Source organism: Bradyrhizobium sp. Ses1, from assembly GCF_059512365.1.
This window is the reverse complement of sequence record NZ_JCAMOQ010000028.1, coordinates 1-57,671: the sequence shown is the minus strand read 5'-3', so window position 1 is coordinate 57,671 and position 57,671 is coordinate 1. Positions and strand designations below refer to the sequence as shown.

Sequence of the window (57,671 nt, the reverse complement as noted above, 5' to 3'; positions counted from 1 at the left end):
GCGGGCTGCTGACTGGCCAACGCCTGCCGAACGCCAAGCACATCGGCCATTCGCACGAGCTCGGCGAGCGATTTGGCCTGCATCTTCCGCATCATGTTGCCGCGGTGAATCTTCACCGTGATCTCGCTCAGCGACAGGCGCCAGGCAACCTGCTTGTTCATCAGTCCTGCCGTGACAAGGCCCATGACTTCCCGTTCCCGGGGCGTCAGCGAATCGTAGCGCAGCCGGATGTCTTCGTCCCGCCGCGCTTCTGCGCGGCGCCGCTGATCGCGGGAGACGGCCTCTTCGACGGCCGCAAGAAGTGCTTCCTCTTCGAACGGCTTGGGAAGGAAATTGACGGCGCCGGCCTTCATGGCGCGGACGGTCATCGGTATGTCCCCGTAGCCGCTGATCAGGATCACCGGAATCGAGGCGTCGCTCTCAACCAGCTCCTCCTGGAATTCGAGCCCGTCGACTTCCCCCAACCGGATATCCAGGATCAGGCAGGACGCGGAGTTGATGGCATCGGATGCCAGGAACTCGCCGGGCCCCGCGAACGTCTCGACGGAGTAGCCGACGGCACGCAGCAGGCTGCTGAGCGAATTGCGCACGTCGGTGTCGTCGTCGACGATGCAGATGAGGGCGGTGCTGATCGAGCTCTGTGATGCGCTCATGCTGTCCAGGGCCAGGTCATTGGAGTATCGGGGGAGGTCCCTGGGAAGAGTCGCCCAGGATTGCCTCCACGTCGTGGAGCAGAATCTCGGGATCGACGGGCTTGTCAACAAAAGCCGCGGCTCCAAGACTTTTTGCCTCGGCGCGCGCTTCCGGCGTCGAATAGGCCGTCATGACGATCACGGGGACGCCGACACCCCGGCGCCGCAGTTCCCTGTGCAGGCCGAGGCCATCCATGCCCGGCATGTGCAAGTCAGTGATGACGCAGTCGACATTCGCGACGGAGGCCGACGCCAGGAAGTTCTCGGCCGCGCCAAAACTCTCCACGCGCAGGCCTACCGAGCGAAAAAAGCTCGATATGCTTTCCCGCACGTCGTCGTCATCGTCAACGATGCAGATGGTGGATCCTTGTGGCACTAGACAGCTCCTCCCGGGCAATTTGCCCGGTGTTTCCGTCGGTATGGCCGGTTTCTGTCCATTTTCCCATCATATCAAGATATTAGGTTTCGACCACCGCGCCTCCGCCGGGATGTTCAATGGCAGCGTGAACCCCACGGTTGCCCCCCATCCGTCATTGTTGGACGCCGAAACGCGGCCTCCCTGCCCTTCGATGATCGTCCTGCAAATCGACAGCCCAAGGCCCATTCCATCGGATTTGGTGGTGAAAAACGGCTCAAAGATGCGCTCGGGATTGCCCTCGATCCCGGTGCCGCTGTCCTCGACAGCCACTTTGATGAAATTCTCGGCGGTGCCGTCGATCCTGACGCGGATCTCGTGCGGGCGGTCGGCGATTCCCCTGGTCGCATGGAGCGCGTTCATCAACAGGTTGACGATCACCTGCTGCACCTGCACCCGGTCACAGATAATCGGGCCTGGGATATTGGCTTCCTCAACCCGGATAGTCGCCGCCGCAGCGCGCGCTTCCCGCGCCAGCAGGGAAACCGCATCCTGCACCAGGGCGCCCATATCGACGGAGCTGACCTGCGGCGCGGTCTTCTTGGCGAGCCCGCGCACCCTTCCGACCACCTCTGCGGCCCGGTTGCCGTTCGAGACGATCTTCTCCAGGCAGTCGGCCACCTCCGTGAGGTCGGGATCTGGCCGGGTAAGCCAACGCTTGCCCGATTTGCCGTAGTTGATGATGGCCGCGAGGGGCTGGTTGACCTCATGCACGATCGAACCGGCAAGCTGGCCCAGCAGAGCCACGCGCCCGGCGTGAGCGAGTTCGACGGAGGTCTGCTCGATCTTCGCCCGCGCCTCGTTTCGCTCGGTGACATCGAAGGCCATGAGCAGCACCCTTGACCAATCCTGTCCGTCCGGCAGGACGGACACCCGCAGCACCGCATCGATGATGCGCCCATGCAAAGTCGCGCACCGCGTCTCGATCTCCGCGAGCGAAGAACCAGCCACTAACGAGGCAAAGATGTGCGCCAGGGCCGGTTCGGAATCCGGCAATTGTCCGAGCAGTGCATTGCCGTCGGTCAGATCGGCGACCGTATCGGCTTCGAACATTGCAAGCGCGGCGCTGTTGGCGTTGTAGATCCCGATCTCGTTGGCGGCCGCGCGCAAGATCTGCGGATTCGACAATAGCCACGCTTCGCAGTCCTGGCTTGGTCCTCTGCTGTCCAGAATCAGCCGCATGGCCTTGCCCAGGTCGCATTCCAGGGCGGCAAACCCCGCCGAGTTGAAGATGGTGCTGTAGCGCTGCTCGGAGCTCCGTCTTTCCGCCAGGGCACGGCGGCTCTCGGTCAGATCGGCACTGGTTTCGATGATGCCGACGGGCCGGCCGTCCGGATCTCGTCGCTCGAGCCAGCGGCTCGCCAGAATGAGCCGCGTGCCATCTCGCCGCGTTCGGATGATTTCGCCCGACCAGGTTCCATTCTGCTCGAGAGAGGCGCTTATTTCCTCTGCCGAAACGATCGACTCGAGCAGGTCGCTGCAACGCCTGCCCAGCGCCTCGCCGCGCGTCCAGCCATAGAGCCTCTCAGCGCCTTCATTCCAATAGCGGATGATGTCCGATCGGTCGCGGACGACGACGGTGTCGTGCGAGAGTTCGAGGATTCTCGCTTGCTCAGCGAGAGTGGTTCTTGCGGACCTGTCCCTGAGCGACAGCAATACTGTGATCGCGATCGCGACAAGACTTACGATGTAGCGCAGCAGGGCGCCTCCCAGGGGATCGTCCGCGTGCCCCATCAGGAACGCGATCGTCGTGAGCACGGCCGTGATACAGCCGCTGCCGATCACGAACCTGCGGCCGAGCGGCGCCAGCGTCAGCACCACGCCCGTGTACAGGACCGCGACGGCGCCATCGATCGGGCTTAACGCATCCGCCAGGAAAATCAGCGCCGACGCAACGATGGCCGCCGCGAGCGCGAATTGACCTCTCCGGCGGCTGATCGCCTTGAAACTACCCTGCTTTGGACCAGTGTTGGCCGCCATGTCATCCTCATCAAACCCCGTTCCAGGGCCGACTTTTATCCTGTCTGCTCGCAAGAATGATCATACCTAGGTTTGAATTCTCGTTCCCCTGTTTTGTCTGTAGCTGGGAGCTTGAGCCGCCTCCTTGGGCACCGTGCGAATTTGAAACGCTTATGCGAACCTCGGAAGACAGGATTTCAATTGGTCGCGCAACCTTCAGTGCACGCTTCGCCCGAAGCCGCACCATGCCGCGAACGAGTTTCTGCCAAAGATCAATCCAGCATTGACGCGTAGTTCGTGACCGAGGGCGATACGCGCGTTGGGAAAGCCGATTCATCATGTTGAAATCAGCAATCGTTGGAGTCGTGGATTTCTGTGCGCAGCGGCGCTGGTGGGTTCTCATTATCGGAATCCTGCTCGCGGTCGCAGCGCTCGCCTATGACGTCACGCGCTTCTCGATCACGACGGACACCGACAAGCTGATCTCGAACAACCTTGCATGGCGTCAGCGCCAGGCGGCGTTTTCCGAGGCATTTCCGGACAAGGGAATCCTGGTCGTGGTCTCCGCACCGACGCCGGAAAATGCCGAAGCGGCGACAAGCGCGCTGACGCAGGAACTCGCCAAGCACCCAGATCTGTTCCGCGCGGTTGTCCAGCCGGACGGAGGCGAGTTCTTCCAGCGCAACGGCCTCCTGTTCGAACCGCTGCCCAGCGTCAAGAAGTCCGTCACGGGATTGTCGAGCGCCGATTTTCTGATCGGCTCGCTGGCGGCCGATCCGACCCTGCGCGGCGTGGCGAAGGCGCTCGGCTATGCGCTCGATGGTGTCGAGGGCGGAGACATCAAGCTCGACCAGCTCGTGTGGCCGCTCTCGCTTGCCGACAAGACCCTGAATGACGTGCTTGCCGGCAAACCGGCGACATTTTCATGGCAGGCGCTGGTGCAGGGCTCGCAGCCGCAGACGGACCGATTGCGCCACTTCATAGAAGTCGAGCCGGTCCTGGATTTCTCCGCGTTGCAGCCGGGCCGCAAGGCGACGGACGGCATCCGTCGAGCCGCCACCGATCTGAAATTGGGCGAGACGTTCGGCGCCACCGTACAGCTCACCGGCACAGTGCCCATGAACGACGACCAGTTCTCGGTGATCCGGCAAAGCGCGCTGCGCGACACGTTGACGGCCTTGTTCGGAACGCTGATCATATTGTGGCTGGCGCTGCGTTCGTGGAAGATCGTCACGGCGGTGTTTTTCAGCGTGATCGTTGGCCTCACTGTGACCGCTGCCCTTGGCATCGTCATGGTCGGGGCCTTCAACCTGATCTCGATTGCATTCTTCGTTCTGTTTATCGGGCTGGGCGTTGACTTCGGCATCCAGTTCAGCGTCCGTTACCGCTCCGAACGGCATGAGTGCAGCGATTTGCGGGAAGCGCTGCGACGGGCCGCGCGCAAGGTGGGAGCCCCGCTTTCGCTAGCTGCCGGCGCCACCGCGGTGGCCTTCTTCTCATTCCTGCCGACCAGCTATCGGGGCCTTTTCGAACTGGGGCTCATTGCCGGATGCGGCATGTTGATTGCCTTCTTCTGCAGCATCACCCTTGTCCCGGCGATGTTGACGCTGCTGAAACCGCCCGGAGAACTGGCGCCGGTCGGTTTCAGCAGCCTCGCCCCACTGGATAATTTCCTGCAGCGGCATCGCATCGCGGTGATCGCCGGCACCATCCTCGTCGTCCTCGCCGGAACGCCGCTGCTCTCTCGCCTTCCGTTCGACTTCAACCCGATCAACCTGCAAAATCCGCACGCCGCGTCCGTCGTGACCTATCGCGAATTGCAGGGCAATCCGCTGACCAGCGGCGACGATGCCGAAGTGCTGGCATCATCGCTGAGCGAAGCCGGCAGCATCGAAAAGCGGCTGGCGGCGCTGCCCGAGGTCTCGCGCACACTCACGCTCAACAGCTTTGTTCCCGATGACCAGGACCAGAAGATCGCCGTCATCAAGGCCGCTGCGCCGCGCCTCCATGGCGCGCTCAATCCGCCGCGCGATCCGGCGCCGACGGACAAGGACACCGTGGATGCCATTCGCGCGACCGCGCAGCATCTTACGAAAGTCGCGGGCACCGCGACCGGCCCGGGCGCTGAGGCCGCGCGACGCGTTTCCGATTTGCTGACGCGCCTCGCGCAAGCCGACGCCGCGACGCGCGCAAGCGCCGAAGCTGCCTTCGTTCAGCCGCTGAACCACGATCTCAACCAGTTACGGAACAGCCTCGATCCGCAACCGGTGACCATCGAGAATCTTCCCGCCGATCTTGTTCGCGACTGGCTGTTGCCGGACGGCAGGGCCCGCGTTGAGGCGCTGCCAAAGGGCAACGCCCAGGATAGCAGCGTCATGCGGCGGTTCGCGACTGCGGTCATGGCCGCGGAGCCGTCGGCCACCGGCCCCGCCATCAGCCTCTATCAATCGGGCCGAACGGTCATCGACGCCTTCATCGAAGCGGGTGCGCTCGCGCTTGGCGCCATCGCGATCCTGCTCCTGATCGCGTTGCGCCGCGTCACGGACATGCTGTTGACACTGATACCTTTGCTGCTGGCCGGCGCGGTCACGCTGGAGATATGCACGCTGACCGGCACAGCGATGAACTTTGCAAACATCATCGCCCTGCCGTTGCTGCTGGGCGTCGGCGTCGCGTTCAAGATCTACTACATCATGGCCTGGCGCGAAGGGCAGACGGGCTTGCTGCAATCCAGCCTGACCCGCGCGGTGATCTTCAGCGCCATGACCACCGGGGTGGCGTTCGGAAGCATGTGGGCATCGAGCTATCCGGGCATGTCGAGCATGGGCAAGATGATGGCGCTCGCGCTGCTCTGCACAATGGCCGCTGCCGTGCTGTTCCAGCCGGTCCTGATGGGACCGCCGCGCCAGGTCAGAGCGGCTTCGGCGCAGCGGTCGGCCGATCCATTGCCTCGCCCGGCGGAATAAATCTTCCCCTGGTCTGATCCAGGCATCAGTTGCGACGGTTTTTCTGAAAGCTCGGCTGCATGATAGCGAACCGGTTCACATTCAACGTCGGCTCTGTCATGCTATGTTCACATATCGCAGCCGGACGGAGGACCGGGCGACTGCTGCTTGAAGGGGCGAAGCTGCATCTGGCCATCGTGACCGAGCGAAAATGGTGACGTGCTCGCTTGCAACATTGCTGGAGGTTGACCATGCATTCCGTTTCAGCCGAATGGCAATCCGCTTCGACAGCCCCCTCTGACGAGGATCTGGAAATCTGTACATTGAATTATGATGGCATGGTCCATGCGCTTCCCTTTCCTTGCCGCAGGGACGGAACCAACTGGGTCGATCGTTCGGGCGGAATGCACGCCGACATTCATCCGACCCAATGGCGCAAATGGATTGAGCCGAACTAGCCCCCGGTGAGGGCGACGCGGACTGGCCCTGCGCTACCGAAGTTGCGTGCTGACGCAGCCTGATCTGCAGCCGAGCGAAGTCGGCCTGGGTACATCGACCACAAGTTTGTCTCGCATGTTCCCGCTACCTAAGACATAGTGAGCCTCCCGTACGCTGCGGAAATCAAGGCTCATGAACCGAAGTCCGGTGCTCATAGACTTGGCCCTCCAAGGCGGAGGCTCGCATGGTGCATTCACCTGGGGCGTCCTCGACCGGCTGCTTGAAGAGCCATGGTTTCAGATTGCGGGCATATCCGGGACATCTGCCGGGGCGATGAACGCTGCCGTGCTGGCGGACGGCTGGACGGAGGGCGGCGCTGCCGGGGCACGTGAGGCCCTGGACAAATATTGGCGGAGCGTCGCGCGCGCCGCTGCATTCAGCCCGCTGCAACGCTCGCCGCTCGACCATCTCATGGGACGATGGTCGCTCGACACCTCTCCCGCCTATCTCTTCACCGATTTGATGTCGCGGATGCTCTCGCCCTACGACCTCAATCCGCTCGGCTTCAATCCATTGCGAGAGATACTGGCCGGCGCCATCGATTTCGATCGTCTTGCCCGCGCGCCGATCAAGCTCTTCGTCACCGCCACGCGGGTGCGAACCGGTCGCGGACGGATCTTCCGCAACGCAGAGATCAACGCGGATGTCCTGCTGGCGTCGGCCTGCCTGCCGACGATGTTCCGCGCCATCGAGATCGATGGCGAGCCCTATTGGGACGGCGGTTACGCGGGCAACCCGACGATCACGCCGCTGGTTCGCGAGACCGATGCGCACGACACCATCATTGTGCAGATCAACCCGACCGAGCGGCCGGAGCAGCCACGCACCGCCGCCGAAATCCTCAACCGCCTCAACGAGATTTCATTCAATTCGCCGCTTGCGAAGGAACTGCGGATGATCGCGCTGCTCCGCCAGGTAGCCGACCCCGGCACTGGCGAGGGCGCCCGTTGGGCGCGGATGAAGACGCACCGGATCAAGAGCGACATGCTCGCGACGTTCGGCGCGTCATCCAAGCTCAACGCCGAATGGGCGTTCGTATCCAAGCTGCGCGAGGAAGGGCGGCGAGCCGCCAACGAGTTCCTCGACATGCACGGCGCCGATCTCGGCATGCGTTCGACCGCCGATCTCGATATCCTGCTGGCGGAGTGCTGAGGTCATGGGGCTTCTCGGCATTTTGGTCGGGCTTGGTCTGCTGATCTGGCTTGCTTTTCGCGGCTGGACTGTCCTGCTGCTGGCGCCGATCGCCGCACTGATCGCCGCAGCCTTCGATCGTCAACCGCTGCTCGCCAACTGGACGCAGACGTTCATGAGTAGCGCGGCGGAATTTCTCGCACAATTCTTCCCGATCTTTCTGCTTGGCGCCGTCTTCGGGAAGCTGATGGACGACAGCGGTGCGGTGGTCGCGGTCGCGAACTTCATTACCCGCAGTCTGGGCGAGCGCCGGGTGATCCTTGCCGTGGTGCTCGCAGGTGCATTGGTCACTTACGGCGGCGTCAGCCTGTTCGTCGCGTTCTTCGTGATCGTTCCGATGGCTCAGTCGCTGTTTCGCAAGGCGGCGATTCCGCATCGCCTCGTGCCTGCGGCGGTCATTCTCGGCACCTCGACTTTCACCATGTCGGCGATGCCTGGCACACCGTCGATTCAAAACGCCATCCCCATGCCCTTCTTCGGTACGACGCCCTTCGCGGCGCCAGGCCTCGGCCTTATCGCGTCGATGATCATGCTGGGCATCGGGCTATGGTGGCTGCATCGCGCCGAGAAAACGGCGCGACGCGCGAATGAGGGCTATGGCGACGCGCCATCGTCAACTCCCGAATCTGCGGCCGATGATGAACGATTGCGCGGGCGGGCTGCAACCGCGCGGGAATTCGATCCCGCGGAGATCCACCACGGACACCACAGCGAAGTGGCGGCCCCGGTTCTCAACGCCATTCTTCCCTTGATCGTCGTTGTCGTTATCAATCTCGTGATGTCGCTCGTTGTCCTGCCGCGGCTCGACTTCTCATTCCTGGCCGAGCAGCGCTGGGGGAACACGTCGCTATCAGCCGTTGCCGGTGTCTGGTCGGTCATCGTCGCCTTGGCGGCAGCAATCGCGGCAGTCATCCTCTGCAACTGGACGCGACTGCCTGCACTGCGGCAAACCATGGATGCCGGGGCCAATGCGTCCGTCCTGCCCGCCTTGAGTGTCGCCAGCCTCGTCGGCTTCGGCGCCGTTGTTGCGTCCCTCCCCGCCTTCGACATGGTGCGGGACTGGGTGCTCGGCATCGAAGGCGGGCCGCTGGTCTCGCTTGCCGTCGCCACAAATCTGCTTGCGGCGTTGACAGGGTCGGCTTCCGGCGGCTTGACGATCGCGCTCGATGCGCTGGGTCAGACCTACATGGAAATTGCCGCGCAGGCCGGGATTGATCCCGGCATCTTGCATCGCGTGGCAGTGATCGGCGCGGGGACCCTGGACATTCTGCCTCACAATGGCGCCGTCGTGAGCCTGCTCGCGATCTGCGGCCTGACGCATCGTGAAAGCTACTTTGACATTGTGATGGTCGGGATCGTGAACTCCGTCATCGCTCTTGCCGCGGTGATCGCGATCGGCACCATGTTCGGGTCGTTTTGACGCCGCCAAGCGACAACGCGCTGGCCGATGCTTACGACCAGGGCCTGCACTCATTTGTGGACGCCCCGCATCCGGCCTCCGATGCAGCGACGGAACTGGCGATATCCAGACCGATTGTGATAACCTCTGACACGCATGCCTTCCTTAAGTGGTGCTCAACACCTCCACTTTGGCACATCGATGCCGGCGGGCGCGGCGTCCCCCCATCATAAATCGGGAAGCTACGGATCAGGGCACGTTTCGAGCCACTCCCGCTCGACGTCGTGCCTCCAACGGGCGCCCCACGCATGCAAATAGATAACATGCGGTCGATGTTTATTGTAGCGTTCCGAGATAACCGATGATTGCAGCGCGTTCGGCATCATTGACGCCCGTGTAATCCATCGAGGTCCCCGGGCAGGCCTCGCGGGGCCGCTTGAGGAACTCGTCCAGTCGCGCTTCAGTCCATACTCCCCCCAGTTGGCGCAAGGCGGGCGAGTAATCCGGGTAGTTCCTGATCGAGGCGACCCGCCGACCAACCACGCCGAACAGATTCGGGCCGATCCGATTGCCGCTGATTGGCGCCGACTGGTGGCAACCGCTGCACTTCTCCGCAAACAGTGTCTCTCCGATGCTACCTTCTTTCGGGCGCACCGAGACTAAGGTTGCGGCGTCTGTCCACAGGATGACGCGACCGTCATGCCCCTCGATGAGGTCGCGGATTCCACTGCCGATGACGATCGACTCGACATAAGCGACATGGCCTTCGCGCACCCGCGCCCGAAATAGCGTACCGGCCTTGAGCGAGCCGATCAACAGATCGCCGCGCCATTGCGGAAACAGCCCGCCCTCGACAGCCAACAGGTTTGAAGTCGCGATCGAAGGGACCCAGGCAAATACCGGCGTCTGATAGCGCTGCTGCGCGTCAGGCTTGTTCAGAGGCCAGGAAAATGAACCATAATCCGTCCCGTCGGTCGCGTACGGCCAGCCGTAGTTTTTGCCGCGCTCCAATCGGTTGAGTTCGTCGCCGCCTTGCGGGCCGTGCTCGGTGGACCATATGGTTCCCGACCGATCAACGAAGAGGCCCTCCGGATTCCGGTGACCGAGCGTGAAGACCGCTGCGCGGCCGTCGGCAATGTTGATGGCGATGGTCTTACCGTACGAGGTCGCAGAATTCTGCGCCTGTGCTTCAACCGAGGCGACACCGTCGAACCCGAAATCGCCGACGGCAAGCAGCAGCGTCTGTGTATCGAGCAGCGCCATCCGGCCGCCCCCGAAATAGCCGACAAACGCGATGCCGTGACGTCGGCCCTCTCCGCGGACCGGCAGACACGGCGTAGTCTCGTAAAGCATCTTCCATTCCGGACCCGCCGCGCCGCGTAGAATGGTGGTACGATCTGAGTGCAGCATCGAGACCCGCTCGACCCAGCACTGCTGAGCTGCCTTCCAGTACGGATGTGAGACGAACACTCGCACGTCGGGGCCGGTCTCCTGCACCAGCAGAGCATAGGTCCGAAACCATTCGGTATTGAGAACCTCGCCTGCGGCCTCGACCCGCTGGCCTTCCTGCGGCAGCCATTCGTCTCGGGGAGCAGCCCAGGGGCGCCCGGCTGCCGCGGCAAACTCATCGCCGTTGATGGGAACGCGATAGGGCAGTGGGATGATCTTCAGACGGTCTGTCTCTGCCTCCCAGCCGAAGACGTAGAGATGACCATCCCCACTCAACTGCAGGTAACGATCGCCGATGCGCGCCAGCCCTCCGCCGCGCACCACGGATTTCGGAAAAACTCCCGAATAAGTTTCGACGTTGAGATTATAGTACTCGGTCCTGATCACGGCTGCGGTTTGCCGCAGCGACACCTGCGCTGTCAGACTCGGTGCGACCAGGCCAACCACGATCGTGGCGAGCAGCGCGCCTAGCGCGATAGCTCGGTGCAGCAGCGAGGTTCCGACTAGATACGGCGCCGGAACAAGCACCACGGCGGATAAGAACGTGGCAACCGTGATGGTACGCGGAAAATTACTCTTGGTGACAATGAAACCTAGGAAGACCACGCCGAAAATGGCGACCGTCGATACGACTATCAACCACAGGGTCTGCCAACGTCCGGCGGACAGGAGCAGCGCGGCAATGCTGGCGCTGGCGACAAACGCAGTCGCAAGACACGCGAAGGGCAGCCACAGAGAACGCGGCAATTGCCATACTGGCAAGCCGAATCTCCACGCTGCTAAAAGCAATAGCAGACCGACAGACGTGGCGTACCACGCTGTGAGATAGCGCCATGACGGCGCTGCGCTCGCTTTCACTCTACCCTCTGGACTGCGCCCCCCGTCGCACCAGTAGGCTAGCTTAGCTTGCGCGCATGCGAGAATTAAATCGACCGCCTTGGTTAACAACCAAACTTCAGATGGATCGTGAGGTGGTAGTGATACAAGGAACTACTGCTTTCCAGACTTCTGCGCCGTCATGGGTACACCCTAAGCGGCCAAAGCGAGATACCCGCTCACGGTCAGAACCGATGCCGCAGTGGAGGCAAGGATGACGTTGGACGTGATATCAGCCTCGCGCTGGTAGAACTCCGCCAGCATGAACGGGCCCGTCCCGGTCGGAAGAGCGGCCAGCAGAACCGCAACGTGAGTGAGCAACGGTGACAGGCCGAACACGGCGGTCGCCATGATCCATGTGACGGCCGGCTGCAGGACAAGCTTGAAGCTCACGAGGAGAGCTGCCGATCCGATATCCTGCTCTGAGGTCTCGCGCTTGGCTGCAAGGAACAGTCCGAGCGCAACAAGCGCGCACGGCGAAGCCGCGCCACCCAATAGTTTCAGGAAGCTTTCGGCCGGCGCAGGGACACTGAGACCGGCGAGCGGAACGATCGCGCCGAGAGCAGGTGCGACCAGCAAGGGATTGCGAAGCAGCGAGCCGCCCACCTTGATGAGAAGGTGCTTGCGTCGCTTTTCGGTTTGCAGGCCAGTCTCGATCAGCACGATGGCAATGGCAAGAGGATGCAGACCGTGATGATCGTGGCAATGAGGGTCGGGGCCAACGCGCCGCGGCCAAGCGCCACCAGCGCCAGCGGAAAACCGACAAAGCCAACATTCGCGTAGCCCGCATTCAGGCCGTCGATGGCGGCGTCGGCCAGGTGCCGCGGGTGGCGTAGACGAACGGCAATCGTGAGGCAGAAGACCAGCGCCGCGCCGATGCCGAATGCCGCGATAAAGCCCGGCTGCCAGACATCGGCCCATTGGGCGTGCGCGATGACGTCGAAAAGCAGGGCCGGGAGCGCGAGGTGCACGACGAAGCGGTTCAACTCCGTAGACGCGTGGGGGCCGAGGACGCCGAGCCGGCGAGCGAGCCAGCCCGCGAAGATCAGTGCGAAAATGGGGAGGACGGTGGTGAGGGTCGAGAGCATTGGAGAGCCTGACTTTGAAATTGCCGGTTAGCTCTATCCAGCCGTTCTGATATCATCCAATACCAATTCACGCCCCTATCCATACCTTTTCGGTATCATGATCGACATCAGGCAGATGCGCTATTTCGTGGCCTTGGCCGAGACGCTCCACTTCGGGCGCGCGGCCGAGCGCCTTCACATCAGCCAACCGCCGCTGAGCCGGCAGATCGCAGCCCTGGAAAAGGAGCTCGGCGTCCGCCTGTTCGAGCGTCACTCAAGGCGTGCGACGCTGACCCATGCCGGTCGGCGCTTTTTGGAAGATGCACGCGCGGTCCTGATCAGCTTCGATCAGGCCTGTCGCAACGCGCGCCTGGCCGAGCGCGGCGAGCTGGGCGAGCTTTCCATCGGCTTCATGATGCACGCGGCCTACACCGTCCTGCCGGGGTTGGCCCGGCGTTACATGGCCAATCATCCCGGGGTGCGCGTCGAATTGCGAGAGATCGTTCCCGCCACTTTGGCTGATGCTGTGCTGGCCGGGCAGTTCGATGCCGCCATCATGTTCAACCCTGGCCCCATTCGAGGCCTCGAGACGCAGACGATTTATCGCGAGCGGCTGTGCCTAGCCATGCACGCCAGCCATCCTCTCGCCAACCATGCAGTGATCCGCGCCAAGCAACTCAATGGCGAGCCCCTGATCGCTGTCCCCACCGATGTCGCACCGAAGCTGCGCGAGGCCATTGTCGCCTATTGTCGTTCCGGCGGGTTTGAGCCCACGTTCAGATTAGAGGTCGCACTTCAGCAGACGATCGTGAATCTCGTAGCGGAGAACCTTGGCATTGCTCTGGTGCCGCAATCCATGGGGCAACTGGGCATTGCGAATTTGGTCCACCGTAAGCTTGAAAAAGCGCCGACCATCGAGCACGTGGTCGCCTGGCGGCCAAGCAATCTCAATCCGGCGCTCCAGCCATTCCTTGCGGAAGCGCGGGCCGTTGCCCCGTAACAGGTGAGTGCGTTGCTGCCCTTCCCCTGCTTCGATTGGCTACAATTCAATTTGTATTTGTCTGAAAGCGCGGCGTTCTGCCTGCCAACCAGACGAAATCGCTTGCCGCGTCAGCAGCGCGTTGCACCGGGGCAACAGTCCCAGGAAAAAGTGTCAACCGGCACTTTTCGCCATTGTGCGTCCACAACTCGATCCGAAAGATCAACGCTGTCGCATGCTTGGCTGTGTAACTCGGCTCAAGTGGAGCCCTTTGGAGGCTACGGGACATGAACCCGCGGCAATTTGCGACGGTGGCGCCGGCGCTGTGCGGAACGATTGTTCTCGCAGGTTGGGTTGTTGCATCGCTCGGCGGCTTAGGTTCGGCCAGCATCGAGCACTCCGGCGCGCTGCCGATTGAAGACCACCCGGCGCCATCTCTTTCCGCCAACGCCGATCTTCCCACCAACGCCGAGCCCGCGGATGCACCACAGGCAGCCGCGGCGGGAAGCGCCACTATCGTCGCGTCCGCCGATGTGGCAGCCGCCGTCGAGTCGGTGAAGGGCATCGTTGCCGATGCGCCGGCGGCCTCGGTTGCGGCGGAACCGATCGTCGAAGCCGCGCTGCCGGATTCGTCGCCGACGCTGCCGGCCGAAACACCACCCATGCAGGTGGCGACAGCGAACACGCCTGACCCGGTCCTGAACGACGACGGCACGGAGGCGGCAAACCGCATCGAAATTCTCGACGAATGCCTGGTCGTGGACATCTGCATCGACCGATACCTGTGGGCGCTCTACCAACGCACGCCCAAGGAAGACACCAACAAGGTGTCCGAGCAGAGGAAAGTGACAATCAGGAAGAGAGGCAAGACGAGGACCGTCACCAGAACCTTTACAAGGCTCGTCGATGCCGACTTTACCTGGAAGGATCCGAAGGCAGCGGAAAGAGCCGGCATGCCGATGATGGACTACGTGATCGGAGGCATGGATCGGGGCTTCAAGCTGAAGCTGTTTCATGCGCTTCACGCGGCGGAGCAAGCCGGACTGTCGCCGGGCATCACCAGCGCGTTCCGCGATGACTACCGTCAAGCAATCGCAAGCGGCCTGAAGGCGGCAAGCAACAGGTCATATCATGGCGGAAGCTTGCGCGGCGGCTATGGCCACGGGCTCGCGGCCGACATCGTGAGCGTGAAAGGCACGACACGGGGGCAGCGGTGGATTGCCAGTGAAGCCCTCTGGAAATGGGTCGATGCACACGGGAAGGAGTTCGGCATCGGGCGACCGTATCTCGATCGAGATCCGCCGCATGTGGCACCGATCGACGGCAGAGAATATGCCTCTCACCACGTTGGAACGAAGGTTCGCCACGCGGAGGCGAACACGAAAAAGCACACCAAACTGGTTATGCGCGCCGATCGCGGCGCGGCGAAACGCACAAAAAACGCAAGAGCGTCGAAGGGGCGAACGATCTAACCGTATTTCAAGCACGCGCTCCAACGACGCAAGCAAGCTCTGCCAAATTCCTTAATTGCGCCGCGCGAATGTCCCAAGAACCATACGAGTTTGGATCGGGGCGACTGGCGCCGCAGATGGTGTGCGCATGATTTCGCGTTTTGTGAGACGGCAGCGCAAACAGACGCGGCGGCAGCCAGCATATCTTATCATCGCCGCTTTCGCCGCACTTATCGCGGCTGGAGACCCTGCGGACGCCAGGGGGGCTCGGAGCGAGCGCTCGGTCGAATCCGTCCAGTCGCGCATCGCCGGCGAACCGATGATGGCCGTCGTTTCGCTCCAGGACCAGCGGATCACCGTTTACGACGCCAATGGCTGGATCCTGCGCGCGCCGGTGTCGAGCGGCCAGAAAGGACGCGAAACGCCAGCCGGGATCTTCAGCATTATCCAGAAGGAAGCCGAGCACTACTCGAACCTGTATGACGATGCGTACATGCCCCACATGCAGCGCATCACTTGGTCGGGCATCGCACTCCATGGCGGCCCCCTGCCCGGCTATGCCGCATCCCATGGCTGCGTGCGGATGCCTTTCGATTTCGCGGCGCGCCTGTTTGAGGACACGCGGATCGGCTTGCGGGTGATCGTGGCACCAACCGATGTGGCGCCGATCGAGATTGCCCATCCGGCTCTGCTACAGCCGAAGCCCGGCGCCATCGCTTCGGCGGCTGCCCGTCGGGCAGAAGCCGATGAGGCGGCCGCAAAGGCGGATCAGGCAAGGCGCGCCGCCGCGAAGGCTTACCGGGAATCCACACAGGCGTCGATGCCGGTGCGCGTTGCGGACAATCTGAAGCGCAGGGCCGAGACGCAACTGGCCGCCGCCGAGGCCGCGCTTGGCTCCGCCGCCTCGCCCGAGGCAAAAGAACAGGCCGAGCGCACCAAAGCGCAGGCGGTCACCCGAGTAGCCGAGTTGCAGGAACAATGGACGGCGGCAAAGGCGGAGCTGCAACCGAAGCTCGATGCCGTCGCCGCCGCGCGTGAGGCCGCGCTCGCCGCGGAGAATGCGCGGATTGCGGCAGTCGACGCCGCACGCCAGGCGGCGCGCGAGCTCGAGCCGGTATCAGTGCTGATCAGCCGCAAAACCCAGCGGCTGTATGTCCGGCGGGCATTTGAGCCTATCCTGGACAGCCCGGTCACCATCCAGGACCCCGATCGCCCGATCGGCACACATGTCTTCACCGCCATGGAGCCGACCGATGGCGGAAACGGCATTCGATGGAGCGTTGTTTCACTGGAAAGCAGCCATCCGCACGGCGGCGCGGCAGAACCTCACGATCCGGCGCGCGGCCACAGAGCTCGCGAGGTCGAGCCAAAGAAGACGGAGCCGGCCAGCGCAATGGCTGCGCTCGACCGGATCGTCATTCCGCAGGACGTGATGGATCGCATCGCCGGGATAACGCCGCGCTCGTCGTTGATCATCACCGACGAGGGGTTGAGCTCTGAAACCAGCAAAGGAACGGATTTCGTGGTCCTCATGAGCGGCGAGCCGCAGGGAGGAATCAAGATGCGACGACGCGCTCCGGCGAGCGAGTATCCCTATGCCCGCGCACGCGACCGTCAGCTTTTCTGGGGCCGGCCGTTCGCAGGACCGTCTTCCACGTGGTGAGGCCGTGATTTTCGCACTGGTAACGACACAAATGCGCAGTGCCAAACCGGACGTATCGCGGCGAAATCTGATGATGCGACGGCAAGCGGCGTCGCACTGGTGTTCTTGATATCCGGAGCGTATAGTTGCGGGAGACTTGGCGGTAGTGCGGAATGTCAGTTTTCTCAGGCAGATTAAGTCTCGCGGTCACTTTAGCAGCGCTCTGTCTGGGCGGGCAAACGGCCCACGGCCAAGTTGTTCCCATGACATATTGGACTCCAGGCTGGCCCATCGGCTTTGACAATGTGACGGTCGACCAGAGTTCGAACACATACGGCAACTTTCCGAGCTTTGACGCCAGTGACGCTCGCGGCGGCCGCTTTTCCTATACGCGCTACAATTTCCCGAACGGCTGGTTCGTCGGCAGCGAACGCAGTGCCATGAGCTTGAGCGGCATCAACCAGTATGCAGCCTTTGGCAATTTCGGCTCGCTCTATACTGAGGGCGTGCAGTTCGGCTACAGCTTCAAGAACGCGGGCGGGCTGCCGCTCACGGTCTATGCCGGTTTCGACACCTTGAAATATAATACAGGCATCGGTAGCCCCTTCGCTCCCTTCGACTCCGTGTCCGGCACCCTGCCCGGCTATAGCGCGCATGCGGGCATCGAAATCCAGCCGGCGTCGAATCTCAGCCTGTCATTTGGCGTCGGCTACACCCAACAGTCGGGGCGCATCGACAGCGACATCAATTCGTCCTTGCTACCGGGCGCTTCTCCGTTTGCCTTCGGCGCTCGCCGCTAACGCACGCGAATGATGCTTGAGCTGGCGGCTCAAATCGCGCATCAATGCCCTTATTGCGCACCATAAAAAACAAAAGGGAGGCAATCATGAGGACGCTCACAGCCGTGCTGTGCGCCCTGGCGCTGTTCGCAACCGGCGCGCAGGCGCAAACCGTCAAGGATTTCCTGGCGCAGGTCACCAAGAAATGGACCACGCCGTTCGAGCCGTTTCAACTGATCGGCAACATCTACTACGTCGGCACCGACGGCATCGCCGTCTACGTGATCAAGACGTCTGAGGGCCTGATCCTCATGGACACCGCGCTTCCGCAGTCCACCGGCATGATCAAGGACAACATCGCCAAACTCGGCTTCAAGCTCGGCGACATCAAGTACATCCTGAACACGCATGCACATTTCGATCACACCGGCGGCTTTGCCGAAATCAAGCAGGAGACCGGCGCGCAACTCGTTGCCGGCGAACGCGACAAGCCTTTGCTGGAAGGCGGATATTATCCCGGCGATGAGAAGAATGCCGATCTCGGCTTCCCGCCCGTGAGGGTGGACCGCGCCGTCAAGGAAGGCGACAAGGTCACGCTCGGGGACACCACGCTGACGGCGCATGCGACGCCCGGCCACTCACCCGGCTGCACGAGCTGGGAGATGACCGTCAAGGAGGGCGGTCACGATCGCGATGTGCTGTTCTTCTGCAGCGGAACGGTCGCGCTCAACAGGCTGGTCGGCAACCCGACCTATCCCGGCATCGCCGACGACTATCGATCGACATTCGGCAAGGCCAAGGCGATGAAGATCGACGTGCTGCTCGGCCCGCATCCGGAAGTGTACGGCATGCAGCAGAAGCGCGCGCAAATGAAGGACGGCACCCCCAACCCGTTCGTCAAGCCCGGCGAGCTCGCAGCCTACGCGGCAGGCCTCGAACAGGATTTCGACAAGCAGCTCGCCAAGCAGACGGCCGCGCTCCAGAAGAGCAACTAGAGCGCAATGTCTTTTGGTTGAAACGCCGCTTCGCCGCAAGTTCACCTCTCCCGGAGGGAGAGGTCGTCCCGAAGGCGCGGGTGAGGGGTTACGGTCCCTCGATAGAGCAAATCCCCTCACCCGGCGTTACACGTCGACCTCTCCCTACGGGCGAGGTGAAGAGACGCAGCGCCCATCGCGGACACGATTCGACCTCATCTTATCAGACGCTAGACGCGGCAGTTATAGCGCCGTGCCGCCGCCAAACTTGGACGGATCGTTGTAGCTCGGCGTGTCGTCGTAGTGCATCAGCGGACGAGGTGCTGCGAACTCCCAGCGCGGAACCGCGTAGACCGGGCCGGGTCGAATGATGACATGCTCCGGCCTGAAGTGATGGAGGGAGGCCGCACTGGCAGATGCAGACAGGGTGATCAACAGGCCTAAGGCCAAGAAAGTACGCATCGCGTTTACTCCGATGAACTTGTCGCCCGCTCTCATCCCATGAGGTGCGCTGGGGCCGCCATCGTACCAAGGTATGGCGGCCTCACGATCGGTCACATCAGCGATATCGGCGGGCATGCCTTCTGGTGCCCGGCGCGGTCTGACTCATCAAAGCCTCGACGGCTCACGCATCGGCCATCTTCTTGAAGGCCTCACGGTCAAGAACCTTGACGTGGTGTCGGCCTCGCGTGGTTATGATCTTCTTCACGACGAGCGCCCGGAATGCGCGGCTGAGCGCCGGAAGGGTAATGCCGAGATAATCGGCGATGCTCGAACGATCCATCGGCAGATATATTTCCGAGATCGGCTCGTTCCGCGCAATCTGCAGGTGCTCCTGGAGCTCAAGGAACATGGCGAGCCTCTTGACCGCTCTTTTCTGGACAAGGAGAACCGCATGATGCTGCGCCTGACGCAATTCGTCGCAGAGCTTCACAATGATTTGCACGTCGAGATTGGCGCTGCTGCTCAGAATCCGCTGCACCGACTGCAGCGGCATCTTGTAGGCGATGACGGGTGTCGTGGCCCTCGCCGTGTTGGTGTACCGCGCCTCCTCGGTCAAACCGAAGAGATCGCCGGGATAGAGAAAGGACATGACGGGCGGTCCGTCGGCAAGCATCCGATACGCGGTGACGACCCCGCTTATGATGTTGAACACCGCATCGGCGCGGTCGCCCTGATTGTAGATCCGCTCGCCTTTCTCGAAGCGAACGATTGCAGCGATCTTTGCAAGCTGCGCGCGCTCGTCGTTGCTCAACAATTGATGCCGGACACGCTTTTTCGGATGACCAGGCGTCCAGGGATCGGTCGCATGAATCGCGGGTCCCGCCATGCGGGTTGCGTTCGTCGGCATATGTTGTCCACCTCTTGCCATTGCCGATGAGTAGCCGATCTGCCGCGTTTCCTTTTTGATCGCCGTCAAAGAGTACCTACGTTTGCCTGCGTTGGCCCGACCGGAACTGGCCGCCAACATGCGCGCCACACAAATTTGATCCTGATCAAACTTTCGCCTACCAAGGAGGCTGCCTTTTTTCAGTCGGTACGCGATAACTTTGGCGGTGATGGCGGAATGGGGAAAGCGGTCGATGTCGTCGGATTCAAGTGATCCCCGCCTGACCTATGCGCAAAATATCGAAAGATACCGCCGGCTCCTGAAGACCCAGTTGAGCGATGCCGAGCGGGAATTCATCGAGCGACGGATTTCCGAAGCGCATCGCGCTTACGAGACACCAACCGACAGGTTCGTCGTTCGCGCCAATATCGATCACTTCCTGAAGGCCCTGTGGGACGGCAACCTGACGCCTGAAAAACGCTCCACCATTACCAAATTGCTGATCGAGGAGCAGAACAAGCTGAGCCATGACCTGGAGCAGCTTCGGTTCGCGGAGGATCGAGTACTGGCCGGCCGCAAACGTCTCGAGCATCTCAGAAGCAAATTGAACGACCCGCGATCCGATCCGGCCAATCGATCGCAGGCAACCCGCCTGCTTGCGACAATGGAAGAAATCCAGCGGTTGCTGGAGGAGTTCTGCGAACAATTGCGCCGCAAGGTCATTGGCAGGGACGGCATCTAGCGACCTCGCGCCTCAATAAGGCTGATCGCGGATGTGTAGCATGTATAACACGCGGGAGATCATCAGCTCCCCTACCAGAAAAATGCCGACACAGATGATGATGTCGACCCATGTCAGCGCTAGCGCGTTCTGACAAACCACCAGCGGCAGAAGCGATTCCGGAATCTGGTCCAGCCCAACCGCCTGGGCGCTGGACGGCAAATTGAGACGACGCTTGATGAAGCTGGAGATGATATCGCCGAGCATGGCAAGGCATCCCACCAGAGCGCCTGTGGCGACGCTCACGCCAAGAACTGGCGCGGCCGCCGCAGTGGCGGCCACGGAAAGGACGACACCTCTGATCGTCTTTGACTGACCCAGCAACGGGCGGCCATCGACGAAATGCACCTCCGCATCCAAAGGAAACGCCAAACGGGCGCCGAATATCTTCTTGGCGATAACCGGCGTGCCGTTAGCGAAGGTCAAGAGCACGAGCGATTGCAGGATTGGCCAAAGGTCCATCTGAATATCCTGCGCCGGCGCACGGCAGGTCCGGTGCAAAAGGATAGACGCACCGCACCTGCCAATTCAACCTTCAGCGTTTCCACGATTTCTCGCAATCGCCTTGCGACAGGCATCGGAGCGACGGAGGACACACTGATGGCCCCTGGCGCGCCCCACGGTTCGTCGCCGAGTTTGACCCGCATCAATGGTGTACCATCACAGAACGGTTAGCTTGGCGGTCTCAGCGAGGAGTCTGCCATGAACGAAATTCCCCAAATTACCATTTCCTCCGCGAAGGTCGCAGCGATCCTCGCGAAGGCACGGCAGTTCGACGTCAAGGATGCGGTGACCGACCCGGAGCCCGCCTCCAACGCGAGTGACGATGCCATGCTTTCGGTCCTTGAGGATCATCGCGACGATCCCGTCGGCGGCGAACTGACGGCGATCATCCGCGGCCTGAACGAGGACGAACAGGTCGACCTGGTGACGCTTACATGGCTCGGCCGCGGCGACGGCGAACTCGACGAGTGGGACGACCTTCGCGCGGAGGCCGCGCACGCGCACAACAAGCGCACGGCGGAATATCTCTTGGGAATGCCGTTACTCGGTGACTATCTGGAAGAGGCCCTATCGCAATTCGGGCATTCCGCGGAGGAGTTTGAGCGGCCGCTCTAGAGTATTTTCGGTTCTGATAGAATCAGAACTGAAGCTCTAGATTCTTGTTTTGATGCGTTTTCTTCACGCGAACCGGTGTCCACCCTCGGATCAAGTCCGAGGGCATGCTTCGCTCGAAAACCCTCTAGCAAGGTCCGGAGAGATGCCTCAGGCTCCGAAGGGCGCGACCGCATTGGATGCGCTGCCCGTCACTGATGGCGTCCAGTCGCGGCAGCCTTGCGCGGCGTTGCATTGCCGTGTCGGTTGTGATTGGAGCCATGCCGGCCGTTCGGCAACTCGATAGGCGTGTGCCGCTGCTCCTTGGCGTCGAACACCGTCACATGAAGCTTCGGATGTCGCTTCTTGATTTCGATCGCGGCCTTCTCGGCGGCCTCGTAGCTTTCGTGCTCGGACTTCAGTTGCCGATCGACGGCAACATGAAAAGGCTTGGTGAGCGATGGCTTGACGGATTTTCGACCCGAACCTGCGACATTGTTGGCGACCGGCGTCATTACCGGCCCGATTCGAGTCGAGAAACCGGCTTTCCGTGAGGAACCGCGTTGCTTGTTCCTGGGCATTGGTCGACCTTCTCGAGAACATGCCCACGTCTACCGAGCGGAAACCTTCATTCTGCGCATTTCCACTATCGGGACGTTGAGCTTGGTCAATAACAACGCAAATCAGTTCCGGCGGTGCCTATCGATCTGTCCTTGTCAGGCGGGCGGAACGTTTCGTTCCAAATCCTCCAGCCAAGCCGCAGCGCTGGCGTCCGAGGGCGCGCGCCAATCGCCGCGGGGCGAAAGTGACCCTCCGGCCGAAACCTTGGGGCCGTTTGGCATCGCGGAACGCTTGAACTGGCTGAACGCGAAAAATCGCCGCAGGAAGACCTCCAGCCAGCGCCTGATATCGGCAAGCGGATAGGCTTTGCGCCGGTCAGTGGGAAACGCGGCTGGCCATTCGCCCTTGGCAACGTCGTTCCAGGCATGCCAGGCGAGGAATGCGATCTTCGACGGCCGGAAGCCGAACCGAAGCGTATAGAACAGATTGAAGTCCTGCAGCTCATACGGCCCCACGGCCGCTTCCGTGCTCTGCGGGGTTTCGCCGGCCTGAACAGGTACCAGCTCGGGCGAGATCTCCGAGGCGAGAATGGCGCGCAACGTTTTTGCGACTTCATCGTCGAACTGTTCGGTCGCGATGACCCAGCGGATCAAGTGCTGGATCAACGTCTTCGGCACGCCGGCGTTGACGTTATAATGCGCCATCTGGTCGCCGACACCATAGGTGCACCATCCGAGCGCCAGCTCGGAGAGATCGCCGGTGCCGATCACGATCCCTCCGCGATAATTGGCGAGGCGGAAGAGATAGTCGGTGCGCAGCCCCGCCTGCACATTCTCGAAGGTGATGTCATAGATCGGCTCGCCCCGCCCTGCGGGATGATCGATGTCGCGGAGCATCTGCGTGGCGGCTGGGCGGATATCGAGCTCGCCGGCGCTCACCTGCAGCGCCTGCATCAAGGCCAGAGCATTGGCCTTGCTTTCGCTGCCGGTCGCAAAGCCCGGCAGCGTGTAGGCAAGAATGTTCGATCTCGGCAATCCGAGAAGATCGATCGCCTTGGCGGCAACGATCAGGGCGTGCGTGGAATCGAGCCCGCCGGACACGCCGATCACGACGCGCTTGGTGCCGATGGCCCGCAGCCGCTGCACCAGGCCCGCAACCTGGATATTGTAGGCCTCGTAGCAATCCTGATTGAGGCGGCTCTGATCGCTGGGCACAAACGGGAAGCGCTCGACCTTCCTCGCAAATCCGATGTCCGTCATCGGAGGCCGCAGCGCGTAACCGATCCTCCGATAGGAGCCGGCACTCTTCTGCCTTCGATTGTCGTCGAAGGTGCTCATCAGCGAGCGCTCCTGACGCAGCAGATCCAGATCGATGTCGGCGATCGTGATCTGTCCGTCCTGCCGGAAACGCTCACCCTCCGCCAGCAGCACGCCATTTTCGAAAATGGAGGTCTGGCCATCCCAGGCCAGATCGGTGGTCGATTCCCCGATTCCCGCCGCGGCATAGACATAGGCGGCAAGGCAGCGTGCGGAGCAGGATCGCGATAAGAGATCACGCGACAGCGCCCGGCCGATCGTGATCGGACTGCCGGAGAGATTGGCGAGCACGGTCGCTCCGGCCAAGGCAAGTTCCGATCCCGGCGTCACCGGGATCCACATATCCTCGCAGATCTCGACGCCGATGGTCAGTCCGGGAACATCGTCGGCCTCAAAGAGCAGGTCGACGCCGAAGGGAGCGCGAACATCGCCAATTGTGATCTCCAACCCGGTCAATCCCGCGCCGGAGGCAAAGTGACGGGTTTCGTAGAACTCTCGATAGGTCGGCAGGTACGTCTTGGGAACGACGCCGAGAATGCGGCCACGGTGAATGACAACAGCGCAATTGTAGATCCGCGCCCCATGACGCAGCGGTGCGCCGACGATCAGAACGGTCATCAGCTCGGCCGATGCCGCCCGGACGCTCGCCAGCCCTCGCTCCACCGCATCCAGGAGCGGATCCTGCATGACCAGATCTTCGATCGCATAGCCGCAGAGACACAGTTCGGGAAATACTGCTGCTGCCACTGACTGCCGGTGGCAGGCGCAGGCCGCCTCGATGATGGCGGTCGCGTTGGCGGCCGGATCGGCCACACGGGACACCGTGACGCAGGCAGCGGCCCGGGCGAAGCCGTGGCGGTAGATCGAATGGAAACTCATATGGCTCGGCTCCGTCCCGCGAGACCCAGTTTGTAAGACAACTCCCCGGCCGATGCTGCGCCGTCAAGTCATCTCAGTTAGGTCTAGTCTATTCGAACACGGCGCCTTGCCAAGCAACCGATGGCCGCGAAACGTTAACCGACGTTTGGGTCAAGCCTCCCGATAATCGAGCAGGATCAGCCCGACCAGGATGAATGCCACGGGCCAGATCCAGGAGGCGATGCGGCTTGCCTTGCCGTCGAGACGGAGCTCCAGCCAGCGCGCCCATCCGGCGAGGATTCCGCATAGCGCCAGCGGCGTGTGGCTCATCTCGATCAGGAGCTGGTCCTTGATGTTAGCGATGGCATGGGAATGGGTGAGCAGCAGTGCGCCGCCGATCGCGGTGGTCAGCGGAAACACCAGCGCCGCCTTGCTGTTCCTGAGCCCGCCGACCTGCACGCGCCACTCGAACAGACCAAACACGACGATCAGCAACACGAAGATGCGATGCTGTGCGATCTCGGGATCACGCAGCGATTCGAAAAAGCCGAACTGTCCGAGCGGCCACGCCGCCTCGTCGGCACGGAAGAACAGAAACGTTGCCATCGCCAGAAAAAGCAACGGCCAGTGCCTTGCCCACCGTCCCCAACGAAAATGCTGGATCAGGGCGAGAAGGCCGATGAGGACGACGAATATCCCCGCCCAATGGTGGTTGAATTCCGACCAGGCGACATCCGCGGCATTGCGGGGCAGGATCGTGCCTTCGCCTGGGACATAGGCTAGCGGTGCCGTTGTCCGCTGCGCATCAGCCGCAGCAATTTTCGCCTGCAATTCCGCGACGGTGAGCTTGTCGTAATCAGGGCTTGACAGGCGGATCGGGAATTGCGGCGTGAACCGCTCGACGATCTCGGACCAGCTCACCCGGTCCTGCGCCAGATCGATGCCCGGCGGCAGCGACGTCAGGGAGGCGGCGGCAAAGAGCACAGCCGCACCGATGCCGATTTCCACTTCGGCGAACCGCTTCAGTCGGAGGATCGGTGTTGACGCATCGCGGCGCAGCCGGTCGACGGTGAAGAAGTTGAAGGCGCCCAGCGCGAGCAGCATCAGCAACAGACAGACCTTCGCGCTTGTCATGACGCCATAGGCGGTGCCGTAGATCGCCTCGAAGGAGCCGATATAGCCGATCGACATCACGGTGCCGCCGACGAGGATGGCGCCCACTGATGCCATCGACATCGCCGAATAGCGCCGCCCAATCAGCTTCCAGTCAACCGGATCTTGACAGAGGTTGAGCGCAATCAGGAAGCAAGGCAGGCCTCCGATCCAGACCGCGGCACCGAGCATGTGCAGCCCGCCCGCGACGAGGTAGGGCCATCGCAGTTCGAGACGACTCGCCGCGTGAGTGACCGAAAGCTGCGCGATCAAGATCACGGCGGCGAGGCCGACAAGAAAGAGAAGTCGTGACGTTGTCCACGACCTCCTTGCGAGGAGAGCAATGAGGAAGGCGCAAGCGGCGATCACGAGGTCCGCTCGTACGAAACCGGCCCCGGCCGCCTCCGCCCACGACAGTTCGAGCGTTCCGACAAGCGCGAGCGCGTTAAGTACGAGCGAGCAAAGCGTGAAGATGCCCAGGAGGAAGGAGCTGATAACAAGAAATGTCCGGCAGTGGCTGCCAATCTCGGCGCTCTCGACGGAAAGCCAGGGCTGGAGCGGTTGCAGCAGCACAAGCAGGAAGGCAAGCGTGCCGAGCGTGAAAGTCTGGCTCGTGAGAATCAGACCCCGCAGAACGACGGACAGGTAGCCGAATATGTCGAGAAAGAGCGACACGGCTATCGCACGGTGAACCGAATATCGCCGCGCGTGATGTGCCCGTCGACGCTCAGCACCTGCCAGCGCAGACGCCAAGCACCAGGGCTGAGACCTTTTGCCTCCGCATCCAGCGCGTCGGATGGCGAATCGGCCGCCGGTGCGAGCCGCTGCTCTGTCCCACCAGCGCCGATCAGCATCACTTTCGAACGATCGCGATCAATCCGACTATTGAACTGCAGATGAACAGGCACATTGCCAGCAGGCACAACCGCGTCAGCCGCGGGCGACGACTTGATCACGATGGCGTGCGCGATGGCCTCCTGGAGAGAAAGCAAAACAAGGAGCAGCACCGAAAACGGCAATGGAATTCTCAGTCTCATGCGCGGCGGCTATTGTTGAGGAGAATGCAGGTAATCATTCAGCGGTTCTCGTGACCTGGTCACTGACGTGACTGTACGAACCAGCTCAATATCGCAGTTGACCATGTGCTGGCTGAATTCGGCTTCAACTATCCACTGGTTATGGGTAAAGACCGCGTGAGCTTAGCAAGGAGCGCCAAGCCGATTGGGCGGGAAGCTCCGCTCATCATCCCAGATTCCCAAAAATGATACGGCATAGTTTTGTTATGTCAAGCGCATTCCACCCCGGCATCTGCGGCCTTGAAGACGGCTAGCGCGACGCCGCTGCGCGCAGGATGTATCGCGCACCATAAGCGGCGGTGCGTCTCGGTTACCGATGTAGCCGCTCAGTCTGCAGCAGGTCATGATCCGGTAGCAGAGTTGGCTAAAATTTCGAAAGTACAGCGATCGACGAGCGGCGCACCGCAAAGCGGGCCGAGCGTTCATGAAGAGCTCTCGTTGAGATCGAACAAGAGCCGGGTGCACGAATGACGTCTTCGGATATAGCGTACTACCTGTTCGCCATCTTCAACGCTTTGCGGCTCATTTCCTATCTGCCGCAGATCTACAAAATCGCGCAAGATACCAATGGCGCCTCAGCCATTTCCTATTCGACGTGGTTTCTCTGGATTGCAGCGAACGGATCAACGGCCGTCTACTCCTTGTCCAATCTCGGAGACATCACCATGGCCTTGACCAATGGCTTCAACGCGCTGTGCTGTGCGATCGTCGTCGGGCTGACGGCGTTCAAGCACCGCCAATTTCAATCGCAGGTCAGGTAGAGCCACACACATTGTTGCGCATGGCCGCCCCTACGCCATTCTCTCGCTCGTACCTCGCAAGAAGGCAACGATAACTTTGCCCTGGCTTTGATGCTCCGCGCCTTCAGATCACCGGCTGCTTGTCCTTGCGAATTGCCTCGAGAGCCGAACGATCGATCTTGAGGTGCGCTTCGACCAACTCATGCGGCGTCAGGGCCATCCACTGAGCCAGAGATACATCCATGAATCTCGGCGACCTAAACAGCTCGAGGAACTGCAGGGGCTCACCGCCGGTGTTCTCGACGAAGTGGCTCATCGACTTGGGCACATATCCGACATCGCCGGCCTGATAATCGAAGGTGCGCGCATTGCCCTCGGCAGCGAAGACCGTCATCCGCGCTTTACCGGAGATGTAGAACTGCCACTCGTCCGCGTTGGGATGCCAGTGAATCTCCCTCATGTGACCTGGGTCGACTTCTACATGCGCCGCGGCAACATCTGTGGAGATCGGGAAGTTGCGCGTGTCAGCGATCCGCACTCGCCCTCCCGGGGAGATCGTGGGCTGCTGCTCCATTAACCTGAACGCCATGTCCTGCGGGACACCTCCGAGGGAATCTTCGATACGGTCGGCGTCGATTGGCGGAGGTGGATCGGACTGGAAGATGAACAGTTCCTCTGTCGGAATCTGATCCAGTTGCTTTGCGTCCAGCTTCAGGTTCTTCGCAAGCACGCCCCGGTCCGTATGAGCAAACAGATCAGTAATCGCGAAAGTGCTGTCTTCGGAGAAGCTTCCGTCAGGAAAGGCCAGCAGGAATTCACAGCCATCTTCCGGCAAGCCCTGAATGGAGTGGGGAATGCCTGACGGAAAATACCAGAGATCTCCCGCCTTCACATCGGAGATGAAGTTATGCCCGTCATTATCGACAGCGGTGATCCTGGCTCGGCCGGCGAGCATGAATGCCCATTCTGCCGGCTTGTGCCAGTGCAGCTCGCGCACCGCGCCCGACTTCAAACGCATGTTAACACCGGCCATGGTGGTCGCTACCGGCAACTCCCTTACCGTTACCTCGCGAGACCAGCCGCCTTCTCGAATTTTCATGTGTGCGTCTGCGAAGGAGAAGCGCAGATTTGGTATCGAGCCGTGATCGGTGGACGGCGGGCGGAGAATATCGGGGTTTTGCTGCTCCCGCTCGACATTCCGGGGGCCGATGATTGGCGCTCCTTTAGCGCCAATGAGCGGTTCGTTGCTATTCTTTGCTGCGGCCGCGGCGGTCGCGCCACAGGCGGCGGCCGCCGCAATCAGCGTTCGTCGATCCAAAATGTCCATGATAGCTCCCTTCGCGTAGCTGGGTTGGGAACTGGCAAGCGTACGAACTCGCCTATCCTCAATTAGCAACCGAAGCGCTAGCAGAAGGTTGCGGTGACATTCACGCGAGGAGAAGGGCATGCCGCAGCGGAAAGGCATTCACCGCCGTGGCTTCGTCACCGCCGCCGGCGCCGGAGCGCAGTCGTTTGCAGCGGCGACGGAATTGCTACAACGACCGCGCGATCAAGAGCGCGCCAAGGGAAACGATCGACCATTTTCTGGTCGCGCCATTTCTCAGCATGCGGGGCCAGGTCCTTGGCCAGGAATTTCCGGAACTGGTCGCGGAACGTATCCAGCTCCTCGGGCTCCCCTACTCTCAGACGATGAGGCCGCCGCCGGCAACGACGACCTGGCCGCTGATATAATTGGATTCCGGACTGCAGAACAGATAGACAGCATCCGCTGCCTCTTCAGGTGTACCGCCGCGACCGAGCGGAATCATTCGTGCCATCATCTCCAGCATCTGCGGCTGTACGCCGACCTTGATCTCGTGGCCGGCGACGTCAATCGTCTTTTGTTGCGCCTCGATCGGCTGCGTCAGACGGGTGTTGATCAGGCCGAAGGCGACGCAATTGACGTTGACCTTGTAGCGCCCCATTCCTTGCACAGCGTTCGCGTCAGGCCGACCAGCGAGGCCTTGGCCGAGGAATAGCTCGTCTGCCCGGCATTGCCGTAGAGGCCGGCGATGGAGGAGATGTTCGCGATTTTGCGAAACACCTCGCGCCCCTGCTCCGCCTCCTGCTTGGCAAATACCCGGATCGGTTCGGCGGCGGCACGCAGGATGCGGAACGGCGCCACGAGGTGCACGTCGAGCATCGCCTGGAACTGCTCATCCGTCATCTTCTGGATCGTGGAGTCCCAGGTGTAACCGGCATTGTTGACGATGATGTCGAGGGCGCCGAACCTTTCCAGCGCAGCGCCAACAAAGCGGTCGGCAAAGCCTGCCTCCGCGATGCTGCCGTTCACTGCGACCGCATCGCCGCCAAGCCCCTCGATCTCCGCCACCACGGCATCGCCCGGCTCGGCGTCGAGATCGTTGACCGCGACTTTCGCGCCCTCGCGCGCAAGCTTGAGCGCGATCGAGCGCCCGATGCCGCGGCCGGAGCCGGTGACGAGCGCGATCTTGCCTTGCAGCCTTGCCATGAGCATGTCCTTCCTTAGAGCGCGATGACGGCGCCGCCTTCGAGCTTGACCTCGCCGCGCTCGTCTTTGGTGGTAAGTGCGAGCCTGACTCTGCGCTCGCCGTTCTCCTCGAACAACTCGGCCACGGTGCCCTCGCATGTCAGCCGCGCACCGAGTTGGGTGATGGCCACAAACCGCGTCGCGAACGCGCGCAGCCGCGCCGGTGGCACCGCATCGGTCACCGCCTGGCCAAGACAGGCCATGACCAGCATGCCGTGCGCGAACACGTCAGGGAATCCGGCGCTTCTGGCGAAATCAATATCGACATGGATCGGATTGTGATCGCCTGAAGCGCCGCAATAAAGCGCAAGCGTATGCCGGGTGATCGGCGGGAACGTCTTGTGGACGAGGCGGTCGCCGATTCTGATCTCGCCGATTTCCGTCATGGCGCCCCTGGTTGCGCACCACGACGGTGCGCGCGGTGTCGGCGACATGCACGCCGTCCTGGTTGGTCACCTCGCATTGGATGACGACCAGTGTCAGCGCGCCACCCTTCTTCTCGGTGACGGCGGTAACCCGTGGGCGGAAGGTCAGGAGGTCGCCGATCACGACCGGCGCGTGGTAGACGAAGCTCTGCTCGCCATGCAGCACGCGGGCGAGATCAATGCCGAGCGCCGTCAGCATCTCGAACGGCTCTGCGGCATCCATCATTTCCAGGCAGAACAGGTAAGTCGGCGGCACCGGCGTTGCTGCGAACCCCGCCGCGCGCGGCCGCCTCATCGCGGTAGACCGGGTTGGTCTCGCCAAGCGTGTTGAGGAAGTAGCGCAGCCGACCCGGCTCCGCGCGCGCGGTGACGGGCGTGAAGTGCCGGCCCACGGCGGATTGATCGACCAAAGTCGGTATCAATTTCTCTGATAGAGCGTGACGACGCAGGCGCCGCCGAGGCCGAGATTATGCTGCAGCGCTAGCTTTGCGCCCTCGACTTGCGTCGGGCCGGCCATGCCGCGTAGCTGCCGCGTCAGCTCGTAGCACTGTGCAAGACCCGTAGCGCCGAGTGGATGGCCCTTGGACAACAGCCCGCCGGAGGGATTGGTCACGATCCGGCCGCCATAGGTGTTGTCGCCGTCGTCGATGAACTTCGCCGCCTCGCCCTCGCCGCAGAGCTTTAACGCCTCATAGGTGATCAGCTCATTGTGGGCAAAGCAGTCGTGCAGTTCGACCACGTCGAGATCTTCAGGCCCGATGCCCGCGCTATCTTAGACGCGCTTTGCTGCCGCGCACGCCATGTCGTAGCCGACCAGGCGCATCATGTCGCCGGCGCCGAAGGTCGAGGGCGTGTCGGTTGTCATGGCCTGTGCGGCGATCCGCACCGTCCTGGCAATGCCGTGCTTGTCGGCGAACCGATCCGACACCAGCACCGCCGCCGCGCCACCGCAGGTCGGGGGACAGGCCATCAAGCGCGTCATCACCCCAGGCCAGATCACCTGATCGTTCATCACGGCATCAGCGGTGACCTCCTTGCGGAAGATCGCTAGCGGGTTGTTCGCCGCATGGCGGCTCGCTTTCGCGCGCACCTTGGCAAAAGCGTCGAGCGGCGTGCCGTATTTCTGCATGTAGGCAAGGCCCGCCCCGCCGAAATAGCGCAGCGCGAGCGGAATGCCGGGCGCGTCGATCAACCGGTCCGCCGCCGCGTCGAATTCCTCGAACGCGCTCGGGCGGTCGGTGTAGACGCTGCCGAGCGCGCCGGGCTTCATCTGCTCGAAGCCAACCGCCAGCACGCAATCCGCTGCGCCGCTTTCGATCATCTGCCGCGCCATGAACAGCGCGGTCGAGCCGGTCGAGCAGTTGTTGTTGATGTTGAAGATCGGAATGCCGGTCATTCCGACCTGATAGAGCGCGCGCTGCCCGCAGGTGGAATCACCATAGACGTAGCCGACATAGGCCTGCTGGATCGCGCTGTAGTCGAGCCCCGCATCGGCCCGCCAGCTTCGTCGCCTCCGCACCCATCGCATGATAGGGCGCACTGGCGCCCGGCTTGGCGAAGGGGATCATGCCGACACCGGCGACAATTACCTCGGACATCGCTTTCCTCCGAATAAATTACCCATTGGACTTTTTCTTACCCATGGGTAAGATTACAGCCTGCCGTCACCTGGAGTCAACGCGTCCGAGCATGGATTCAGGATCCCCCGCCCTGCCGTCTTCCCCCTGGCTGCCATTCGAAAGCCGGCGCCGCGCCCGCGACGAGAAGCGCGAGGCGGTGCTACGCACGGCGGTGCAGCTTTTCCTGGAGCAGGGCTATCACCGCGCGACATTGAATGACGTCGCCAAGCGGCTGAACATCACCAAGCCCGCGCTCTACAACTACTTCCGCAGCAAGCACGAGATCCTGTTCGAGTGCTGGTCGATGGGCGCAGATCTCGTCGACAGCGTCATCACCGAGATCAATGCCAGCGGCGGTTCGGGCCTCATCAAGCTGCGCAAGCTGGTGCATGCCTATGCGGAATTGATGGCGACCGATTTCGGCGCGAGCCTGGTGCGCTTCGACCTGCGCGATCTTGCCGAGAAGGACGCCGGTATCGCGCGGGCCGCCAAGAAACGCATCGATGCGACGTTCCGCAAGCATATTTCGAGCGGCATCGCCGACGGCTCGATCAATCGATGCGATCCGAAGCTTGCCGCATTCGCAATCGCGGGCGCGCTGAACTGGATCGGGCACTGGTACCGGCGCGACGGCACATCGTCGCCGACCGACATCGCCGACGAATTCACGGCCCGGCTGACCGAAGGCTTGGCCGCGGTCGCAATTCCCAATCACAACTCAAAACAAAAGACGCCGAGCGCCCCCTTGCGGCGCGAAACAAGGCGCAAGGCACCAGGGAAGAAACGCACAGGAGGAGCGTCTTAATGAACATCACCCACGGATTGCGGCGGGCGCTGCAGATCAACCCGAATGGACTGGCCACTGTATGCCGCGAGCGACGACGCACCTGGCGCGTCGTGGGAGAACGGGTCGCGCGCCTCGCCGGAGGCTTGCGGGCGCGCGGCGTCGCCGATGGCGATCGCGTCGCGGTGCTGTCGCTCAATTCCGACCGCTATCTCGAGCTCTATCTCGCGGTCGGCTGGGCCGGCGCGGTGATCGTGCCGCTCAACATCCGCTGGAGCGCGCTGGAGAATGAGGATGCACTGCGCGACTGCCGCGCCAGCGTCCTGTTCGTCGACAAGGCGTTTGCGCCAACCGGCGCGCAGCTCGCGAAGGCGATCCCGGGACTCAAGCTGATCTTTGCCGACGATGGCGATGCGCCATCGGGCACCGAGAGCTATGAGGCCGTCATCGCGAGGAGCGAGCGGGTCGCCGACAGCATGCGCGAGAGCAAGGATCCAAGAACATCGTCTATGGCGCATCGCCGATCAGCGAGGCGGTGCTTGACCGCGCGGCGCGGGCGCTGCCGCATGTTCAGTTCACGCAGGCCTACGGCATGACCGAACTGTCGCCGATCGCGACGCTTCTGCACTGGAAGGAGCATATCGGCGAGGGACGCAAGAAGGGTCGCCACCGCGGCGCGGGCCGCGCCACCCTTGGCTGCGAAGTGCGTATCGTCGACGAGAACGACCAGCCGGTGCCTTCGGGCAATGTCGGCGAGATCGTCGTGCGCGGCGACAACGTGATGATGGGCTATTGGGAACGGCCCGAGGAAACCGCGCGAGCCATCGTCGATGGCTGGATGCACACCGGCGACGGCGGCTATGTGGACGAGGACGGCTTCATCTATGTGGTCGACCGCGTGAAGGACATGATCATCTCCGGCGGCGAGAACGTCTATTCGATCGAGGTCGAGAATGCGCTGGCGCAGCATCCCTCGGTGCTGCAATGCGCGGTCATCGGCATCCCGAGCGAACAGTGGGGCGAGCAGGTCCATGCGGTCGTGGTCAAGCGCAGCGGCGTCGAAGTCTCCGCCGGCGAGCTGATCGAGTTCACCAAGACGCTGATCGCGGGCTACAAATGCCCGCGAAGCATCGAGATCACCGAGGCGCCTCTGCCGCTTTCCGGCGCCGGCAAGGTGCTGAAGCGCGAGCTGCGCAAGCCGTTCTGGGACAACCGCGAGCGCCGTGTAAACTGACTCCCTCGGTTGATCGGAATCGGTCGGACTGGGCCGGTCGCTCCGCGGGCTCCCGTTGAGCGGGGCGCTCATACTAGTCGCGGCCGACCAAAGCTCTCATCTCATCGAGGTCCTGAAAAACGTCAGCCTGACGACGCAACTCGTCAGCGACCATGGACGGATGACTCTTGATGGTGGATACCACTGTCACGCGCACGCCACGGCGCTGTACGGCTTCGACCAGCGCGTGACGCGCTGCCTGCCGGTCACCGATAGGCGTCAGTAGCGGCCGCTGGCTAGACAGTGCCGCAGTTCTGATAGATGTGCTTGATCTCAAGGAAGTCGATCAGCCCATCGTAACCGTGCAGCCGGCCTAGTCCGCTGCGGCGGTATCCACCGGTTTCCGCTTCGGCAAACAGCCTGTTATGGTCGTTAATCCACACCGTGCCATTGCGCAAAGCGCGTGCGACGCGCATCGCGCGCGCGCCATCGTGGGTCCAGACGCTGGCAGAGAGGCCGTATTCGCTGTGATTGGCGCGGACAACCGCCTCCTGCTCATCCTCGAACCTCTCCAGAACGACAAACGGGCCGAAGATCTCCTCCTGCACGAAGAATCCCGAAGTATCGCGATGCGCAACCAGCGTCGGCGTCAGAAAGAATCCCTTGGCCAGATCTCCGTTCGGCCGTCCGCCACGCAGGACAACCTCGTCCGCTGCAGCCATCGCATCGTCGATCCTGTGCGAGACTGCGGCAAGCGACGCCGCATCGATCAACGGACCCATGTTCGTCTCTGCCGACAGGCCGGAGCCGATTTTCAGGTTTGTGAGAGAGGACCGCAGCGCTGCCTTCATCTCCTCATAACGCGACGCATGTACCAGAACACGCCGCGCCGCCGTACATTGCTGTCCGGAGATGATGGTCGCAGCGGCAGCGAGCTTTGGTGCCACGGTCGCGATATCTGCATCTTCAAAGACGAGACAGGCCGACTTCCCGCCGAGCTCAAGCGACAGTTTCTTCATGGTCGGCGCAGCCGCAGCCATGATGCGTTGCCCGGTCGCGTTCGAGCCGGTAAAGCTGAGCACGTCGACTTCGGGCGAAGTGACGAGATATTCCGCCACCTCGTGCCCCTGCTCGTTGACGAGATTGACGACGCCGGCAGGAAGCTGCTCGACGTCGCTAAGGCACTTGATGATCTCGGCAGTAACCAATGCCGTCTGCGGCGCGGGCTTGATCACCGCCGTGCACCCGGCGGCAAGGGCCGGCGTCAATGCGCGGATAAGCAACACCGCGGGTGCGTTCCACGGGATGATCAGGCCGGCGACGCCTGCCGGCTCTTTCAGCATCGTGGAGAACGTACCCGGTTCGACCTCGAGAACGTGTCCGGGGATATGACGCGTCAATCCCGCGTAGTAACGTATCTCCGAGACGCTGCCCTCGATCTCGCCGCGCGACTGCGCAAGCGGCTTTCCGTTCTCCAGCGTGAGAAGGCGCGCCAGTTCCGCGCCGCGCTGCTCCATCCGGTCCGCCCATCTCAGCATGACCAGCTGGCGAAGCCGCGGATTCTGCGACCAGCCCGCGCGCTCGAAAGCGCCGCGTGCGGCCGATACCGCCGCTTCCGCGTCTTTCTTTCCGCCGGCCTCGACGCGGCCGACCACCGCCTGATTGGAAGGATCAATGCTCGGCACCGTTTTACCGGAGGATGCCGGTTGCCAGACGCCGTCGATCAGATTGAGAGCATGAAGAGACATAATATCCGAACCTAACTTTCGATCGTGGCGACGCGGCCCGACCACGCCGCCACTAGTCCTCACTTGAAGTCGCCCTTGGTCTCCGGGATCACGATTGCCCCGATCAGGTAGATCGCGAAGACCGCAACCGAGAAGATCGCGAGCGATGTCGGAATCTGCGCGGCGCCGGCACTCACCAGCGACACGAAGGTCGGCATCATGCCGCCGAGCGCAAAGCCGATGTTCCAGGACAGCCCTGTACCACTGGCGCGCACAGCCGTCGGGAAGCGCTCGTTCAGGAAGATCAGCACCGGTGCATAGCCGGCATTGCCGATGAAGGCGATCGCCAGCGCATAGAGCGTGATCTGCGTGATGTCCTTCGCTGCGGCAAGGCCCAGATAGCACAGCGGAAGCAGCACGATGGCGCCTGCCCCGACCAGGAGAAAGGTCTTCTTCCGCCCGATCTTGTCGCTCAGCGATCCGATCAGAACCGCCGAGAAGAACGACGAGACGCTGGCGCCCATCAGGATCAGCGACGAGGTCTGGTTCGGGACCGCGTTGATGATCTTCAAGAAGCTCGGAAGATATCCGGAGGTCAGATAATAGCCCGCTCCGCCGCCGAACGTGATCAGGATATTGAGCAGCAGGATCCTGCGGTACTCTCCTGAAAAAATCTCTTTAACCGGAGCCTTGGACGCCTCTGCCTTACGTGTTTTCTGCTGCCGCTTCAGTTCCTTGAAGTAAGGCGATTCCTCGAGGTTCTTGAAGATGAACCAGCCGAGCAAAGAGCTCAGCAGGCCGGAGAAGAACATCACGCGCCAGCCCCACTCCGCGAAGGCTTCACCGGGAAAGATCGAGGAGGTGATCAGGAACACGAACGACGCCAGCAACGCGCCGATCCCGGCGCCGCCGCCACCCACCAGGCCGGACATCGCCCCGCGCCAATTTGCCGGCACAGATTCCGTGCCGATGGTATGGGTCGACGCCACCACTCCGCCGACGAAGACGCCCTGCACCAGGCGCAGGATCAGGAAGATGATTGGCGCGATCACGCCGACCTGGGCGATCGTCGGCAGCAAGCCGAAGGCAGCCGTGCTGATGCCGACACCGAAAATTGCGACCAGCATGGCGCGCTTGCGTCCGTGCACATCGGCATAATGGCCGAAGACGGCCGAGCCGAGCGGGCGCATCAGGAGCGTGACGGCGAACGATCCATACACTGCGGCCAGCGACAGCGCCGTATTGCTCGATGGAAAGAACAATGCGCCGACGACCGGCGCGACATAGAGCAGAATGAACAAATCAAAAAGATCGAGCGCCCAGCCGAGCACCGAGGCAATGATCGCGTTGACCATCTGTCGATTGTCTGCCGACGTCCGCACATTCGCGACGGACACGTCCATCTCAGCCATATTTCCCTCCCCGTCGAAGATTGCCGCGGCGGCTGACCGCCGTCCGCGGCGTTGTTAGTCGTCTTCCTTGTCGTCAGCGCCCGACGAACTTGGGCGGACGCTTGGCGTTGAAGGCTTCGACGCCTTCCTTGAAGTCCTCGGACTGACGTAGCCGGCTGTAGCAATGGCCCTCGAGCTCGATCGCGATCGTGAGCGTCGAGTCTTCGGTGTCGTTCAGGAGCTTCTTCGCGGTACGCTGCGCCAAAGGCGAGAAGGTGCGCAGCTCGTCGACCAGCCGGTCCGTCGCCTTCTCAAGCTCGGCGTCCGGCACGCATTCGGTCGCAATCCCCCACTCCAGCGCCTGCTTCGCCGAGATCCGCTTGGAGCGCATCACGATGTCCTTGGTGCGGGTGATACCGACCATTTTCTGCAGACGTGCCGATCCTCCCGATCCCGGGATCTGTCCGAGCTTCTGCTCCGGCAAGGCGTATTGCGTGGTTTCGGAAGCGATGCGGAAGTCGCAGGCGAGCGACAGCTCGAATCCGACGCCGAAGCAATAGCCGCGATTGGCGACAATCACCGGCTTGGCGCAACGTGCGGGCGCCGCGATATTCCAGGCCAGTTTTGATACGTGCTCCGGGCTCGCTTCCATGAAGCCGCCGATATTGCCGCCACTGGAGAAATGGTCGCCCTCGCCCCGCAACACGATGACGCGAACACGCGGATCTTCGTCGAGCGTCTCGAAGGTCAGCCGTAGCTGATCGCGCTGCGGCATCGAGACGACGTTATAGGGCGGCCGGCCGAGTATGATGTCGGCGCGCTCATGCGCCTCGTCGATCTCGACCTTGAACCCATCGAGCTTGGCGAGACGGGGATCGGCAAAGGTGTACGGGGATGGCATGTGGTTTTCCTTTCGTTGGTGTCGTGTGATCAGGCCGCATCCGAGGGCGGCAGGCGCTCGGCTTCGTATTCTCCTGCGACGAGCAGACGCCGGAGAAGTTTACCGACCGGCGATTTTGGAATGGCATCGACAAAGACGTAGCGTCGCGGGCGCTTGAAATTGGCAAGACCGGAGGTACGGCAGAACTGCTCGAGCTCCGCCTCGGAGACCGATCGGTTGCGCTTGACGAAGGCGGCGACGATCTTGCCCCATTTCTCGTCGGCGAGACCGACGACTGCCACTTCAGAGACAGCGGGATGCAGCGAGAGGCAGCTTTCGATTTCCACCGGCGACACATTCTCGCCGCCGGTGATGATCATGTCATCGACGCGGCCGGTCACGAACAGGTCGCCGTCGGAATCGATGAACCCAGTATCTCCGGTAAAATACCAGCCCTCGCGCAGCGCCTTGGCATCGGCCTCGGGCCGCCGCCAGTAGCCTTCGAATGCTTCGTCGCCGGCGAGCGAGGCGATGATCTCGCCCTCTTCGCCCGGTGCGGCAAGTTCGGCAATCGAACGAGCGTTGATCCGTACCACCCTGATGTGCTGGTTGATGCCGGCCTTGCCGGCCGAGCCGGGCTTGGCCGGCGCGTTCTGATCGATCGTGAAGGTGTAGATCTCGGAGCTGCCGTAATGATTGACGAACAGGTCCGGCTTGAACACTTCGCTCAACTTCTTGAGCAATCCATCCGTCATCGAGGCGCCGGCAAAGCCGAGTTTTCGCACGCTCGATACGTCGGTCGCCGAGAACGCCTCGTGGTGAACGAGATCGTGGTAGAGCGTTGGCACCAGATAAAGATTGCTGATCTTCTCGCTCTCGATAAGGGCCAGCGCCTGGCGGCTGTCATAGCGCGGCAGGCAAATGAAGGTGCCGCCGATCAGCGACATCGCGAGCAAGGAGCGCACACCCATGGTGTGATAGAGCGGCATCACGCCGAGCGTACGCTCGTTGCGGCCATAGAGGTTTTGCGCGACATGCGCGATTGCCGCCGCGCGCTCGGCACGATGGTGGCGCGGCACGCCCTTTGGTCGCGATGTCGTGCCCGAAGTGTAGAGCATGATCGACCATGCATCGGCGCCGACCCGAGGCTGGGCATCAGGAGCGTCGCCTTCCACCATGTCCGCGAAAGCCAGATCTCCGTCGGCATTCATACCGACCGCAATGCGTTGCAAGCCGGCCGCGCGCGTAGAATTTCTCACGGCGTCGGCGGAGACATCCTGATAGAAGACCGCGCAGGCCTCCGCATTCTCGATGCAGAAATCGAGCTCGTCGGCCTTAGCACGCCAGTTGATCGGCGTGATGACCAGCCCCGCAAACTGGCAAGCCCAGTGCAGGGTCGCAGCCTCCCAGCGGTTCTGCAGCACGGTGACGACGTGATCGCCGGGCTTCAGCCCGATGCGATCGAACGATGCTACGAGCGCCGAGATCTTGCCGTACCACTGGCGATAGGTGAGGCGAAGCTCGCCGTCGACGATTGCAAGCGCATCCGGATCACGCGCGACGCTTGCAATAAAACTGCTGCCGAGATCAAGCATCTGACTTCTCTTGGGTGGTGGTGGTGGCGAGCTCGGCGGCCGCTTCCAGCGCCGCCTTTACGATCGGGGTGTAGCCGGTGCAGCGGCAGAGATGGCCGCTCAGGAGATCGCGGATATCGGCTTCGCTTGGCGCCGGATGCCGGCGCAGATAATGGTCGAGCGACATCAGGATGCCGGCGGTACAGAAGCCGCATTGCAAGGCGTGGTTGCGGCGGAACGCTTGTTGCAGGATGCCGAGCCGGTCGGGCGACGGAGCAAGCCCCTCGACCGTCTGAATCTCGCAGCCATCCACCTGTGCCGCCAGTGTCAGGCAGGAGCGCGTGAGCATGCCGTCAACAATGACCGTGCAGGCACCGCAAACCCCATGCTCGCAGCCGACATGCGTTCCGGTTGCGCCAATCTGCTGGCGCAGGAAGTCGGACAGCAGCATGCGCGGCTCGGCTTCGGCTTCAACCGGCCTGCCGTTCAGCTTGAAGCGAACCGGATGACGGCCATCGGCGCTGAGACGGGTCATTGCAGCACCTCGCGGACCAGATCGCGGCCGATGATCCGCACCAGATCGCGGCGATAGCGCGCGGTCGCGTGCACGTCATCGCGCGCGTCGAGCTCATAGGCAAAACCGTTCAGCGCATCGTCGAGCGCACTTCCATCCAGGCGCGGCCAGTCCCGCGCCTGCGGAACATCGGCGACACCGCCAACGGCAAAGCGGACACCTTTCGAGGTCGCAACCGCCGCGCAGGCCACGATGGCGAAATCACCATGACGGCGGGCGACTTCGCGGAACGCGCATCGCTCGCCGGCCCGAGCGGGAAACGATACGGCTTCAATGAGTTCGTCTTCCGCCCGCGCAGTGGCCATCATGCCAAGAAAGAACTCGGTCGCTGCAACCCGTCGGCGCCGTCGCGCATTGCGCAGATGCACCTCGCCGCCGAGGGCGATCAGCGCGAGCGGCATCTCGGCGCTCGGGTCGGCATGTGCGAGCGAGCCGCAGATGGTGCCGCGGCTGCGCGTCTGGACATGGCCGACCCAGGGCAACGCCCGCGCAAGAAGCGGCTGAGTCCGCGCCAATTCCGGCCATGCGAGCAAGGCGGCCTGGCGCACGCCGGCGCCGATCGTCACCACTCCAGCCTGTTCTTCGATGCGATTGAGCTCCTTCAGCCGCATGATGTCGATCAGGAGTCTCGGCTTGGCGAGGCGCATATTGAGCATCGCCATCAGCGACTGGCCGCCGGCGAGCACGCGGGCATTGCCGCCCTCTTTCGAAAGTCCCTCGAGGACTTCGTTGACGGATTCGGGGCGGACATAGTCGAAGGCGGCTGGTTTCATCGTCGCCCTCCAAACAGGCTCGCAAGCTTGGCGAGCAGCGCAAACATCGAGATGCCACTTGCAGGCGCCCCGCCGCCGGCCTGGCGCGCAAGTGCCGCAAAGAACTGTCCGATGATCACGCGCGTGGCGCCGTCGAGCAGGCGGCCGCCGATGCTCGCGACCTTGCCGCCGATCGCTGCGTCATAGCTGTAGCTGAGCTGTGTGCCGCCTTTGCCGTCGGGCTCGAGCGTGATGCGACCTTCGGCGTTTCCGAAACCGAGTGCCCCCTCCGCTTTTCCGCGCAGCGTGACTGCGCGAGGCGGGTCGAGATCAAACAATTGGACGTCAGCACGATAACGTCCGCTGACAGGACCGATGCCGAGCGTCACGTCGGCGCGGAAATGCGTGTCGGAAACCTTGTGGACCTGCTCGCATCCGGGGATCACAGCCTGCAGCGTCTGGGGATCGAGCAGCATCGTCCACACCTGCTCCGGCGCCCCGTTGACGGACGCACGGCCCTCGCCGCGCAGCCGGCGGTCTCCTTCGCGTGCAGGCGCCGCCTTCGATTGTCCCGTCGGCGGTTCGGGCTCCGGACCACGCACCAAATCGGCGAGCTTCGCCGGCACCAGCGGCAGCGTGACGTCGGCAAGGCCCAGCGCGTCGGCAACGGCATTGGCGATGCACGCCGGCGTCGACATGCAGTTGCCTTCGCCGACGCCCTTTGCCCCGAGCGGGGTGAAGGGCGACGGTGTCTCTATATGGATAATCTGCGGCTCGGGGACTTCGGTCGTCGTCGGCAGCAAATAGTCCGCAAACGTTCCGGTCAGAAAGCTGCCGTCCGCCGCATAAGCATATTCTTCATAGAGCGCCGCCCCGAGCGCTTGCGTAAAGCCGCCGCGGATCTGCCCGTTCACCATGCCCGGATGCAGGATGGTGCCGCAATCGTGCATGGTCACGTAGCGATCGATACGGGTCTCAAACGTCGTGCGGTCGATCTCGACGCCGCAAAAATCGAAGATGAAGCCGTGGCAGAGCGAGGAATTGATGCGATCCTGATCGTCCGGCGGGGTCAGCTCCGGCGGCGTCCAGAACACGGTTTCGCGGATGGTCTGGCCGGCATCATCAGGCAATGAGCCCGGCGACCAATGACAGAGCGCCGCGACCCTGGAAAAAGCGATGCGGTTCTCCGGATTGCGCTTCGACGCCACGAAGCCGCCGGCGAACATGATATCTGCCGGCTCAACATTCAGCTGGCTCGCAGCGATGCGCGCAAGACGGACCGCGATCCGCTCAGCCGCCAACTTCGCGGTCCCGGCTACGGCGGCCGCAAACCGGCTCGCATAGTTTCCGGAGGCGATCGACCAGGCATCCTTGGCGGTATCGATCTCCGTATTGACGCGAACGTCCTGCGGCTTGAGGCCGAACACATCGGCCACCACCTGCGACAGCACCGTGCGATGACCCTGCCCTTGCGGCACGGATGCGACATGGACCGTGACACCCCCGACGGGATCAAGCGCAACCGTTGCGGTTGCCTGCGCGCCATTCTTCGGTCCGGCCTTGCGACGTTCCGCTGCCGTAAGCACCGTCGTGATATAGCCCATGTTGGAGACGCTGGGCTCAACGACAGCCGTAAAGCCGATGCCATAAAGGCGGCCTTGCGCGCGCGCCTCATCGCGTCGCGCCTTGAGTTCCGCGAGTTGGCCCTGCTCGACAGCTCTGGCGATCGCCTCCTGATAGTTTCCGGAGTCCAGCAGCGCACCGGTCGCCGTGCGATAAGGAAAGGCGTTCGCCGGAACGAGATTGCGCCGGATCACGTCGAGCGGATCAAGGCGCAGCCCGATCGCAATCCGCTGCATCAGGCGCTCGAGCGCGAAGTAGACTTGCGGTCCGCCAAAGCCGCGGTTGAGGCCGGTCGGCGTCTTGTTGGTGACGACCACGCGGTTGCGCACCTTCACATGGCGGATGTCGTAGGCGCCAGTGAGATTGCCATGCATGCGGTAGAGCGTTGCGGGTTCGGGTGCGCGCAGGTGGGCGCCGCAATCCTCGACCTGGTCCCAATCGAGCGCGAGGATCCTGCCGTCCGCGGTGACCGCGGCTGAAAGCGTCGTGGCGCGGTTGGTCGCCGAGACCGAGGCCGTCAGGTGCTCAAGGCGGTCTTCGATCCACTTCACGGGGCGCCCGACAGCGCGAGAGGCCGCGCTGATCAAAACGATATAGGGAAAGACGCCCTGCTTGACGCCAAAGCTGCCGCCGGAATCCGGTGGCGTGCGCAGCCGCACCCGATTGCCCGGCACCTTCAGCGCACGCGAGATCACGGTATGAATGCTGAAAGGACCCTGGAAATTGGCGAGGATGTCATAGGCATTCTCAGCCGCATCGTAGGTGGCGACGACGCCATAGGTTTCGATCGGCGTGCAGGAATTGCGCGGATAACGGATGTCGATTGAAAACCGATGCGTTGCTTCGGCAAATGCCTGCTCGGGATTGCCATAGGAAAAACTGCGGTCGCTGGCGAGATTGCCGGGAAAACCATCGTGCAGGACAGGCGCATCGGCAGCGAGCGCCGCCAACGGATCGACCACCGCAGCGCGCGGCCGGTACTCGACGTTAATCAGTTCGATCGCATCTTCCGCCCGGGCGCGATCGCTCGCGACGACCACGGCCACGGGCTCGCCGACATAGCGAACCCGCTCGGTCGCAATCGGCCAGCATTCCACCGGCGCCTTCACGCCAACGACGAGGCTCGACGTCAGCGCCTTGACCTGCTCGCCGGTGAGGACAGCGGCGACGCCCGGCGCATGCCGCGCCGCCTCAGCGTCAACAGAGACAATATCGGCATGGGCATGTGGGGAGCGCAGGATGGCAGCATGCAGAGTCCCCGGTGGAGTGCCGAGATCGTCGATGAAGCGCCCGCGCCCGGTGAGCAGCGCGGCATCCTCGACGCGTTCGATCGAACGGCCGACCCAAGGCCGGTCTTCAGCCGTATTCTGATCGACCGATGATGCGGACTGAACCGCGGCCTCCGCCATTCCGACGCTCCTCTTCATCGCGCTCTCTGACGCGACGTGGAGCAGTTGTCAGAATGTCAGCCATGCGGGCCATACCGCCCGATCTCACGACCTACCAAATCGTCTCATTTCGGAGTGTGCGCCGCAATATCAACTTGCAAGCCGTGAGACGTTGCGAAATTCGCGCGGGCCGACTCCGGCGTGATCGCGGAAGAAGCGGGTGAAATGCGCCGGCTCCGGAAAGCCGAAGCGCTCACTGAGATCAGTGACCGACGTATCCTGGTGGATCACGGCATCAAGCGCCCGCTCCATCCGCACGACGTTCAGATAGATCTTGGGCGAAACCCCGAGCGAGGATTCAAACAGGCGGAAGAACTGCGCCCGCGACAGCCCTGCGCCCTTCGCGAACTGATCGACATTGGCGTGGGCTCCCTCCTGCGCGCGAATCACTTCCGTCGCGCGCCGGATCCGCCAGTCGCACGACATCGCGTTCATGCCGCGGATGGAATTGGGAAAGCTCCGCCACGGTGTGAAGCGTTCGATCACCGCGATCATCAGGTCCGAGAGGGTCTGCTCATGGGCACGGACGCAGTCCGGATGCGACATCATGTCGGTGGCAAGATGCATCGTGAGTTGCCGGATCCGCGGCGAGACCTCCCCGGACGGCTGATCGAAGAAACCCGGCGCGCCGCTCGCGGCCCATCCGGGCCGGAACTCCTTCAACCATTCAGGTTCAATATAAAGCGCCAGAATGAGGGTTCGCGGCCGCGCGGGATCGTGAACATAGGCGTGCGGCTTCCAGCCGTCGACGAGCACGGCGCATGTGTCGGTCAGCGGATAGACCCTATCTCCCACCAGGAACTGTGTATCGGCGCCTTCGACCTTCAGCAGGACATGGCAATGCGGATGCGCATGGCGCACCAGCGAACGATCCATATCCAGCAGCGCGACCCTGCCGAAGGCGCCATGAGCGATGCGCAGAGCTGTCGACATCAAGGCCTCCCTTCAGACGTCGTTGTTGCTTCCTTTCCCGTCAGCACAAGTCGAATGATCTGTCAATCCGAGAGGCAGCCACGGCACGCCATCATCGTTGCGGAGCAACATCGCGCGCAGCGAGCGCACGCTCGCGTAATTGCGTCAGCGTTGCAGTGGGCGTAATCGCTTCCGGATCGATCCTGAGCTCCAGTATGGCGGGTTTGCTTTTTTCATCGGCGAAGGCCCGGGCCCGCGCAAATGCTGCGGGAAAGGCATCGGTTTCCAGCACAAGTTCACCATAGCCGCCAAAGGCCCGCGCGAGCGCTGCGAAATCCGGATTGTCCAGCGCCGTCGCATGTACCCGTCCGGGATATTCCTTCTCCTGGTGCATGCGGATCGAGCCGTACATGCTGTTGTTGATGATGATCGCGATGACGCCGAGCCCATGTCGCGCCGCCGTGGCGAGCTCGTTCACGCTCATCAGAAAGCAGCCGTCGCCCGCAAAGCAGACAGCAGTGCGCTCGGGATGCGCCAGCTTGGCGGCGATTGCCGCCGGCAGGCCATAACCCATCGATCCGGAGGTCGGCGCAAGCTGGGTCCTGAAGCCGCCATAACGGTGAAATTTGTGCACCCAGATGGCATAGTTGCCGGCACCATTCGAGATGATCGCGTCCGCGGGGAGCACCTCGCGCAAATGCAGCATCACTGCGCCCAGATCAACCGGGCCCGGCATTGATCCCGGCGTCTGGTCGGAGACGAATTCGGCATGGCCTGCCGCAACCCAGGCCTTCCGCACCACGCCCCTGCTTGCCTGCGATCCGTCGGACGGTCGCAGTCGCGCGACGGCCGCGGCAAACTCCGGCATGCCAGCGTTGACCAGGAGATCGGCTTGATAGACACGGCCGAGCTCGTTCGGATCGGCATGCACGTGAACGAAGCGCTGCGACGGCCGGGGCACTTCGAACAAGGTGTATCCGGACGTCGTCGTCTCGCCGAGCCGTCCGCCGATGGCGATGATGAGATCAGCGCTGCGAATGCGCCGGACCAATGCTGCACTCGGTCCAAGCCCGGCGTGGCCGATGTAGTTTGGATGGCGGTTATCCAAGATATCCTGCCGCCGGAAGCCCGCGACAACGGGCAGATCGAACAGCTCGATGAAGGTCTTGAGGTCCTCGCAGGCTCGCGCGTTCCACCCGCCGCCGCCGACAATAACAAGCGGCCGCTCCGCATCCGCTACCATCTCGACGAGCCGCGAGAGCTGATCAGCACTCGGATGCGCCGCAGCCCGCCGATACGGCCTGGCATCCGCAGCCACGACCTTCTCGGCCAGCATATCCTCCGGCAGCGAGACCACGACCGGACCCGGGCGTCCCGAGACCGCGACATGAAAAGCGCGGCTGACCAATTCCGGAATGCGCTCGGCGCGGTCGATCTCCACGACCCACTTCGCCATGCCGCCGAACATCTGGCGGAAATCGACTTCCTGCCACGCTTCGCGTCCCCGCATGCCGCGGGCAACCTGCCCGATGAACAGGATCATCGGCGTCGAATCCTGCGAAGCCGTATGCACGCCGATCGCGGCGTGGCTTGCGCCGGGCCCTCGTGTCACGAAGCAGATACCGGGCTGCCCGGTCAGCTTTCCATAGGCCTCGGCCATGTGAGCCGCGCCAGCCTCATGACGCGTCACGACGGTCCGGATCGCGTTGCCGTCACCGGCCAGCGCATCGATTGCGGCCAGAAAGCTTTCCCCCGGCAGGCAGAATACCGTGTCGACGCCGTGGATCTTCAGCGTATCGATGAGGATTTCGCCACCGCTGCGCGGGCCTGAGGTCGTCAACATCGATCGTTGCTCACCCGACGATTGCTTGATGACAGAAAGCTGGCCATCGATCATGCCCTTCGTTTCCAGGGAATGAGACGATGTTCGATCTCATCGAGCACGATCGAGAACAGGAATCCGAGCACCGCGATCACGAGAAGCCCGACATACATCGTATCGACCGTCAGCACCTGCCAGGCGTTCCAGATCATGTAGCCGACGCCGTCATTGGCGGCGACCATCTCGGAAATCGCGATCAGGATCAGCCCCATGCCGACCGCCAGTTTGACACCGGCCATGATCGAAGGCAACGCTCCGGGCAAGGCGATGGTCCGAAACACCTGCCACCGGTTGGCCCGGTAATTATGCCCGACATCGAGATAGATCTTGTCGATGTTGGCGACGCCGACCACCGTATTGATGATGATCGGGTAGAACGCGCCCAGCGCGACCATGACCACCTTCGACATTTCGCCGAGACCGAAGATCAAGAGCACCAGCGGGAGGATGGCGCTCTTCGGGATCGGATAGGTGGCCGAGATCAAGGGATCGATCGCCGCACGCAGCGGCCGCGATATGCCCATAGCAAGACCAAGGAACAACGCAGGCACGCCGCCGAGCAGCATGCCGAGCGCGAGGCGTTTGAGACTTGCGAGGACATTGGCGCCAAGCTCGCCGGAAGCGACCAACGCGGCAAACTGATGAACGATGGCCGATGGCGGCGGAAAGAAGCGCGCATCGAGAAGCCCAAATCGGGCCGCGAGCTCCCAGAGGCCCAACAGCACGATGGGCGTGAGGACACCGACTACCCTGTCACGGCCTTTGACCTCGGCGCTCATACCTTCTCTCCTTCCGCGTTTTGACGCGCGCGCTGTACCTCCTCGCGCAATTGCTCCCAGATATGGAACACGAGATCGCCATAGGAAGGTTTTTGCCGGAGTTCCAGCACATTCCGCGGACGCGGAAACGGCACATCGAGCACGGCCTTGGCGCGCCCGGGATTGGCGGTCATGATCATGATGCGGTCACCAAGCGTGACTGCTTCGTCCACGCTGTGGGTGATGAACACGACAGTCTTCTTGGTCGCTTCCCAGATCCGCAGCAATTCCTCATGAAGCAGCAGCTTGTTCTGCTCGTCCAGCGCCGAGAACGGTTCGTCCATGAACAGGATTTCCGGATCATTGGCGAAGGCTCGCACGATCGACACACGCTGACGCATGCCACCCGATAGCTGGTTGGGATAGCGGTCGCGAAACCGCCACAGGCCGATCCGCTCGAGCCACGTGCGGACCGTGTCGGACACCTGCGCCTCAGGGACGCGCCGCATACGCAGGCCGTAGGCGGCATTATCGAACACCGTCATCCAGGGGAACAGCGAGTCGCCCTGGAAGATCATGGAATTGACCGGGCGTTTCTCATCGGTCCTGTTGACGGCGACGGTGCCTGAACTCTGAGTATCGAGCCCGGCAAGGATGCGCAGCAGTGTGGTCTTGCCACAGCCGCTCGGGCCGACGATCACGAAAAACTGCCCTTGCGGAATATCGATGGTGATGCCGTCGAGGGCTACGAAACCCGACGATCCGAAATATTTGCTGACACCCGAAAGGGACAGTTGCGGCGTCGACGGCACCAGTTCCGGCCGCCCCTGCTTATTCAACACGTTCGCAATAGCCATGACGTATCCTTCTTTGCCGTCAGTTTTCGACAGGCTTGTAGGGGCCGAGCTTCTGCACCGCCTTGTCAGCAAACGAGGCGTCGACAACGTCCTCGACCTTGCCCGGCCGCTCCAGATAGCCGTTGTCGGCAAAGAACTTCAGATCGTCCGCCATGCTCTTCACGTTAACCTTGCCATCCGGATCAATCCCGTTCGGCACCATCTTCTTAAACAGCTCCGGATCCTTCAGGCCGGTGCTTTTCATGATGGTCTGAATCACCTGGTCGACGCCCTTGCCCGTGAATTTTCCGCCAGCGGTGGCATCGTTGTAGATGCGCGCCGCCTTGAGGTAGGCGACCATGAACCGCTCGGCGACGGCCGGACGCTTGGCGATGAAGTCACCGCCATAGAGCAGCACGGCAACCTGCTGATCCGGATAGCCATCCGCCACGAACTTCACGGCGACGCCGCTATTGATCGCCTGCGTGACCGACGGCTCCGTCGTGATCGCCGCGTCGATTGCACCGGTGGTGAAGGCTGCGATCTGCTGGGGATAGTTGATATAGTTGTGCGTAACGTCCTTGTAGGTCAGCCCTGCACCACCAAGGATGTGGCTGAGCTTTGCATTGGTCGCGGCTCCCGGACCAACCTCGCCGAATTTCATTCCTTTCAGGTCTGCAACGGTCTTGACGGTGCCGTTGTCGACCAGCGCCTTGCGGACGAGCAGCGGCATGTAATCGTAAGAGCGTGGCGTCGAGCCCTTATCGGCTACAACCTTCACATTGATGCCGCGCGCCACCGCATTGTAGAGCCCTGCGGAAGATGCGCCTGCGCCAACGTCGATCTGGCCCGCACCCAGTGGCGCAATCATCTTCGGTCCGGAATCGAAGCTGACCAGGGTGACGTTGAGATTCTGTTCGGCAAAGAACCCGCGTTCGGCGGCAAGGTGAAAGACAACATCGCTGACCACGTTGTTGATGGCGACCTTGACGTCATCGGCCGCTTTCGCCCACGTGGGCACCAAGCCCGATGACGCCACAGCACTGAAAACCAAACTCGCACGGATCATCCTAGAGAGCATCAATCACCTCCCAATGTTACCTGCGACCGCTCTCTTGCGGGCGCGCTGCGTTGTTAACGTGTTCGGATCAGCCCCTTGCCTATCGCGCTCGTGCAAGAACGCGGGAGAAGGCGGCATTCGGATCTTTTTGCAAGACCGTCGCGAGGTCGACCTCTTCTTCGCCCTTGACATGGATGCGCTTGAAATCGAGCTCGGGCGCATCGACCGGCACGGTCGCGTCGAGCCCCATCTTGGCGCTGATCCCTTTATCGGTTGTCGGATCGAGCTTGGAGCCGAGCGCGCCGGACACGACCAGGAGATCGCGGTCGGCCTGGAAGCGGGTGGCGACCGCCCATTCGATCTCCTCGGAATCACCGATGTCGACATCCTTGTCGACGACTATGACCTGCTTGATGTCATAGTGAGCGCCGAAGGCAGCCATGATGATGTTCTTCGGCTCGCCGTCGGCAATCTTGTCGATCTTGACGGCAAGATGGTAGCGGCAGGTGCCGCCCCGGGTGAGACGTACATCGAGCACGTTCGGGAAACTGCGCCGCAGATGCTGCACCAGCGTCGCCTCGCGCGGTACGCCGCCGAGAATGAGATGCTCGTAACCACCGCCGACGATGGTATGGTAGATTGGCTGAGCGCGGTGAGTGACCATGTCGACCTCGATCACCTCGCGATCCGCACGCGGCCCGTAGTACTGGGGAAATTCGCCGAACGGCCCCTCTGGCTCCCGCACGCGGGGAAGAATTCGTCCCTCGATCACGATCTCCGCATGGGCGGGAACGCGGACCGAGTTGGTCTTGCATTTCACGACATCGACGGGGTGACCGAGCAGCGCGCCGGCAATCGCCATCTCGTCCTCGTCCAGCGCAGCAATCGCCTGCGACGCCAAGAGCAGGGCCGGATGAACCCCAATCACGATGGCGATTTCGAGTGCCTCACCAGCTTCCTCAGCCATGCGGAAATAGGACAGCGTGTGCCGTGGCAACAACAGAACGCCGATCCGGTTCGGACCGCTGATCTGGCAGCGATGGATCGAGACGTTCTGAATGCCATTGCGCGGATTGCGCGCGATCAACAGCCCCGCCGTGATGTAGGGGCCGCTGTCGCGCTCGTTATGTTTCGGGATCGGGAGCTGCCGGAGGAGATCGACCTCGTTGTGGACAACCTCCTGCACCGGCCCGCTTGCCACTTCACGGCTCGGCAGCGGATTGCGCGCCGCCGCGAGGAAACGCGTCAGCAATTGCTCCTCGCCGACGCCGATGGAATCGGCGACCCAGTCGCGAGCCGCGAACAGATTTGAGACCACCGGAATGTCGTGCCCGCCGGGCTTTGGAAACAACACCGCGCGGTCACGCTCCAGCCCTTTCGAAACGGCAGCGAGCTCATCGGCAAGCCCTACTCCCTCGCGAGCAACCGCGAGTTTGCCGCGCTCGGCGAGGTGAGCGAGCCATGATCGCAAGTCTTTCGGCGCCTCCGCCGCAGCGGCTCTGGCCAGGTTCTCGGTCCGCATATGGCGATCCTTTCCGTGGTCTTCTTCAAGCATAGGGAGCAATTTTTCGCGGCGAACGACGCTTCAACGCCTCGTCCTCGCCCCAGCGGCGCACCACGCCGATGTCGATGTCGAACAGGTCGAGCACGCGCCCGACCGTATGCTCGACCATGTCGTCCAGGCTGTCGGGCTTGGCATAGAACGCCGGCACCGGCGGCGCGATGATCGCTCCCATCTCTGAAAGCGCGGTCATGGTACGCAGATGGCCGGTGTGCAGCGGCGTCTCGCGCACCATCAACACCAGCCGGCGACGCTCCTTGAGCACAACGTCGGCGGCCCTGGTCAGGAGCGTGGTGGTGACGCCGGACGCGATCTCCGACATTGATCGCATCGAACAGGGCGCGATGATCATGCCCGCCGTGCGGAACGAGCCACTGGAGATCGAAGCCGCCATGTCGTCGATGGCGTGGCTGAAATCGGCCAGCACCTTCACCTCGGCGATCTTCAGGTCGGTTTCATAGGCGAAGGTCTGCTCCGCCGTCTTCGACATCACCAGGTGCGTTTCGACACCGGCGTTGCGGAGCAATTGCAGCAAGCGCACGCCGTAGACGACGCCGGAGGCTCCGGAGATGCCGATAATCAGCCGTGAGGGCGTCCGATCATGCATGACGTTTCGCTTCTGCTCCCTGCTGCCGCGACGCAAGTGACGCCAGGCGTCGCGGCCATCGAAATGAATGTTGTTTGCCTGGGCGGTGCGGGTGCCCCGATTTCGGGCTGCAGGCGCGTCAAGCTGTTTGAACGGACAGTAGAGGCAAGCTAAGATCAGTACAAATAATGATTGATGATAAACTCAATCATCCAAAATGATGCCTAGCGGCAGCCTACAGCACCGGCGCGTCGTCGAGGACAGGAAGGAAAAAACCAATGGAACTCAGGCAGATGCAATACTTCCTTTGCCTGGCGGAAGAGAGGAACGTGACCCGCGCAGCCCGCCAGCTCAACATCGTACAGCCGGCACTCAGCATGCAGATCGCCAAACTTGAGGCCGAGCTTGGCCAAAAGCTGTTCGAGCGGAGCATCAACGGAATGACGCTGACGGTCGCCGGCGAAGCGTTCTCCCGGCTCGTGTTTCCCATCGTGCGCGACGTCGAATATGCCAAGCAGGAAATGGCGCGGCTCAACGGCCGTATTTCCGGCCGGGTGTCGGTCGGACTGATTACCTCGGTGGCGCAGAGCACGATGGCGAGTTCGTCCGCAACCGTTGCGCATCTCTATCCGGAAATCACGCTCTCGGCCTGCGAGGGATACACGGAAACCTTGACCGACTGGGTGAATTCCGGGCAACTCGACTTTGCGCTGATCAACGTGCCGCGCCGGCGGGTTTCGCTCGCCACGCACCATGTAATGGACGAAGAGATGGTGTTCGCCTGCCGAAAGGATGCGCCGATCAAGCCACCGACGAACCTGCGTTTCGGGCATCTCGCCGAGTTCGACCTGGTCATGCCATCGAAACGGCACGGCCTGCGCATGATCCTCGAGGAGCACGCCACCACGGCCGGCATCGAATTGAAGCCGAGGCTGGAGCTCGACACCCTACCCGCGGTGTGCGACGTGATCGCCACCACCAATCTCGTGACCGTGCTGCCCACGATTGCACTTCAACAGTCGCTTGCGGACGGCAGGGTGAGAGCGCACCGCTTTGCCGAACCGCGCATCGTCCGATCGATCGCCTGGGTTCATCATCCGCGCCGAATGGTGTCCGCCGCTGCCAGAGCCGTGCTGGACATCATTCGCCACGACCTGCTCGAGGCCGCGACATCGGCAAGCAACTATGTGCAGCCGGCTTCCGGAGATACGGCGAGGCGCCGGGCTATACGGCGCGCCAAGTCGCGGTAGCCATCCTGCCGGCAATCATCAGAAGCTATCGCGGTCATCATCTCTAATTATTTGCGGTGATGACGAGACGCATCCTATGAGAAGCGGGGGTCACGCAACCAAGGACGCTTTCTCATGACCGGCGATCTTCGCCGCTCCTCACCGCGCGCGCAAGCCTGGGGTGCCGGCAGCGGAACAAGCCGCGAGGCTCGCTTGCGTCAGCGTTTGCCCACGCTGGATGACATCGAGCGCCGCGCCCGTCGCCGCATCCCGCGCTTTGCCTTCGATTTTCTCGAGGGCGGAACGGGTGACGATCTGAACACCCGGCGCAATCGACTGGCGCTCGATGCGGTGGAGCTGGTCCCCCGCTACGGCAAGCCTGGTCCCGTTAGCACTGAGGTTGAGCTGTTCGGCGTCCGTTGCGCGGCGCCGATCGGCATCTCTCCTGTGGGAGTCGACGGCATTATCTGGCCCGGCGCCACGCGGATGTTCGCAAGCGCAGCCGGCAAGGCAAGGATTCCTTACATTGCCGGCACGCTCGCCACCGCCACGATCGAGGATGTCGCCGAGCTTGCCGGTCCCTATGCCTGGTTTCAGCTCTACGGACTGCCGGCCGACGACCACGCCGTCACCTTCGATCTGATCAAGCGGGCAGGCGCGGCTGGCGTGCGGGTGCTGGCGGCGACGCTGGATGCGCCGGTTCGCTCCAAGCGTCCTCGTGATCTGCGCAACGGCCTGGTGGTCCCATTCCGTCCCACGCCAAGAACCATCCTGGACGTGGCTCTGTCGCCGCCGTGGCTGCTTGCGCTCGCCACGGCGGGCACGCCGGCCTTTCGCAACATGGAGCGTTACGTCGAAAAACCGGCGACGCTGGCGAACACCGCCGGCTTTGTACAGAGCCAGATCAAGGGCACGTTTTCCTGGGATGTCATCAAGCGGATGCGGGATGCCTGGTCAGGCGCGCTGATCGTGAAAGGTGTCATGCATCCCGAGGATGCCGAACAGGCGCTTGCAGCGGGAGTGGATGGCATCCTGGTCTCCAATCACGGAGGTCGCCAGTTCGATGCTGCGCCTGCTGCGATCGACGTCCTGCCCGCTATCGCTGCAAGGGTCGGGACCAGAGCCACCATCCTGTTCGACAGCGGCATACGATCGGGCCTTGACGTCGCGCGCGCTATCGCGCTCGGCGCCAGCGGTACATTTGCGGGGCGCGCATTCCTGCTCGGGCTCGGCGGACTCGGGGAAAGAGGCGCAGCCTATGTCGCCGGACTCTTGAAGGAAGAGCTGGAGACCGCGATGGGACAGCTCGGCGCGGCATCGCTCGACGCGCTCGCGCAACTCACACGCCGCCACCGCGGCGCCTTTGACTTTACCTGACTGAAGGGGAGACGGCGTTGTGCACATCATCGCGACGGGAGACATGCTGACGAACGACCTTGGCGACCGACTGCGCGCCATTCTTGGGCCCCAAGGCCTGGCCGAGCCGAATGCTGAGTTCGAGCGCTATTGTGTTTCTTTCGACGGCGCGTTCCGGGGACCCGCGCAATATATCGCGCGCCCCTCCTCCACCGCCCAAGTTTCTGCCGTTGTGACCGCATGCCGAAAGGCAGGCATTTCGATGGTACCTCAGGGGGGCAACACCGGCCTGGCGGGCGGTGCTCAGCCAATCGATCCCCACAGCGTGATCATTTCGCTGGAGCGGATGCGCGCCCTGCGCGCGGTCGACGCGCAGAACGACACCATTACTGTCGAGGCAGGGATGACGCTCGCGGAGGTGCAGAGACATGCAGCCGATGTCAACCGGCTGTTTCCGCTCAGCCTCGCCTCCGAAGGATCCTGCCAGATCGGCGGCAACCTTTCGACCAACGCGGGAGGAACGCAGGTCCTGCGCTACGGCAACATGCGCGCTCTGACGCTCGGGCTCGAAGTCGTACTTCCCGACGGCAGCATGTGGAGCGGGCTGCGGGGCTTGCGCAAGGACTCGACCGGCTATGATCTCAAACAACTCTTTATCGGAGCCGAGGGCACGCTCGGCATCATCACGGCCGCCACACTGCGGCTGTTTTCGAGACCGCGAGACATCGTCACGGCTTTCGTTGCTGTCCCGACGCCGGCGGCGGCACTTGATCTCCTCCACCTTGCCCGCAGCCACGTCGGCGAGAGCCTGAGCGCGTTTGAGCTGATGCGGCGCGAATGCATGAAGTGGGTCTTGGTGGCATTGCAGGGACAGACTTCACCCTTTGCCGAGGAACATCCATGGTATGTGCTCATCGAGGCTGCCGGCCGGGGCGAGCCGGGTTCGCTGCGTGATCCGCTCGAGCAATTGCTGTCCGAGGCGCTGGAAAAAGGCCTGGTGATCGACGGCGTGCTTGCGGATTCGGAGGCGCAGCGCCGCCGTCTCTGGGCCCTTCGCGAAGGCCAGGCCGAAGCACAGAAAGCGGGTGGCGCCGGCATCAAGCACGACGTCTCGGTCCCGGTGTCGCAGGTGCCTGAGTTCATCGCCCGTGCCGACGCTGCGCTGGCGGACGCAATCCCGGGCATCCGTCCCTTTGCGTTCGGCCATCTCGGCGACGGCAATATTCATTATAATCCGATGCCGCCGCTGGGCATTAGCTCCAGTCAGTTCAATGAACGTCGGAGCGAAATCAACCGGATTGTGCACGACATCGTCGCCGATCTCGGCGGTTCGATCAGCGCAGAACACGGCGTGGGCCAACTCCGTCGATCGGAGATGCTCCGCTACAAATCACCAGCAGAGCTGAACGCGCTGAGGCTCCTGAAGCAAGCCTTCGATCCCCACAATCTCATGAATCCCGGCAAAGTCATCGCCTAAGCCTGCCGACGCGACGCTTGGCTTTCCGTTTGCTCGATCGATCCATATCGATGCGAATGAAGTCGCCGCGATAGATCACTTCGCCGAGGTAAATGACGCGATCGCTAGCGGTGTTGAAGACCCGCCGCACCTCCGCGACCGGAGAACCAAGCGGAATTTCAAGAAGCTTGGATGCTTCGAGATCGGCTGTACCGATACTCCGACAACACGATTACGAACTGGCTGCAGCAATCCACCGATTTCTTCATGGCGAACGCCGGCATCAAGGATTTCACCCCGGCCAACAAATATTTCGACCCGAGCCTTTACCTCAAGACGATTGCGTAGATGGCCACTAGCCCAAGCTTGCTCGAGGCCGGTGGGTCGCGGCGGAGCTGACGGTTAATAACGACCGCCATTGCTCTTTTGTTGCGTGAGCCATTCCGACAACGTTCTTGGTGTCGATCCTGAAGTCTTGCGATCTAATTGGCTTCGTGATGCCTTGGGAACGTTCCGGATACCCTTCTCCGAAGGTTTTCGCAAAAGCTCTGCAGACTGCGTCTCTATGGCGGCCTCCGAAGCAGCGGCTAATCGCGCGGCAGCCTCCTTTTCGAGGCGCAGTTTTTTCAATCGCGCCATCTTGTCGCGCTCTGCTTCTGCTTCGGCGCTGTCCGACAAAAGCGTCTTTTGGTGCACGATCTCAGCCGAGACCAGGACCCCGATGACAGTTCCTTCGCCAAGAGCCTTGCAGGCTTCGAACCGATGCAGTCCCTCGACCAGAACGAACCGGCCTTCGTCGGGCCGAACGAGAATGGGGACTTGTTGTCCGATTTCTAAAATACTTTCCGCGATTTCTTGAACGAGCTCAGGCTTGAGTGCTTTCTTCCTCTTCACGGGAATGTAAATCTTGTCGATTGGGAAGCTTTCCGGCTTGGACATAGCTTCTACTCCGCAGTGACTGAGCTCAATTACCGAACCACCTGGCGGCGGTGGCAAGATTTTAGGGATGAAGCGCTCTACCGCCAAGGCAATTTCCGCGCGTCCCTCGCGCGACACCGGTCGGACGACCGCCCCTTTTTTGAGTCCAGTTTCCTATCGGCTGAGGAATCAAAACTGGTAGTGCCACGAACGAGAAGGCCCTGCTTCTAATTTGATTGGCCGATCGCATCCTTACGCTTGCGAAACTCGACCGCGTGATCGCACGCGGCGATCTCAGAGCAAGGAAAACACGGCCACTCGGTGGTGGTGATGAGAAGCGAGATCGCGCGCTACATCGAGCAATGGCCTGACGTGAAACCACGCACTGAAGGGGTACGCAGTGATTGAGGTTTCAGCCGACTTAAACAGCGAGGGCGAGCGCTTTTCGAGTTTCTGAGGTTCGACTTCGTCAACGCAATCGATCTTCGGATATTTCGAACCGGTAAGCCATTATTTTACTGATGTTTTTTGACCTGGCTGGGGCGGGAGGGATCGAACCTCCGAATGGCGGAATCAAAATCAGTTTGATTATTCAATGATTTCAAGGTGCATTTGGAAAAAATGTCGAAAACGGCCTCTAATGATATCGATAGCTTGGCAGCCGTTTCCAAATGAAAAAGCTCGCCACCCATAGCCATGCAAGCGCAGCGTTCGGTCACGGTTCGTCCCTTTGCGGGCATACAGGCGTAGTCGGCGCCAAGTCGTAGCGGCAGGTTACGTTCGTAGCGAGATTATCCGATTCCCCCCCGCTCAGGCCTGGCTCAACTCCGGCGCACGCCGGGACTTCAAGACCCGCGTCCCTAGCGCTTCCGGGACAGGCTGCCTCGACGCAAATGTGGCGACTATCCGTCTTCACAAACCTCACATGATTACGCGGCGGCGTAGAGTGGACGGCGGAGCAATGGAGCGCTCCGCTCAGCCGAGCCCGCCGTTGATGCACCGGCCGATGGTCGGGGACGACTGGGCGGGGCCGCCGTAACCCTCCATAGGCACGGACGAGGCATCGGCCCTCCGCCCAACCCCAGACGGCCCTCTGAGCGGCCTCCCGAGGCCGCTGAGCGCGTATGCCGGCGCCCATGGCGACGGCTAATCACTCTTCGAGCGGCTCGGCTACCATCTCTCGGTCGGGGGAAGTACGATTGCGGGGCGCAAATGGCGATTGGGCGTGCTGCGTCATGACGTACAAGCCGGAGGCAAGGCCAAACATGGATCGCAGGAAATTTATAAAGAGAGCCTCGGGACTGATTATTGCGGGTCCCTGCGTTATTCGTCCA

At 62.2% G+C, this 57,671-nt stretch carries 46 protein-coding genes and 7 pseudogenes (1 of these 53 running past the window's edge); 18 read left to right on the top strand and 35 right to left on the bottom strand.

The genetic code is table 11. The annotated features are described in order from the left end of the window. The 3 genes from AC5ZG5_RS27680 to AC5ZG5_RS27670 form a co-directional block, all read right to left on the bottom strand. On the bottom strand, positions 1–653 hold the 5' portion of the coding sequence (locus AC5ZG5_RS27680) for a response regulator transcription factor (protein ID WP_456643937.1). Its footprint begins 13 nt before the window's first position; 653 of the gene's 666 nt are visible here — the first part of the coding sequence; the start codon lies at positions 651–653; its stop codon lies off the left edge, out of view. A gap of 16 nt (positions 654–669) precedes the next feature. After that, positions 670–1,068 (bottom strand): response regulator transcription factor, encoded by a 399-nt coding sequence (locus AC5ZG5_RS27675; RefSeq protein ID WP_456643936.1) that lies wholly within the window; start codon positions 1,066–1,068, stop codon positions 670–672. A gap of 69 nt (positions 1,069–1,137) precedes the next feature. Continuing rightward, positions 1,138–3,087 (bottom strand): PAS domain-containing sensor histidine kinase, encoded by a 1,950-nt coding sequence (locus AC5ZG5_RS27670; protein WP_456643935.1) that lies wholly within the window; start codon positions 3,085–3,087, stop codon positions 1,138–1,140. 317 nt (positions 3,088–3,404) lie between these two features. Between AC5ZG5_RS27670 and hpnN the strand changes: the two genes are divergently transcribed. From hpnN to AC5ZG5_RS27650, 4 genes are all read left to right on the top strand, one after another. After that, positions 3,405–6,032 (top strand): hopanoid transporter HpnN, encoded by a 2,628-nt coding sequence (gene hpnN, locus AC5ZG5_RS27665; protein WP_456643934.1) that lies wholly within the window; start codon positions 3,405–3,407, stop codon positions 6,030–6,032. Between the two features lie 230 nt (positions 6,033–6,262). After that, a complete protein-coding gene (locus AC5ZG5_RS27660) occupies positions 6,263–6,469 on the top strand; it encodes a hypothetical protein (RefSeq protein WP_208824778.1) in 207 nt (68 codons plus the stop codon). A gap of 172 nt (positions 6,470–6,641) precedes the next feature. Continuing rightward, positions 6,642–7,661, top strand: a complete 1,020-nt coding sequence (locus tag AC5ZG5_RS27655) for a patatin-like phospholipase family protein (protein WP_456643933.1) — start codon at positions 6,642–6,644, stop codon at positions 7,659–7,661. Positions 7,662–7,665: 4 nt separating this feature from the next. Beyond that, positions 7,666–9,120: a GntP family permease gene (locus AC5ZG5_RS27650; protein WP_456643932.1), complete on the top strand. Its 1,455-nt coding sequence runs from the start codon at positions 7,666–7,668 to the stop codon at positions 9,118–9,120. Positions 9,121–9,435: 315 nt separating this feature from the next. Here the strand turns inward: AC5ZG5_RS27650 and AC5ZG5_RS27645 are convergent, their stop codons facing one another. Next, on the bottom strand, positions 9,436–11,496 hold the full coding sequence (locus AC5ZG5_RS27645; RefSeq protein WP_456643931.1) for a PQQ-dependent sugar dehydrogenase: 2,061 nt from the start codon (positions 11,494–11,496) through the stop codon (positions 9,436–9,438). A gap of 81 nt (positions 11,497–11,577) precedes the next feature. Next, positions 11,578–12,512, bottom strand: a pseudogene (locus AC5ZG5_RS27640) (AEC family transporter). A gap of 97 nt (positions 12,513–12,609) precedes the next feature. Here AC5ZG5_RS27640 and AC5ZG5_RS27635 point away from each other — a divergent pair. The 5 genes from AC5ZG5_RS27635 (at position 12,610) to blaBJP (ending at position 18,337) form a co-directional block, all read left to right on the top strand. Beyond that, entirely contained in the window at positions 12,610–13,491 is an 882-nt protein-coding gene (locus tag AC5ZG5_RS27635) for a LysR substrate-binding domain-containing protein (protein ID WP_456643930.1), read from the top strand. Positions 13,492–13,757: 266 nt separating this feature from the next. Continuing rightward, a complete protein-coding gene (locus AC5ZG5_RS27630; protein ID WP_456643929.1) occupies positions 13,758–14,942 on the top strand; it encodes a peptidase M15 in 1,185 nt (394 codons plus the stop codon). Between the two features lie 127 nt (positions 14,943–15,069). Then, a complete protein-coding gene (locus AC5ZG5_RS27625; RefSeq protein ID WP_456643928.1) occupies positions 15,070–16,584 on the top strand; it encodes a L,D-transpeptidase family protein in 1,515 nt (504 codons plus the stop codon). Between the two features lie 242 nt (positions 16,585–16,826). Then, positions 16,827–17,363, top strand: coding sequence for a hypothetical protein (locus AC5ZG5_RS27620; RefSeq protein WP_456643927.1), 537 nt, complete (start codon positions 16,827–16,829; stop codon positions 17,361–17,363). 86 nt (positions 17,364–17,449) lie between these two features. Beyond that, positions 17,450–18,337 carry a BJP family subclass B3 metallo-beta-lactamase gene (gene blaBJP / locus AC5ZG5_RS27615; RefSeq protein WP_456643926.1) on the top strand — a complete coding sequence of 296 codons (888 nt, stop codon included), beginning with the start codon at positions 17,450–17,452 and terminating at the stop codon, positions 18,335–18,337. A gap of 222 nt (positions 18,338–18,559) precedes the next feature. Here the strand turns inward: blaBJP and AC5ZG5_RS27610 are convergent, their stop codons facing one another. Together AC5ZG5_RS27610 and AC5ZG5_RS27605 are read right to left on the bottom strand one after the other, a co-directional pair. Then, positions 18,560–18,895 carry a hypothetical protein gene (locus AC5ZG5_RS27610; protein ID WP_456646404.1) on the bottom strand — a complete coding sequence of 112 codons (336 nt, stop codon included), beginning with the start codon at positions 18,893–18,895 and terminating at the stop codon, positions 18,560–18,562. 46 nt (positions 18,896–18,941) lie between these two features. Then, the gene (locus AC5ZG5_RS27605) at positions 18,942–19,667 is read right to left on the bottom strand and encodes a Crp/Fnr family transcriptional regulator (RefSeq protein ID WP_196237321.1); all 726 of its coding nucleotides are present in this window, start codon (positions 19,665–19,667) and stop codon (positions 18,942–18,944) included. Positions 19,668–19,899: 232 nt separating this feature from the next. Between AC5ZG5_RS27605 and AC5ZG5_RS27600 the strand changes: the two genes are divergently transcribed. Then, positions 19,900–20,388 (top strand): hypothetical protein, encoded by a 489-nt coding sequence (locus AC5ZG5_RS27600; RefSeq protein ID WP_130225028.1) that lies wholly within the window; start codon positions 19,900–19,902, stop codon positions 20,386–20,388. Between the two features lie 12 nt (positions 20,389–20,400). Here the strand turns inward: AC5ZG5_RS27600 and AC5ZG5_RS27595 are convergent, their stop codons facing one another. Then, positions 20,401–20,859: a CDP-archaeol synthase gene (locus AC5ZG5_RS27595; protein ID WP_456646405.1), complete on the bottom strand. Its 459-nt coding sequence runs from the start codon at positions 20,857–20,859 to the stop codon at positions 20,401–20,403. Between the two features lie 270 nt (positions 20,860–21,129). Between AC5ZG5_RS27595 and AC5ZG5_RS27590 the strand changes: the two genes are divergently transcribed. Next, positions 21,130–21,546 carry a DUF3775 domain-containing protein gene (locus AC5ZG5_RS27590; RefSeq protein WP_456646406.1) on the top strand — a complete coding sequence of 139 codons (417 nt, stop codon included), beginning with the start codon at positions 21,130–21,132 and terminating at the stop codon, positions 21,544–21,546. 188 nt (positions 21,547–21,734) lie between these two features. Here the strand turns inward: AC5ZG5_RS27590 and AC5ZG5_RS27585 are convergent, their stop codons facing one another. The 4 genes from AC5ZG5_RS27585 to AC5ZG5_RS27570 all read right to left on the bottom strand — a co-directional run bounded on the left by AC5ZG5_RS27585 (position 21,735) and on the right by AC5ZG5_RS27570 (position 26,428). After that, a complete protein-coding gene (locus AC5ZG5_RS27585) occupies positions 21,735–22,103 on the bottom strand; it encodes a hypothetical protein (RefSeq protein ID WP_456646407.1) in 369 nt (122 codons plus the stop codon). A 135-nt stretch (positions 22,104–22,238) separates the two neighbouring features. Then, the gene (locus tag AC5ZG5_RS27580; RefSeq protein ID WP_456646408.1) at positions 22,239–24,278 is read right to left on the bottom strand and encodes an NAD(+) synthase; all 2,040 of its coding nucleotides are present in this window, start codon (positions 24,276–24,278) and stop codon (positions 22,239–22,241) included. A 150-nt stretch (positions 24,279–24,428) separates the two neighbouring features. Next, entirely contained in the window at positions 24,429–26,084 is a 1,656-nt protein-coding gene (locus tag AC5ZG5_RS27575; protein ID WP_456646409.1) for a CopD family protein, read from the bottom strand. A gap of 2 nt (positions 26,085–26,086) precedes the next feature. Next, the gene (locus AC5ZG5_RS27570) at positions 26,087–26,428 is read right to left on the bottom strand and encodes a copper resistance CopC family protein (protein WP_456646410.1); all 342 of its coding nucleotides are present in this window, start codon (positions 26,426–26,428) and stop codon (positions 26,087–26,089) included. A gap of 524 nt (positions 26,429–26,952) precedes the next feature. Here AC5ZG5_RS27570 and AC5ZG5_RS27565 point away from each other — a divergent pair. Continuing rightward, complete coding sequence (locus AC5ZG5_RS27565) at positions 26,953–27,246, top strand: hypothetical protein (protein ID WP_456646411.1); 294 nt, start codon at positions 26,953–26,955, stop codon at positions 27,244–27,246. Positions 27,247–27,349: 103 nt separating this feature from the next. Here AC5ZG5_RS27565 and AC5ZG5_RS27560 read toward each other — a convergent pair whose 3' ends face one another. The 6 genes and pseudogenes from AC5ZG5_RS27560 to AC5ZG5_RS27535 all read right to left on the bottom strand — a co-directional run bounded on the left by AC5ZG5_RS27560 (position 27,350) and on the right by AC5ZG5_RS27535 (position 31,796). After that, positions 27,350–28,552 (bottom strand): oxalate decarboxylase family bicupin, encoded by a 1,203-nt coding sequence (locus AC5ZG5_RS27560; protein ID WP_456646412.1) that lies wholly within the window; start codon positions 28,550–28,552, stop codon positions 27,350–27,352. Between the two features lie 197 nt (positions 28,553–28,749). Then, positions 28,750–28,911, bottom strand: a pseudogene (locus tag AC5ZG5_RS27555) (acyl-CoA dehydrogenase family protein); the annotation flags it as partial. After that, positions 28,908–29,734: pseudogene (locus tag AC5ZG5_RS27550) on the bottom strand (SDR family NAD(P)-dependent oxidoreductase). The pseudogenes AC5ZG5_RS27555 and AC5ZG5_RS27550, both read right to left, overlap by 4 nt. A gap of 14 nt (positions 29,735–29,748) precedes the next feature. Further along, positions 29,749–30,159, bottom strand: a complete 411-nt coding sequence (locus AC5ZG5_RS27545; RefSeq protein WP_456646413.1) for a MaoC family dehydratase — start codon at positions 30,157–30,159, stop codon at positions 29,749–29,751. A gap of 10 nt (positions 30,160–30,169) precedes the next feature. Beyond that, positions 30,170–30,608, bottom strand: a pseudogene (locus tag AC5ZG5_RS27540) (MaoC family dehydratase N-terminal domain-containing protein); the annotation flags it as partial. A gap of 8 nt (positions 30,609–30,616) precedes the next feature. After that, positions 30,617–31,796, bottom strand: a pseudogene (locus AC5ZG5_RS27535) (lipid-transfer protein). A 91-nt stretch (positions 31,797–31,887) separates the two neighbouring features. On the opposite strand from AC5ZG5_RS27535, the gene AC5ZG5_RS27530 reads away from it, so the two are divergent. Together AC5ZG5_RS27530 and AC5ZG5_RS27525 are read left to right on the top strand one after the other, a co-directional pair. Beyond that, entirely contained in the window at positions 31,888–32,622 is a 735-nt protein-coding gene (locus AC5ZG5_RS27530) for a TetR/AcrR family transcriptional regulator (protein ID WP_456646414.1), read from the top strand. Continuing rightward, positions 32,622–33,835, top strand: a pseudogene (locus AC5ZG5_RS27525) (AMP-binding protein). The gene AC5ZG5_RS27530 and the pseudogene AC5ZG5_RS27525 overlap by 1 nt, the downstream one beginning before the upstream one ends. A gap of 76 nt (positions 33,836–33,911) precedes the next feature. On the opposite strand, the pseudogene AC5ZG5_RS27520 reads toward AC5ZG5_RS27525, so the two are convergent. From AC5ZG5_RS27520 to AC5ZG5_RS27450, 15 genes and pseudogenes are all read right to left on the bottom strand, one after another. Continuing rightward, positions 33,912–34,061 (bottom strand): annotated as a pseudogene (locus AC5ZG5_RS27520) (LabA-like NYN domain-containing protein); the annotation flags it as partial. 49 nt (positions 34,062–34,110) lie between these two features. Next, entirely contained in the window at positions 34,111–35,562 is a 1,452-nt protein-coding gene (locus tag AC5ZG5_RS27515) for an aldehyde dehydrogenase family protein (RefSeq protein WP_456646415.1), read from the bottom strand. A 59-nt stretch (positions 35,563–35,621) separates the two neighbouring features. Continuing rightward, positions 35,622–36,953 (bottom strand): MFS transporter, encoded by a 1,332-nt coding sequence (locus AC5ZG5_RS27510; protein WP_456646416.1) that lies wholly within the window; start codon positions 36,951–36,953, stop codon positions 35,622–35,624. 73 nt (positions 36,954–37,026) lie between these two features. Beyond that, entirely contained in the window at positions 37,027–37,833 is an 807-nt protein-coding gene (locus AC5ZG5_RS27505; protein ID WP_028165737.1) for an enoyl-CoA hydratase/isomerase family protein, read from the bottom strand. Positions 37,834–37,862: 29 nt separating this feature from the next. Next, entirely contained in the window at positions 37,863–39,407 is a 1,545-nt protein-coding gene (locus tag AC5ZG5_RS27500) for an AMP-binding protein (protein WP_456646417.1), read from the bottom strand. Continuing rightward, entirely contained in the window at positions 39,400–39,921 is a 522-nt protein-coding gene (locus AC5ZG5_RS27495) for a (2Fe-2S)-binding protein (protein ID WP_456646418.1), read from the bottom strand. The genes AC5ZG5_RS27500 and AC5ZG5_RS27495 overlap by 8 nt, the downstream gene beginning before the upstream one ends. Continuing rightward, positions 39,918–40,733 carry an FAD binding domain-containing protein gene (locus AC5ZG5_RS27490; protein ID WP_456646419.1) on the bottom strand — a complete coding sequence of 272 codons (816 nt, stop codon included), beginning with the start codon at positions 40,731–40,733 and terminating at the stop codon, positions 39,918–39,920. The genes AC5ZG5_RS27495 and AC5ZG5_RS27490 overlap by 4 nt, the downstream gene beginning before the upstream one ends. Then, positions 40,730–43,744: a xanthine dehydrogenase family protein molybdopterin-binding subunit gene (locus tag AC5ZG5_RS27485; RefSeq protein ID WP_456646428.1), complete on the bottom strand. Its 3,015-nt coding sequence runs from the start codon at positions 43,742–43,744 to the stop codon at positions 40,730–40,732. The genes AC5ZG5_RS27490 and AC5ZG5_RS27485 overlap by 4 nt, the downstream gene beginning before the upstream one ends. A gap of 129 nt (positions 43,745–43,873) precedes the next feature. Further along, positions 43,874–44,716 (bottom strand): AraC family transcriptional regulator, encoded by an 843-nt coding sequence (locus AC5ZG5_RS27480; RefSeq protein WP_028165742.1) that lies wholly within the window; start codon positions 44,714–44,716, stop codon positions 43,874–43,876. Positions 44,717–44,807: 91 nt separating this feature from the next. Next, a complete protein-coding gene (locus AC5ZG5_RS27475) occupies positions 44,808–46,538 on the bottom strand; it encodes a thiamine pyrophosphate-binding protein (protein WP_456646429.1) in 1,731 nt (576 codons plus the stop codon). Positions 46,539–46,588: 50 nt separating this feature from the next. Beyond that, a complete protein-coding gene (locus tag AC5ZG5_RS27470; RefSeq protein WP_028165744.1) occupies positions 46,589–47,356 on the bottom strand; it encodes an ABC transporter permease in 768 nt (255 codons plus the stop codon). Then, the gene (locus AC5ZG5_RS27465; protein WP_456646420.1) at positions 47,353–48,192 is read right to left on the bottom strand and encodes an ABC transporter ATP-binding protein; all 840 of its coding nucleotides are present in this window, start codon (positions 48,190–48,192) and stop codon (positions 47,353–47,355) included. The genes AC5ZG5_RS27470 and AC5ZG5_RS27465 overlap by 4 nt, the downstream gene beginning before the upstream one ends. Before the next feature lie 19 nt (positions 48,193–48,211). After that, on the bottom strand, positions 48,212–49,252 hold the full coding sequence (locus tag AC5ZG5_RS27460) for an ABC transporter substrate-binding protein (RefSeq protein ID WP_496138693.1): 1,041 nt from the start codon (positions 49,250–49,252) through the stop codon (positions 48,212–48,214). Positions 49,253–49,331: 79 nt separating this feature from the next. Next, the gene (locus AC5ZG5_RS27455) at positions 49,332–50,753 is read right to left on the bottom strand and encodes a UbiD family decarboxylase (RefSeq protein WP_456646421.1); all 1,422 of its coding nucleotides are present in this window, start codon (positions 50,751–50,753) and stop codon (positions 49,332–49,334) included. A gap of 25 nt (positions 50,754–50,778) precedes the next feature. Then, on the bottom strand, positions 50,779–51,399 hold the full coding sequence (locus AC5ZG5_RS27450) for a UbiX family flavin prenyltransferase (RefSeq protein ID WP_456646422.1): 621 nt from the start codon (positions 51,397–51,399) through the stop codon (positions 50,779–50,781). A 257-nt stretch (positions 51,400–51,656) separates the two neighbouring features. Between AC5ZG5_RS27450 and AC5ZG5_RS27445 the strand changes: the two genes are divergently transcribed. The 3 genes from AC5ZG5_RS27445 (at position 51,657) to AC5ZG5_RS27435 (ending at position 55,440) form a co-directional block, all read left to right on the top strand. Further along, entirely contained in the window at positions 51,657–52,628 is a 972-nt protein-coding gene (locus AC5ZG5_RS27445; RefSeq protein WP_456646423.1) for a LysR family transcriptional regulator, read from the top strand. Positions 52,629–52,742: 114 nt separating this feature from the next. Continuing rightward, entirely contained in the window at positions 52,743–53,984 is a 1,242-nt protein-coding gene (locus tag AC5ZG5_RS27440; RefSeq protein WP_456646424.1) for an alpha-hydroxy acid oxidase, read from the top strand. A 19-nt stretch (positions 53,985–54,003) separates the two neighbouring features. Continuing rightward, entirely contained in the window at positions 54,004–55,440 is a 1,437-nt protein-coding gene (locus AC5ZG5_RS27435; RefSeq protein WP_456646425.1) for an FAD-binding oxidoreductase, read from the top strand. Here AC5ZG5_RS27435 and AC5ZG5_RS27430 read toward each other — a convergent pair. Next, positions 55,430–55,597, bottom strand: coding sequence for a hypothetical protein (locus tag AC5ZG5_RS27430; protein ID WP_456671283.1), 168 nt, complete (start codon positions 55,595–55,597; stop codon positions 55,430–55,432). The two genes, AC5ZG5_RS27435 and AC5ZG5_RS27430, sit on opposite strands and share 11 nt — an antisense overlap. Before the next feature lie 14 nt (positions 55,598–55,611). Here AC5ZG5_RS27430 and AC5ZG5_RS27425 point away from each other — a divergent pair, with 14 nt between their 5' ends. Continuing rightward, on the top strand, positions 55,612–55,767 hold the full coding sequence (locus tag AC5ZG5_RS27425; protein ID WP_245474622.1) for a hypothetical protein: 156 nt from the start codon (positions 55,612–55,614) through the stop codon (positions 55,765–55,767). A 54-nt stretch (positions 55,768–55,821) separates the two neighbouring features. Here AC5ZG5_RS27425 and AC5ZG5_RS27420 read toward each other — a convergent pair whose 3' ends face one another. Next, entirely contained in the window at positions 55,822–56,358 is a 537-nt protein-coding gene (locus AC5ZG5_RS27420) for a ParB N-terminal domain-containing protein (RefSeq protein ID WP_456646426.1), read from the bottom strand. Positions 56,359–57,671: the final 1,313 nt, after the last annotated feature.

What these genes read in the sequence shown, in the direction of transcription:
- AC5ZG5_RS27670 (WP_456643935.1), bottom strand. Translation starts at nt 3,087, where the DNA reads ATGGCGGCCAACACTGGTCCAAAGCAGGGTAGTTTCAAGGCGATCAGC.
- hpnN (WP_456643934.1), top strand. Translation starts at nt 3,405, where the DNA reads ATGTTGAAATCAGCAATCGTTGGAGTCGTGGATTTCTGTGCGCAGCGG.
- AC5ZG5_RS27660 (WP_208824778.1), top strand. Translation starts at nt 6,263, where the DNA reads ATGCATTCCGTTTCAGCCGAATGGCAATCCGCTTCGACAGCCCCCTCT.
- AC5ZG5_RS27655 (WP_456643933.1), top strand. Translation starts at nt 6,642, where the DNA reads ATGAACCGAAGTCCGGTGCTCATAGACTTGGCCCTCCAAGGCGGAGGC.
- AC5ZG5_RS27650 (WP_456643932.1), top strand. Translation starts at nt 7,666, where the DNA reads ATGGGGCTTCTCGGCATTTTGGTCGGGCTTGGTCTGCTGATCTGGCTT.
- AC5ZG5_RS27635 (WP_456643930.1), top strand. Translation starts at nt 12,610, where the DNA reads ATGATCGACATCAGGCAGATGCGCTATTTCGTGGCCTTGGCCGAGACG.
- AC5ZG5_RS27630 (WP_456643929.1), top strand. Translation starts at nt 13,758, where the DNA reads ATGAACCCGCGGCAATTTGCGACGGTGGCGCCGGCGCTGTGCGGAACG.
- AC5ZG5_RS27625 (WP_456643928.1), top strand. Translation starts at nt 15,070, where the DNA reads ATGATTTCGCGTTTTGTGAGACGGCAGCGCAAACAGACGCGGCGGCAG.
- AC5ZG5_RS27620 (WP_456643927.1), top strand. Translation starts at nt 16,827, where the DNA reads ATGACATATTGGACTCCAGGCTGGCCCATCGGCTTTGACAATGTGACG.
- blaBJP (WP_456643926.1), top strand. Translation starts at nt 17,450, where the DNA reads ATGAGGACGCTCACAGCCGTGCTGTGCGCCCTGGCGCTGTTCGCAACC.
- AC5ZG5_RS27610 (WP_456646404.1), bottom strand. Translation starts at nt 18,895, where the DNA reads ATGCCCGCCGATATCGCTGATGTGACCGATCGTGAGGCCGCCATACCT.
- AC5ZG5_RS27605 (WP_196237321.1), bottom strand. Translation starts at nt 19,667, where the DNA reads ATGCCGACGAACGCAACCCGCATGGCGGGACCCGCGATTCATGCGACC.
- AC5ZG5_RS27600 (WP_130225028.1), top strand. Translation starts at nt 19,900, where the DNA reads ATGTCGTCGGATTCAAGTGATCCCCGCCTGACCTATGCGCAAAATATC.
- AC5ZG5_RS27590 (WP_456646406.1), top strand. Translation starts at nt 21,130, where the DNA reads ATGAACGAAATTCCCCAAATTACCATTTCCTCCGCGAAGGTCGCAGCG.
- AC5ZG5_RS27585 (WP_456646407.1), bottom strand. Translation starts at nt 22,103, where the DNA reads ATGCCCAGGAACAAGCAACGCGGTTCCTCACGGAAAGCCGGTTTCTCG.
- AC5ZG5_RS27580 (WP_456646408.1), bottom strand. Translation starts at nt 24,278, where the DNA reads ATGAGTTTCCATTCGATCTACCGCCACGGCTTCGCCCGGGCCGCTGCC.
- AC5ZG5_RS27565 (WP_456646411.1), top strand. Translation starts at nt 26,953, where the DNA reads ATGACGTCTTCGGATATAGCGTACTACCTGTTCGCCATCTTCAACGCT.
- AC5ZG5_RS27560 (WP_456646412.1), bottom strand. Translation starts at nt 28,552, where the DNA reads ATGGACATTTTGGATCGACGAACGCTGATTGCGGCGGCCGCCGCCTGT.
- AC5ZG5_RS27545 (WP_456646413.1), bottom strand. Translation starts at nt 30,159, where the DNA reads ATGACGGAAATCGGCGAGATCAGAATCGGCGACCGCCTCGTCCACAAG.
- AC5ZG5_RS27530 (WP_456646414.1), top strand. Translation starts at nt 31,888, where the DNA reads ATGGATTCAGGATCCCCCGCCCTGCCGTCTTCCCCCTGGCTGCCATTC.
- AC5ZG5_RS27515 (WP_456646415.1), bottom strand. Translation starts at nt 35,562, where the DNA reads ATGTCTCTTCATGCTCTCAATCTGATCGACGGCGTCTGGCAACCGGCA.
- AC5ZG5_RS27510 (WP_456646416.1), bottom strand. Translation starts at nt 36,953, where the DNA reads ATGGCTGAGATGGACGTGTCCGTCGCGAATGTGCGGACGTCGGCAGAC.
- AC5ZG5_RS27505 (WP_028165737.1), bottom strand. Translation starts at nt 37,833, where the DNA reads ATGCCATCCCCGTACACCTTTGCCGATCCCCGTCTCGCCAAGCTCGAT.
- AC5ZG5_RS27500 (WP_456646417.1), bottom strand. Translation starts at nt 39,407, where the DNA reads ATGCTTGATCTCGGCAGCAGTTTTATTGCAAGCGTCGCGCGTGATCCG.
- AC5ZG5_RS27495 (WP_456646418.1), bottom strand. Translation starts at nt 39,921, where the DNA reads ATGACCCGTCTCAGCGCCGATGGCCGTCATCCGGTTCGCTTCAAGCTG.
- AC5ZG5_RS27490 (WP_456646419.1), bottom strand. Translation starts at nt 40,733, where the DNA reads ATGAAACCAGCCGCCTTCGACTATGTCCGCCCCGAATCCGTCAACGAA.
- AC5ZG5_RS27485 (WP_456646428.1), bottom strand. Translation starts at nt 43,744, where the DNA reads ATGGCGGAGGCCGCGGTTCAGTCCGCATCATCGGTCGATCAGAATACG.
- AC5ZG5_RS27480 (WP_028165742.1), bottom strand. Translation starts at nt 44,716, where the DNA reads ATGTCGACAGCTCTGCGCATCGCTCATGGCGCCTTCGGCAGGGTCGCG.
- AC5ZG5_RS27475 (WP_456646429.1), bottom strand. Translation starts at nt 46,538, where the DNA reads ATGTTGACGACCTCAGGCCCGCGCAGCGGTGGCGAAATCCTCATCGAT.
- AC5ZG5_RS27470 (WP_028165744.1), bottom strand. Translation starts at nt 47,356, where the DNA reads ATGAGCGCCGAGGTCAAAGGCCGTGACAGGGTAGTCGGTGTCCTCACG.
- AC5ZG5_RS27465 (WP_456646420.1), bottom strand. Translation starts at nt 48,192, where the DNA reads ATGGCTATTGCGAACGTGTTGAATAAGCAGGGGCGGCCGGAACTGGTG.
- AC5ZG5_RS27460 (WP_496138693.1), bottom strand. Translation starts at nt 49,252, where the DNA reads ATGCTCTCTAGGATGATCCGTGCGAGTTTGGTTTTCAGTGCTGTGGCG.
- AC5ZG5_RS27455 (WP_456646421.1), bottom strand. Translation starts at nt 50,753, where the DNA reads ATGCGGACCGAGAACCTGGCCAGAGCCGCTGCGGCGGAGGCGCCGAAA.
- AC5ZG5_RS27450 (WP_456646422.1), bottom strand. Translation starts at nt 51,399, where the DNA reads ATGCATGATCGGACGCCCTCACGGCTGATTATCGGCATCTCCGGAGCC.
- AC5ZG5_RS27445 (WP_456646423.1), top strand. Translation starts at nt 51,657, where the DNA reads ATGGAACTCAGGCAGATGCAATACTTCCTTTGCCTGGCGGAAGAGAGG.
- AC5ZG5_RS27440 (WP_456646424.1), top strand. Translation starts at nt 52,743, where the DNA reads ATGACCGGCGATCTTCGCCGCTCCTCACCGCGCGCGCAAGCCTGGGGT.
- AC5ZG5_RS27425 (WP_245474622.1), top strand. Translation starts at nt 55,612, where the DNA reads ATGCTTCGAGATCGGCTGTACCGATACTCCGACAACACGATTACGAAC.
- AC5ZG5_RS27420 (WP_456646426.1), bottom strand. Translation starts at nt 56,358, where the DNA reads ATGTCCAAGCCGGAAAGCTTCCCAATCGACAAGATTTACATTCCCGTG.